The 54,715-nt window shown below is 69.3% G+C and carries 57 protein-coding genes and 4 pseudogenes (2 of these 61 only partly in view); 32 read left to right on the plus strand and 29 right to left on the minus strand.

Annotated features, from left to right (window positions below):
* The 4 genes from ACFU5O_RS15350 to ACFU5O_RS15365 all read left to right on the plus strand — a co-directional run.
* Window positions 1–1,032, plus strand: the 3' portion of a protein-coding gene (locus tag ACFU5O_RS15350) for a discoidin domain-containing protein (protein WP_384240316.1). It extends 1,032 nt beyond the left edge of the window; only the last 1,032 of its 2,064 coding nucleotides appear in the window; its start codon lies beyond the left edge, outside the window; its stop codon occupies window positions 1,030–1,032.
* 106 nt (window positions 1,033–1,138) lie between these two features.
* Window positions 1,139–1,786, plus strand: a complete 648-nt coding sequence (locus tag ACFU5O_RS15355; protein ID WP_384240318.1) for a TetR/AcrR family transcriptional regulator — start codon at window positions 1,139–1,141, stop codon at window positions 1,784–1,786.
* A gap of 232 nt (window positions 1,787–2,018) precedes the next feature.
* The gene (locus ACFU5O_RS15360; protein WP_384240320.1) at window positions 2,019–2,411 is read left to right on the plus strand and encodes a DUF2267 domain-containing protein; all 393 of its coding nucleotides are present in this window, start codon (window positions 2,019–2,021) and stop codon (window positions 2,409–2,411) included.
* Window positions 2,412–2,560: 149 nt separating this feature from the next.
* A complete protein-coding gene (locus ACFU5O_RS15365) occupies window positions 2,561–3,439 on the plus strand; it encodes an RNA polymerase sigma factor SigF (protein WP_384240322.1) in 879 nt (292 codons plus the stop codon).
* A 281-nt stretch (window positions 3,440–3,720) separates the two neighbouring features.
* On the opposite strand, the pseudogene ACFU5O_RS15370 reads toward ACFU5O_RS15365, so the two are convergent.
* The 7 genes and pseudogenes from ACFU5O_RS15370 to ACFU5O_RS15400 form a co-directional block, all read right to left on the minus strand.
* Window positions 3,721–3,999 (minus strand): annotated as a pseudogene (locus tag ACFU5O_RS15370) (GNAT family N-acetyltransferase); the annotation flags it as partial.
* Window positions 4,000–4,139: 140 nt separating this feature from the next.
* Window positions 4,140–4,577 (minus strand): ATP-binding protein, encoded by a 438-nt coding sequence (locus tag ACFU5O_RS15375; protein ID WP_384240324.1) that lies wholly within the window; start codon window positions 4,575–4,577, stop codon window positions 4,140–4,142.
* Window positions 4,578–4,746: 169 nt separating this feature from the next.
* Window positions 4,747–6,120: a cryptochrome/photolyase family protein gene (locus ACFU5O_RS15380; protein ID WP_384240326.1), complete on the minus strand. Its 1,374-nt coding sequence runs from the start codon at window positions 6,118–6,120 to the stop codon at window positions 4,747–4,749.
* Window positions 6,121–6,194: 74 nt separating this feature from the next.
* On the minus strand, window positions 6,195–7,721 hold the full coding sequence (locus ACFU5O_RS15385) for an SDR family oxidoreductase (protein ID WP_384240449.1): 1,527 nt from the start codon (window positions 7,719–7,721) through the stop codon (window positions 6,195–6,197).
* A gap of 236 nt (window positions 7,722–7,957) precedes the next feature.
* Window positions 7,958–8,556 (minus strand): annotated as a pseudogene (locus ACFU5O_RS15390) (type III effector protein); the annotation flags it as partial.
* Window positions 8,557–8,728: 172 nt separating this feature from the next.
* On the minus strand, window positions 8,729–9,076 hold the full coding sequence (locus ACFU5O_RS15395) for a PRC-barrel domain containing protein (RefSeq protein WP_384240327.1): 348 nt from the start codon (window positions 9,074–9,076) through the stop codon (window positions 8,729–8,731).
* A 104-nt stretch (window positions 9,077–9,180) separates the two neighbouring features.
* Window positions 9,181–9,351, minus strand: a complete 171-nt coding sequence (locus tag ACFU5O_RS15400; protein WP_384240329.1) for a hydrophobic protein — start codon at window positions 9,349–9,351, stop codon at window positions 9,181–9,183.
* A 165-nt stretch (window positions 9,352–9,516) separates the two neighbouring features.
* Here ACFU5O_RS15400 and ACFU5O_RS15405 point away from each other — a divergent pair, with 165 nt between their 5' ends.
* Window positions 9,517–9,690 carry a CsbD family protein gene (locus ACFU5O_RS15405; protein ID WP_384240331.1) on the plus strand — a complete coding sequence of 58 codons (174 nt, stop codon included), beginning with the start codon at window positions 9,517–9,519 and terminating at the stop codon, window positions 9,688–9,690.
* Between the two features lie 120 nt (window positions 9,691–9,810).
* On the opposite strand, the gene ACFU5O_RS15410 is transcribed toward ACFU5O_RS15405, so the two are convergent.
* The 3 genes from ACFU5O_RS15410 to ACFU5O_RS15420 are packed head-to-tail and all read right to left on the minus strand — an operon-like array spanning window position 9,811 to window position 13,192.
* On the minus strand, window positions 9,811–10,251 hold the full coding sequence (locus tag ACFU5O_RS15410; RefSeq protein WP_384240333.1) for a response regulator: 441 nt from the start codon (window positions 10,249–10,251) through the stop codon (window positions 9,811–9,813).
* The gene (locus ACFU5O_RS15415; RefSeq protein WP_384240334.1) at window positions 10,248–11,948 is read right to left on the minus strand and encodes a CHASE3 domain-containing protein; all 1,701 of its coding nucleotides are present in this window, start codon (window positions 11,946–11,948) and stop codon (window positions 10,248–10,250) included. Before ACFU5O_RS15415 ends, ACFU5O_RS15410 begins: the two co-directional genes overlap by 4 nt.
* Window positions 11,930–13,192 carry a PP2C family protein-serine/threonine phosphatase gene (locus ACFU5O_RS15420; protein ID WP_384240336.1) on the minus strand — a complete coding sequence of 421 codons (1,263 nt, stop codon included), beginning with the start codon at window positions 13,190–13,192 and terminating at the stop codon, window positions 11,930–11,932. The genes ACFU5O_RS15415 and ACFU5O_RS15420 overlap by 19 nt, the downstream gene beginning before the upstream one ends.
* Window positions 13,193–13,494: 302 nt before the next feature.
* Between ACFU5O_RS15420 and ACFU5O_RS15425 the strand changes: the two genes are divergently transcribed.
* From ACFU5O_RS15425 to ACFU5O_RS15450, 6 genes are all read left to right on the plus strand, one after another.
* Window positions 13,495–14,031 carry a hypothetical protein gene (locus tag ACFU5O_RS15425; protein ID WP_384240338.1) on the plus strand — a complete coding sequence of 179 codons (537 nt, stop codon included), beginning with the start codon at window positions 13,495–13,497 and terminating at the stop codon, window positions 14,029–14,031.
* A 142-nt stretch (window positions 14,032–14,173) separates the two neighbouring features.
* The gene (locus ACFU5O_RS15430) at window positions 14,174–14,536 is read left to right on the plus strand and encodes an STAS domain-containing protein (protein ID WP_384240339.1); all 363 of its coding nucleotides are present in this window, start codon (window positions 14,174–14,176) and stop codon (window positions 14,534–14,536) included.
* Between the two features lie 90 nt (window positions 14,537–14,626).
* Window positions 14,627–15,055 (plus strand): ATP-binding protein, encoded by a 429-nt coding sequence (locus ACFU5O_RS15435; RefSeq protein ID WP_384240341.1) that lies wholly within the window; start codon window positions 14,627–14,629, stop codon window positions 15,053–15,055.
* Window positions 15,056–15,210: 155 nt separating this feature from the next.
* On the plus strand, window positions 15,211–16,845 hold the full coding sequence (locus ACFU5O_RS15440) for a PP2C family protein-serine/threonine phosphatase (protein WP_384240342.1): 1,635 nt from the start codon (window positions 15,211–15,213) through the stop codon (window positions 16,843–16,845).
* Between the two features lie 349 nt (window positions 16,846–17,194).
* A complete protein-coding gene (locus tag ACFU5O_RS15445; protein WP_384240344.1) occupies window positions 17,195–18,400 on the plus strand; it encodes an NAD(P)/FAD-dependent oxidoreductase in 1,206 nt (401 codons plus the stop codon).
* Between the two features lie 96 nt (window positions 18,401–18,496).
* The gene (locus ACFU5O_RS15450) at window positions 18,497–19,393 is read left to right on the plus strand and encodes an RNA polymerase sigma-70 factor (RefSeq protein ID WP_384240346.1); all 897 of its coding nucleotides are present in this window, start codon (window positions 18,497–18,499) and stop codon (window positions 19,391–19,393) included.
* Window positions 19,394–19,502: 109 nt separating this feature from the next.
* Here the strand turns inward: ACFU5O_RS15450 and ACFU5O_RS15455 are convergent, their stop codons facing one another.
* The 3 genes from ACFU5O_RS15455 to ACFU5O_RS15465 form a co-directional block, all read right to left on the minus strand.
* Entirely contained in the window at window positions 19,503–19,778 is a 276-nt protein-coding gene (locus ACFU5O_RS15455) for a DUF5133 domain-containing protein (protein WP_384240348.1), read from the minus strand.
* A gap of 115 nt (window positions 19,779–19,893) precedes the next feature.
* Complete coding sequence (locus ACFU5O_RS15460; protein ID WP_384240349.1) at window positions 19,894–20,136, minus strand: DUF6411 family protein; 243 nt, start codon at window positions 20,134–20,136, stop codon at window positions 19,894–19,896.
* Between the two features lie 109 nt (window positions 20,137–20,245).
* Window positions 20,246–21,211, minus strand: a complete 966-nt coding sequence (locus ACFU5O_RS15465) for a YihY/virulence factor BrkB family protein (RefSeq protein WP_384240351.1) — start codon at window positions 21,209–21,211, stop codon at window positions 20,246–20,248.
* Window positions 21,212–21,396: 185 nt separating this feature from the next.
* On the opposite strand from ACFU5O_RS15465, the gene ACFU5O_RS15470 reads away from it, so the two are divergent.
* Window positions 21,397–22,017: a pyridoxamine 5'-phosphate oxidase family protein gene (locus ACFU5O_RS15470; RefSeq protein WP_384240353.1), complete on the plus strand. Its 621-nt coding sequence runs from the start codon at window positions 21,397–21,399 to the stop codon at window positions 22,015–22,017.
* Here ACFU5O_RS15470 and ACFU5O_RS15475 read toward each other — a convergent pair.
* Together ACFU5O_RS15475 and ACFU5O_RS15480 are read right to left on the minus strand one after the other, a co-directional pair.
* Window positions 21,998–22,783, minus strand: a complete 786-nt coding sequence (locus tag ACFU5O_RS15475) for a YihY/virulence factor BrkB family protein (RefSeq protein ID WP_384240354.1) — start codon at window positions 22,781–22,783, stop codon at window positions 21,998–22,000. The two genes, ACFU5O_RS15470 and ACFU5O_RS15475, sit on opposite strands and share 20 nt — an antisense overlap.
* 163 nt (window positions 22,784–22,946) lie before the next feature.
* Entirely contained in the window at window positions 22,947–24,137 is a 1,191-nt protein-coding gene (locus ACFU5O_RS15480; RefSeq protein WP_384240355.1) for a PP2C family protein-serine/threonine phosphatase, read from the minus strand.
* A gap of 110 nt (window positions 24,138–24,247) precedes the next feature.
* Here ACFU5O_RS15480 and ACFU5O_RS15485 point away from each other — a divergent pair, with 110 nt between their 5' ends.
* Both ACFU5O_RS15485 and ACFU5O_RS15490 read left to right on the plus strand, forming a co-directional pair.
* A complete protein-coding gene (locus ACFU5O_RS15485; protein ID WP_384240357.1) occupies window positions 24,248–24,748 on the plus strand; it encodes a MarR family winged helix-turn-helix transcriptional regulator in 501 nt (166 codons plus the stop codon).
* A gap of 414 nt (window positions 24,749–25,162) precedes the next feature.
* The gene (locus ACFU5O_RS15490) at window positions 25,163–25,663 is read left to right on the plus strand and encodes a MarR family winged helix-turn-helix transcriptional regulator (RefSeq protein ID WP_384240358.1); all 501 of its coding nucleotides are present in this window, start codon (window positions 25,163–25,165) and stop codon (window positions 25,661–25,663) included.
* Between the two features lie 65 nt (window positions 25,664–25,728).
* Here ACFU5O_RS15490 and ACFU5O_RS15495 read toward each other — a convergent pair whose 3' ends face one another.
* Complete coding sequence (locus tag ACFU5O_RS15495) at window positions 25,729–26,928, minus strand: PP2C family protein-serine/threonine phosphatase (RefSeq protein ID WP_384240360.1); 1,200 nt, start codon at window positions 26,926–26,928, stop codon at window positions 25,729–25,731.
* A 250-nt stretch (window positions 26,929–27,178) separates the two neighbouring features.
* On the opposite strand from ACFU5O_RS15495, the gene ACFU5O_RS15500 reads away from it, so the two are divergent.
* Together ACFU5O_RS15500 and ACFU5O_RS15505 are read left to right on the plus strand one after the other, a co-directional pair.
* Window positions 27,179–27,592 carry an STAS domain-containing protein gene (locus tag ACFU5O_RS15500; RefSeq protein WP_384240362.1) on the plus strand — a complete coding sequence of 138 codons (414 nt, stop codon included), beginning with the start codon at window positions 27,179–27,181 and terminating at the stop codon, window positions 27,590–27,592.
* Window positions 27,593–27,734: 142 nt separating this feature from the next.
* Complete coding sequence (locus tag ACFU5O_RS15505) at window positions 27,735–28,961, plus strand: phosphatidylserine/phosphatidylglycerophosphate/cardiolipin synthase family protein (RefSeq protein WP_384240363.1); 1,227 nt, start codon at window positions 27,735–27,737, stop codon at window positions 28,959–28,961.
* Between the two features lie 136 nt (window positions 28,962–29,097).
* Here ACFU5O_RS15505 and ACFU5O_RS15510 read toward each other — a convergent pair whose 3' ends face one another.
* From ACFU5O_RS15510 to ACFU5O_RS15545, 8 genes are read right to left on the minus strand one after another with little or no spacing between them, the layout of a single operon-like run.
* Window positions 29,098–29,358: a UBP-type zinc finger domain-containing protein gene (locus tag ACFU5O_RS15510; protein ID WP_384240365.1), complete on the minus strand. Its 261-nt coding sequence runs from the start codon at window positions 29,356–29,358 to the stop codon at window positions 29,098–29,100.
* A gap of 27 nt (window positions 29,359–29,385) precedes the next feature.
* Window positions 29,386–29,829: a thioredoxin gene (trxA, locus tag ACFU5O_RS15515; RefSeq protein WP_384240367.1), complete on the minus strand. Its 444-nt coding sequence runs from the start codon at window positions 29,827–29,829 to the stop codon at window positions 29,386–29,388.
* Between the two features lie 6 nt (window positions 29,830–29,835).
* Window positions 29,836–32,478, minus strand: coding sequence for an ATP-dependent chaperone ClpB (clpB, locus tag ACFU5O_RS15520; RefSeq protein ID WP_384240369.1), 2,643 nt, complete (start codon window positions 32,476–32,478; stop codon window positions 29,836–29,838).
* Window positions 32,469–32,870: a chaperone modulator CbpM gene (locus ACFU5O_RS15525; RefSeq protein WP_384240371.1), complete on the minus strand. Its 402-nt coding sequence runs from the start codon at window positions 32,868–32,870 to the stop codon at window positions 32,469–32,471. The genes clpB and ACFU5O_RS15525 overlap by 10 nt, the downstream gene beginning before the upstream one ends.
* Window positions 32,867–33,829: a DnaJ C-terminal domain-containing protein gene (locus tag ACFU5O_RS15530; protein WP_384240373.1), complete on the minus strand. Its 963-nt coding sequence runs from the start codon at window positions 33,827–33,829 to the stop codon at window positions 32,867–32,869. Before ACFU5O_RS15530 ends, ACFU5O_RS15525 begins: the two co-directional genes overlap by 4 nt.
* Window positions 33,830–33,835: 6 nt before the next feature.
* Window positions 33,836–34,360, minus strand: coding sequence for a nucleotide exchange factor GrpE (locus ACFU5O_RS15535; RefSeq protein ID WP_384240375.1), 525 nt, complete (start codon window positions 34,358–34,360; stop codon window positions 33,836–33,838).
* Between the two features lie 9 nt (window positions 34,361–34,369).
* Window positions 34,370–36,277 (minus strand): molecular chaperone DnaK, encoded by a 1,908-nt coding sequence (dnaK, locus tag ACFU5O_RS15540; RefSeq protein ID WP_384240377.1) that lies wholly within the window; start codon window positions 36,275–36,277, stop codon window positions 34,370–34,372.
* Window positions 36,278–36,334: 57 nt separating this feature from the next.
* Entirely contained in the window at window positions 36,335–36,856 is a 522-nt protein-coding gene (locus ACFU5O_RS15545) for a general stress protein (RefSeq protein WP_384240451.1), read from the minus strand.
* Between the two features lie 385 nt (window positions 36,857–37,241).
* Here ACFU5O_RS15545 and ACFU5O_RS15550 point away from each other — a divergent pair, with 385 nt between their 5' ends.
* From ACFU5O_RS15550 to ACFU5O_RS15565, 4 genes are all read left to right on the plus strand, one after another.
* Window positions 37,242–38,066, plus strand: coding sequence for an LLM class F420-dependent oxidoreductase (locus ACFU5O_RS15550; protein WP_384240379.1), 825 nt, complete (start codon window positions 37,242–37,244; stop codon window positions 38,064–38,066).
* Between the two features lie 171 nt (window positions 38,067–38,237).
* Entirely contained in the window at window positions 38,238–38,666 is a 429-nt protein-coding gene (locus tag ACFU5O_RS15555) for a TIGR03668 family PPOX class F420-dependent oxidoreductase (RefSeq protein WP_384240381.1), read from the plus strand.
* Window positions 38,667–38,873: 207 nt separating this feature from the next.
* The gene (locus ACFU5O_RS15560; protein WP_384240383.1) at window positions 38,874–39,497 is read left to right on the plus strand and encodes a DUF6230 family protein; all 624 of its coding nucleotides are present in this window, start codon (window positions 38,874–38,876) and stop codon (window positions 39,495–39,497) included.
* A gap of 17 nt (window positions 39,498–39,514) precedes the next feature.
* Window positions 39,515–40,039: a DUF6114 domain-containing protein gene (locus ACFU5O_RS15565; protein ID WP_384240385.1), complete on the plus strand. Its 525-nt coding sequence runs from the start codon at window positions 39,515–39,517 to the stop codon at window positions 40,037–40,039.
* A gap of 2 nt (window positions 40,040–40,041) precedes the next feature.
* Here ACFU5O_RS15565 and ACFU5O_RS15570 read toward each other — a convergent pair whose 3' ends face one another.
* Window positions 40,042–40,803 (minus strand): LysR substrate-binding domain-containing protein, encoded by a 762-nt coding sequence (locus ACFU5O_RS15570; protein WP_384240386.1) that lies wholly within the window; start codon window positions 40,801–40,803, stop codon window positions 40,042–40,044.
* Between the two features lie 58 nt (window positions 40,804–40,861).
* Between ACFU5O_RS15570 and ACFU5O_RS15575 the strand changes: the two genes are divergently transcribed.
* The 5 genes from ACFU5O_RS15575 (at window position 40,862) to ACFU5O_RS15595 (ending at window position 45,255) form a co-directional block, all read left to right on the plus strand.
* On the plus strand, window positions 40,862–41,266 hold the full coding sequence (locus ACFU5O_RS15575; RefSeq protein WP_384240388.1) for a DUF5997 family protein: 405 nt from the start codon (window positions 40,862–40,864) through the stop codon (window positions 41,264–41,266).
* A gap of 346 nt (window positions 41,267–41,612) precedes the next feature.
* The gene (locus ACFU5O_RS15580; RefSeq protein ID WP_384240453.1) at window positions 41,613–42,731 is read left to right on the plus strand and encodes a sugar ABC transporter substrate-binding protein; all 1,119 of its coding nucleotides are present in this window, start codon (window positions 41,613–41,615) and stop codon (window positions 42,729–42,731) included.
* Between the two features lie 74 nt (window positions 42,732–42,805).
* A complete protein-coding gene (locus ACFU5O_RS15585) occupies window positions 42,806–43,600 on the plus strand; it encodes an ATP-binding cassette domain-containing protein (RefSeq protein WP_384240390.1) in 795 nt (264 codons plus the stop codon).
* Window positions 43,601–43,662: 62 nt separating this feature from the next.
* Window positions 43,663–44,889, plus strand: a complete 1,227-nt coding sequence (locus ACFU5O_RS15590; RefSeq protein WP_384240391.1) for a sugar ABC transporter permease — start codon at window positions 43,663–43,665, stop codon at window positions 44,887–44,889.
* An 84-nt stretch (window positions 44,890–44,973) separates the two neighbouring features.
* Window positions 44,974–45,255 carry a hypothetical protein gene (locus ACFU5O_RS15595; RefSeq protein WP_384240393.1) on the plus strand — a complete coding sequence of 94 codons (282 nt, stop codon included), beginning with the start codon at window positions 44,974–44,976 and terminating at the stop codon, window positions 45,253–45,255.
* Between the two features lie 184 nt (window positions 45,256–45,439).
* Here ACFU5O_RS15595 and ACFU5O_RS15600 read toward each other — a convergent pair whose 3' ends face one another.
* The 3 genes from ACFU5O_RS15600 to ACFU5O_RS15610 form a co-directional block, all read right to left on the minus strand.
* Complete coding sequence (locus ACFU5O_RS15600; protein WP_384240395.1) at window positions 45,440–45,778, minus strand: hypothetical protein; 339 nt, start codon at window positions 45,776–45,778, stop codon at window positions 45,440–45,442.
* A 25-nt stretch (window positions 45,779–45,803) separates the two neighbouring features.
* Window positions 45,804–46,475, minus strand: a complete 672-nt coding sequence (locus tag ACFU5O_RS15605) for a DJ-1/PfpI family protein (RefSeq protein WP_384240455.1) — start codon at window positions 46,473–46,475, stop codon at window positions 45,804–45,806.
* A gap of 298 nt (window positions 46,476–46,773) precedes the next feature.
* Window positions 46,774–47,145: a MerR family transcriptional regulator gene (locus ACFU5O_RS15610; protein ID WP_384240396.1), complete on the minus strand. Its 372-nt coding sequence runs from the start codon at window positions 47,143–47,145 to the stop codon at window positions 46,774–46,776.
* Window positions 47,146–47,253: 108 nt separating this feature from the next.
* Between ACFU5O_RS15610 and ACFU5O_RS15615 the strand changes: the two genes are divergently transcribed.
* From ACFU5O_RS15615 to ACFU5O_RS15630, 4 genes are all read left to right on the plus strand, one after another.
* Window positions 47,254–47,385, plus strand: a complete 132-nt coding sequence (locus ACFU5O_RS15615) for a hypothetical protein (RefSeq protein ID WP_384240398.1) — start codon at window positions 47,254–47,256, stop codon at window positions 47,383–47,385.
* 195 nt (window positions 47,386–47,580) lie between these two features.
* On the plus strand, window positions 47,581–47,928 hold the full coding sequence (locus ACFU5O_RS15620; protein WP_384240400.1) for an SAV_915 family protein: 348 nt from the start codon (window positions 47,581–47,583) through the stop codon (window positions 47,926–47,928).
* A 46-nt stretch (window positions 47,929–47,974) separates the two neighbouring features.
* Window positions 47,975–49,264: a diaminopimelate decarboxylase gene (lysA, locus tag ACFU5O_RS15625; protein WP_384240456.1), complete on the plus strand. Its 1,290-nt coding sequence runs from the start codon at window positions 47,975–47,977 to the stop codon at window positions 49,262–49,264.
* Window positions 49,265–49,788: 524 nt separating this feature from the next.
* Window positions 49,789–51,765, plus strand: coding sequence for an amino acid transporter (locus ACFU5O_RS15630; protein ID WP_384240402.1), 1,977 nt, complete (start codon window positions 49,789–49,791; stop codon window positions 51,763–51,765).
* Between the two features lie 490 nt (window positions 51,766–52,255).
* Here ACFU5O_RS15630 and ACFU5O_RS15635 read toward each other — a convergent pair whose 3' ends face one another.
* Window positions 52,256–52,714: a hypothetical protein gene (locus ACFU5O_RS15635; protein ID WP_384240404.1), complete on the minus strand. Its 459-nt coding sequence runs from the start codon at window positions 52,712–52,714 to the stop codon at window positions 52,256–52,258.
* Between the two features lie 224 nt (window positions 52,715–52,938).
* On the opposite strand from ACFU5O_RS15635, the pseudogene ACFU5O_RS15640 reads away from it, so the two are divergent.
* The 3 genes and pseudogenes from ACFU5O_RS15640 to ACFU5O_RS15650 all read left to right on the plus strand — a co-directional run.
* Window positions 52,939–53,235, plus strand: a pseudogene (locus tag ACFU5O_RS15640) (cytochrome P450); the annotation flags it as partial.
* Between the two features lie 306 nt (window positions 53,236–53,541).
* Window positions 53,542–54,405, plus strand: coding sequence for a hypothetical protein (locus tag ACFU5O_RS15645; RefSeq protein WP_384240406.1), 864 nt, complete (start codon window positions 53,542–53,544; stop codon window positions 54,403–54,405).
* Window positions 54,406–54,585: 180 nt separating this feature from the next.
* Window positions 54,586–54,715, plus strand: a pseudogene (locus ACFU5O_RS15650) (glycoside hydrolase family 15 protein) (its annotated part continues 338 nt past the right edge of the window); the annotation flags it as partial.

A 54,715-nucleotide genomic window follows, 5' to 3' on the forward strand; every position in this document is an offset into this window, starting at 1 on the left:
CCGCCGGGCGTGAAGGTCCCGTCGTACGCGGCGGACGCGCAGTGCAACACCCGGGGTCTCACCGAGCTCGGCGAGTACGCCGTGCGCGGCATGATGAAACGCAAGATGATGCTGGAGATCGACCACATGAGCGTCAAGGCCGCGGGCCGGGCCTTCGACATCTTCGAGTCCGAGTCGTACCCGGGTGTGATCTCCTCGCACAGCTGGATGGACATGAACTGGACCGAGCGGGTCTACCGTCTCGGCGGCTTCATCGCCCAGTACATGCACGGCGCCGAGGGTTTCGGCGCGGAGGCGAAGCGCACGGACGCGCTGCGCGACAAGTACAACGTCGGCTACGGCTACGGCACCGACATGAACGGCGTCGGCGGCTGGCCCGGCCCCCGCGGCGCGGACACCCCGAACCCGGTGCGGTACCCCTTCCGCAGCGTCGACGGCGGCTCCGTCATCGACAGACAGACCACCGGCCAGCGCACCTGGGACCTCAACACCGACGGCGCCGCGCACTACGGTCTCGTCCCGGACTGGCTCGAGGACATACGGATCGTCGGCGGCCAGGACGTCGTGGACGACCTCTTCCGGGGCGCCGAGTCCTACCTCGACACCTGGGCGGCGTCCGAGAACCACAAGGCGGGGGTGAACCTCGCCGCGGGTTCGTCCGCCTCGGCCAGCTCGTCCGAGTGGAACCTGTTCACCAGCTACGCGCCCGACAAGGCCGTCGACGGCAACACGAACACCCGCTGGGCGAGTGACTGGAGCGACGACCAGTGGCTCCGGATCGACCTCGGTGCCACCAACCTGATCAAGCGTGTCTCGCTCGACTGGGAGCGCGCCTACGGGAAGGCGTACCGCATCGAGGTCTCCACCGACGGCACCGACTGGCAGTCCGTATGGTCCACCACCGCCGGTGACGGCGGCCTGGACACGGCACGGTTGGCCGGAACGTCAGCCCGCTATGTCCGAATCCATGGGCTGGAACGCGGCACCAAATGGGGGTATTCGCTCCACGAGGTCCGCATCCAGAGCAGCTGACACCACCCGACGAACGCCCGCGGGCCGGGGCCGGCCGGATCAGCGCTCCTGATCCGGCCGGCCCCGGCCGCGTCCCCCGGCGCGGCTCAGGAGCGAAAGGAACCGCATGGCACGGATGCCGTCGGCCGAGCGGCGCCGACAGCTGATCGAGGCAGCCATCCGCGCGATGACCCGCGACGGTGTCTCCAGGACGACGACCCGGTCCATCGCCGCAGAGGCGGGCGTCTCGCTGAGTGTGTTCCACTACTGCTTCGACTCCAAGCAGGCCCTGCTGGAGTCCGTCATCGCGACGATCACCGATCACTACGTCACGCTGGTGCGGGAAGCGATCCGGCCGAAGGACACGCTTCGGGAGACGATCCGGGCAGGATTCCAGGCCTACTGGGACCACGTGTCCGCCAACCCCGGGGAGCACATGCTCACTTACGAGCTGACGCAGTACGCCCTGCGTCAGCCGGGATTCGAGCATCTGGCCCGGCGGCAGTACGAGCTGTACTCCGACACGTACAGCGAACTCATCGAACAGCTCCGTCACAGCATGGACCTGGAACTGCGCGTACCGGTCCCCGTGCTGGCCCGCTATCTGGCCGTCATGACCGACGGACTGACGCTGAACTTCCTGGTTCTCGGCAGCGACGCATCCGCGGCGGACATCCTCGACACGATCGCCGACCAGGTCGTCGGCCTCGTCCACGACCGGCCCGGGTCCGGAGACGGCCCGGGGGCCGCCGTTCCACCACCGGGCCAGGTCTGATCCGGCTCCCACGTCCGGCACCACGCGCATTGCCCGGGTCCTTCGGAAGGGCCCCTTTCCGAAGGGCCCTTCCGAAGGCGCGCCGGCTCCGGCGCCGCTTGCGCCATATGTGTCACGACGCCGGCGCGAGCGATTACCCCCCGCTGTCACGGGTAGTCGGATGATCACGTTCAGTGGCTGGCTGTACTGCCCGGGCATCCGTCCGGCAGAGCGGCCACGACAAGGAGCGACTATGAACAGCCCGTTGGAAGCATTGCTCGATCAGGTTCAGGAACGGGGCCGCTACGCCCTGCGGCAGGAGGCCGCCCACGCCGTGCAGATCGTCCTGGACGTGCTGGGGGCCCACCTGGTGGGCGACGACCGCAGTGATCTCGCCCGCCTGCTGCCGCGTCAGTGCGGCCCACTGCTGACCGAGGGTGAACCGGCCAGCGAGCCTCTGACTCCCAGGGGTTTCATCGAAGCGGTCGCGGTCCGCGAAGGCGTTGAGTTCGCCGAAGCCCGCCGCGCCGTCACGGCCGTGCTCGGCATCGTCGCCGAGACGGCCGACGACGCCTTGCTACGCCGCATTCTCACTCAACTCCCGCCCGGTCATGCGGGGTTGTTCGGCCGCATGGACCCGGCATGACCGGGCAGCAGCCGGGTGGCACGGGACTCGCCGCCGGGGGCCCGCCCCGCGGCCCAGGAAAAAACGACGGCATGACAAGGTATGCACGTGGCGAACCCGGGTATGCGGACCCCGCTCGGGGGTCGGAACGGAGAATTGGGGTGGATGGCATGGCAGCCGTGATCACAACGACAGCCACGGCACAGGAGACGACCACGAGGTCCTGCGATGCGGAGCTTGCAGCGATCGCGGAGCCCCTGAAGGTGTCGCCCCGGGACGCGCGTGATCTTTCCCGCCAGTTCTTCGCCCGCCTGGCAACGCTGGAAGAGGGCACGCACGAATACCAGTACGTGCGCAACACCCTCATCGAGATGAACCTCTCGCTCGTCAGGTACGCCTCGGGCCGCTTCCGCAGCCGCGGCGCGGACGAGATGGAAGACATCGTGCAGGTCGGCACCATCGGTCTGATCAAGGCCATCGACCGGTTCGAACTGTCCCGCGAGGTGGAGTTCACCACCTTCGCCGTGCCGTACATCGTCGGCGAGATCAAGCGCTTCTTCCGCGACACCAGCTGGGCCGTGCACGTTCCGCGACGGCTCCAGGAAGCACGGGTGGAGCTGGCCAGGGCGACGGAGGAACTGCGCAGCCGGCTCGGGCGCACCCCGACCGTGCGGGAACTGTCCGAGCTGATGTCCCTGCCCGAGGCAGAGGTCATCGAGGCGCGCAAGGCCTCCAACGCGTACAACTCCTCTTCGCTGGACGCGGCGCTCACCGGCGACGCCGCCCAGGACGGCGAGACGGCGCTCGCCGACTTCATCGGCGAGGTGGAACCCGCCCTCGAGCTCATCGAGGACTTCCACTCCCTGACCCCCCTGGTCGCCGGGCTGAACGAGCGCGACCGGCAGATCCTCCACCTGCGCTTCGTCGAGGAACTCACCCAGGCCCAGATCGGCGAACACCTCGGCATCTCCCAGATGCACGTCTCCCGCCTGCTGACGCGCATCCTCAAGCATCTCCGCGAAGGCCTGCTCGGCACCGCGTCGAAGTGAACAGCCGGGGCGGTGGTTCCCACGCCCGTGACGGGCAGGGGAACCACCGCCCCCGCCGTCGACGGCGGACAGCCGACGGCGGACTGTTCGGTGGACTCATGCGTCTCGACGACCAGGAACGCGTCGCGTTGCAGATTCCATGACCATGGTGGCCGGCATGCCTCATTCGCCCACCATGATGCTCCCGAGGCCGCCAAGAGCGAGTCAGGCCGACGGGGGCTCCAGGCACCACATGATCCGGATGTCACCCGGCTGCAGTCCGGTCACATCGCGTCAGGAACTCAGGACGCGTACTCGGCCGCCCTCCACTGCGGTGTGAGCACCGGCCAGATCTCCTTGTGCTCCTGGTCCAGGCCGTGCCGCTTGCCCCGGTACAGGTAGCTCTCCCGCAGCACGCCGTCTCTCGTCATCCCGAGGCGCCCGGCCACGGCGACGCCGGCCTCGTCCACCGTCGGGATCCATCACTCCACGCGGTGGATCCCCCGCTCCTCGACGGCCCGATCGATGATCACACGCACAGCCCGGGTCACCAGCCCTTTGCCCACCGCCGACGGCTCGAGCGGGCGCAGCTCCGCGCCGTCGTCGCCCAGGGATATCGCGTAGATCGTCACTTCCACCGTCGGATCCGTCGCACGCTGTGAAGGGACCCTCTCGCCGTCGGCCCGGGCAGGGCACGGACGCTCCGCGCTCAGAGCCGCAGTCAGTGTGCGGAGACGCGCACCGTGATGCGCTTGCCGACCGGCTCCCGCTCGACGGCGAAACTGTCGCTCAAGGCCATGACGATCTCCAGGCCGTGTTGCCCCACCCGCCCCGGGTCGGCCGCGCGGGCCACCGGCAGGGTCGTCCCGCTGTCCCGCACCGTCACCTCGACACCGGACGCGATCCGTTCCAGATCGAGCGTGCACGGCCCGAAGGTGAACTTGCAGGCGTTGGTCACCAGCTCCGACACGATCAGCTGAACCGCGCCCACAACCCCCGACGTCGCATCGAAGCCGTGCCTCTCCACGAGGAAGTCGGTGGCGAAACGGCGGGCCGCACCGATGCACGCCGGGTCGCCCTCGTACACGGCGCCCGCCCACGCAGATTCGGCCCATGCCGTAGCTTCTTCCTGGTCATTCCTGATCGTCCTCGAACTCATCTGCTCGTTGCCCCGTTCAGCCGGCGTTCCTGGGGATACAGCGACTCTTGTACCCCCGATCCGCCTGAGCAGCGCACGCGGATCACGCACTGACCGTTACCCCGTCGACCGGGCCTCTGAGGCGCGGTCGAGGACCGACCTGCGTTTCTGAAATGCCGCCCGGCCGCGGTCATGCCGTACCCCGGGCTTGCTTGAACCGGGCGAGTCCCTCGGAGAGTCCGACGACGGGCTCCGGGTAGTCGTACCGGACGCGTTCGCGGCCCGCCGGCTTCCAGGGCTGGTGCACGGCAGGACCTTCGAGCCCTTCCAGCTCGGGCACCCAGCGTCGTACATAGGTGCCGTCCGGGTCGTACCGCATTCCCTGACGCACCGGGTTGAGCACCCGGTTCGGGCGGGTGTCCGTACCGGTTCCGGCGACCCACTGCCAGTTGAGCTGGTTGTTCGCGATGTCGCCGTCGACCAGCAGGTCGAGGAAGTGTGCGGCACCGACCCGCCAGTCCACGTACAGCGTCTTGGTCAGGAAACTCGCGCTCAGGAGTCTGCCTCTGTTGTGCATCCAGCCCTCGTGGCGCAGCTGGCGCATGGCGGCGTCGACCACCGGGTACCCGGTACGGCCGGCCTTCCACGCAGCGGTCTCCTCCTCGGCCTCGCTCCCGGAGCGCCATCGGTCGTGCCGGGGCCGGTAGTCGTCCACCGATGCTCCCGGCCGTGCGGCGAGCACCTGGTGGTGGAAGTCCCGCCAGCACAGCTGCCGTACGAACGCGTCGGCTCCCGGGCCGCCGGCCGAGCGTGCGCGGTGGACGAGTTCGGCCGGGGAGAGCGTGCCGAAGTGCAGATGTGGCGAGAGCCTTGACGTCGCGTCGTCGGCGAGGGCGTCGTGTCCGTCCTCGTATCCCTCGATCCCGCCGCGCAGCCATGCCTTCAGCCGTCTGCGTCCCTCGCTCTCCCCGCCGGTGGCGAGTCCGGCCGAGATTCCGGCGACATCTCCGCGGGAGGGAATCCGTTCCGAACGAACGGCGTCGGGCACACGCACCGCGCGCGGCGCGCCGAGGGTGCCCCGGATCTCCGCCTGGCACCAGCGGCGGAAGTACGGGGTGAACACCGCGAAGTGGTCCGCGCCCTGCGGGACGACGGCGCCGGGCGCAAGTGCGGTGAGCACCGCGTCATGGACGTGCAGTCGGCGGCCCTCACGCGCCAGGGCCGCACGCAGCCGTCGCTCGCGGGCGTGTGCGTAGCCGCTGACACCGGCGGCCATGTGCACGTCGCGGGCGTCCGCCTCGTGCGCCACCGCGCAGACTGCCGTGACGGCATCGCCGGACCGTACGACGAGGCGGCCCCCACGGTCGCGCAGCTCCTCGTCGAGGCCGGTCAGGCAGTCGGCGAGGAACGCGTTCCGGTTGGGAGCGGCGAATCCCGCGGCCGCGATGCCGTCGTCCCGCACGAACAGGGGAACCACCTGGTCACACGCGCGCAGGGCCGCGTGCAGGGGCGGATGGTCGTGCAGACGCAGATCCGATGTGAACAGGACGACCGCGGTGCTCATGAGACTCCATGGAAACGTGCTCGGCGGTGCTTGTCCGGAACTTCCGGGGGATTTGCCACGGATGGATGCACGGATCAGCGCGGGTTCGAGCCGTGACCGTCCCGGTCATCGGCCTGGAGCGCGGCCGAGGCGATGTTGCGTGCCATGCCGCCGAACACGACGGCGTGGAACGGCGACACGCTCCACCAGTAGAGATGCCCCAGCAGCCCGTGCGGATGGAACAGCGCCCGCTGGCGGTAGCGGGCCCGGCCCTCCCCCTCCTCGTCGGCGTACATCTCCAGCCAGGCGAGGCCGGGCAGGCGCATTTCGGCGCGCAGCCTCAGCAGCCGGCCCGGTTCGATCTCCTCCACGCGCCAGAAGTCGAGCGAGTCCCCGACCCGCAGCCGTACGGCGTCCCGGCGGCCGCGGCGGAGTCCGACGCCGCCGACCATCCGGTCTAGCCAGCCCCGTACCGCCCAGGCGAGCGGGAAGGAGTACCAGCCGTTGTCGCCGCCGATGCCCTCGATGACCTTCCACAGTGCCTTCGGCGAAGCGTCGACGAGGAGCGCACGCCGGTCGGTGTACAGACTGCCCCCGGCCCAGTCCGGGTCCGTGGGCAGAGGGTCGCTCGGGGCGCCGGGCGGCGACGCCGATGACCAGCGGGTGGTGACCCGGGCGTCGCGCACGCGCTGCAGTGCCAGGGTGAGTGCCAGGTCGAAGCCGAACGGCGCGCCGGGCGGATCGGGTACGTACCGGGCGATGTCGTGCTCGCGGCAGACGACCTCGTGGCGCAGTGATTCCGCCAGCGGCCGGGCGAGGGACGGGGGAACGGGGGTGACCAGCCCGATCCACAGACTGGAGAGCCGGGGAGTGAGCATCGGCACGCCCAGGATGAGGCGGCGTGGCAGGCCGGCCACCACGGCGTAGCGCCGCATCATCTGCTCGTACGTGATCACGTCGGGCCCGCCGATGTCGAAGGCGCGGTTCACCTCGTCAGGCATCAGCGCACTGCCCACGAGATAGCGCAGCACGTCGCGGACCGCGATGGGCTGGATGCGGCTGCTGACCCAGCTCGGGGTGACCATGACCGGCAGCCGCTCGGTGAGGTAGCGCAGCATCTCGAAGGACGCGGAGCCGGAGCCGATGATGACCGCGGCGCGCAGCACGGTCGCGGGCACCTCGGAGCGCAGGAAGATCTCGCCGACCTCGGCGCGGGAACGCAGATGGGGTGAGAGTTCGTGTCCCGGTACTCCGGCCGGGGTCAGCCCCCCGAGGTAGACGATGCGGCGTACGCCCGCGGCCCCGGCCTGCTCCGCGAAGACGCGGGCGGCCTTGCGGTCGGTCTCCTCGAAGCTGTCGCCGGAGCGGAGCGCGTGGACGAGGTAGTAGGCGACGTCGATGCCCTGCATGGCGGCGCCGACGGAGGCGGGGTCGGTCATGTCACCGCGTACGACCTCCGCCCGGCCTGCCCAGGGGTGGTCACGGAGCTTGTCCGGGGAGCGGGCCATGCATCGCACATGGTGGCCGGCGTCCAGAAGTTCGGGCACCAGCCGGCCTCCGATGTAGCCGGTGGCGCCGGTCACCAGACAGTTCAGGCGCCGGACGTCTCCGCCGCCCTCCATCTCACTCATGGATACCTCCGGTGCCTCGGGGCGTGCCGCAACCGGTCAGCCCGGGCTGACAGATTCCGCGGACGGGCGGTTCACGGATGCACCTGGTTCACGGATGCACCGCGTCTGTCTCCAGGGTGCGTCCGGAGGGGCCGGACCGGCGATCGGACGGCTCCCGCGTGGCAGTCCGGTGGCATTCCACCGACTCCGTCGGTCCGCCGCATCACGCGGGCCTTGGCGGTCCACGTGGTACGGCGCTGGTCGTTGCTGTCCTGCCGCAGCTCGTCGGCCCGACGGGTGACGCCGTCGACGCGGGCCGCCGGCTCAGGGTGGTGGCGTCGGAGACGGGGCCGGGTGTCGGTCAGGGGACCGATGAGCTTGGCGGCGTCGCTGTCGGCGAGGGCGCATGGTGACGGGCCCAGGCGGTGACGGCACGGTCGGCGACCCGGCGGTCGCGGGTGGCCCTCACCCGCTCCTCACCCGTGGCGCCCGCGGCACCGGGGCTCAGCCACAGATAGCGGCGTTCGGCAGCCTGACGGCTGGTGACGCCGAGAGGCTGCGCGAGGTCCGCCCAGCCGGCGCCCGCTTCCCGGGCGGCTTCGATGAGGCCCGATTCCCATCCGGCGAGCTGCCGGCGCACCTCGCGCAGCAGAAGGAGCGCCGCCAGGGCGCGCTCGGGTCCGGCCTGAGCGGGCCCGGGCCGCTCACCTGTCCCGCCGTCGGCGGCAGCGGCGCGTCGTAGTGCCTGGTCGATGGCGTCCAGCGCCGACGCGGCGGCCGGCAGCGAGGCCGGGGCGGCAGTGGGCCGCGGGGCCGGGGTCGAGGTCGGCCGGTCGGCTTCGGGCACGGTGATCTCCTTCTCCCTGTCACCTTTTCGACGTCCAGCAGCTCCCGGGTACGTCCGACACCTGGCCGTGGGGCCGTGCATCGAGCCGCGTTCCACGATGACTTCGGGTCCGGACAACGCGCTGGGCACGCCCCCGGGGTGGGGGCGTGCCCAGCAGTGTGCGGTGCGCGGGTCAGTGGCCTGAGCTGTAGTACCCGCCGAGCTGGTCGCGGTAGGCCGGGTCACCGAGGTGCTTGTCCTTGTCGAACTCCGGTGATGCCTTGATCTCGTCCTTCGTGCGGGAGACGAAGATCGTCGTGCTGTGGTGGTCGACGCTGGTGATCGTGCCGGCCGGCAGCATGACCTCCTTGCCGAAGATCCACACCCCCGTGTCGACGACGATGTACTGCGAGCCGACCTCGTTGGAGTGCTTGTCGACCTTGCCGATGTGCCCGTCCGTGGCCTCGACCTTGTAGCCCGTCAGATCGTCGTCGGGTGTGTGCCCGCTGGTCGGAATGTAGGACCACATGTACTCACTCATGAATACTCCTTCAGCCTGAAAGCGGAATTCATCGATTGCGGCGATGCGGACGGAGTGCAGAGGGTCCTTGCGAATCCCTCGCAATTCTTCGCAGGAAGTGACTGCTACCAGCGATACCAACGGCCCCTGGATGCGCCGTGACCGGCCGGGCGGACGACGAATCCGAGCAGCCACAACACAAGGACTACGGCGGCTATCCACCACAGTGCCTTGAGAGCGAAGCCCGCACCGAAAAGAACAAGGGCGAGCAGTAGAACGAGAAGCAGGGGAACCATGGTTTTCGACCTCCGACGGCACGAGTGCCCCGCAAGAAGAAGATCACGCACCCGATGAGGAAAATCTTGCGAGGCGAATCCCGGCGTCGATCGGGGGGTTTATCCGTGCGGACGGCGGTTATCCGACCAGGCACATACGTCAGTCGAGTTCAGGGAGTGAGAGTCATGGCAGCCGACGAAAAGACCCAGGCCAAGATGGAGCAGGCCAAGGGCAAGGCGAAGGAGACCGCGGGACGCGCTGTGGGCAACGAGCGTCTGACCGCCGAGGGACGCGCCGAACAGGCGAAGGGCGATCTGCGGCAGGCCAAGGAGAAGGGCAAGGACGCCTTTCACCGTTGAGGAGAGGCGTCTTGGCCATGAGGCCCTTTTCCGCGTCGGACGCGGCGAAGGGCCTCATCCATGTCCGGGATCCGACGCCGGGGCCCACGGTGCGTGCCGGTCTTCCCCGGCACCCGCGTGTCAGGGGCGCGGGAGTCGCACGACGGTGACGAAGAAGTCGTCGATCTTCCGGATCGCCGCGATGAACTGCTCCAGGTCCACCGGCTTGGTGACGTACGCGCTGGCGTGCAGACGGTAGCTGCGCAGAATGTCCTCCTCCGCCGCGGACGTGGTCAGGACGACGACGGGAATGTGCGTGAGGTCGGCGTCGGCCTTGATGCGTTCGAGGACCTGCCGGCCGTCGTACTTGGGCAGGTTGAGGTCGAGCAGAATCAGATCAGGACGCGGCGCGTCCGTGTGCTCGCCCTGACGGTAGAGGAAGTCGAGCGCCTCCTGCCCGTCGCGGACCACGTGCAGCGTGTTGCCGATCCTGTTGTCCTCGAATGCTTCCCTGGTCATCAACTCGTCGCCCGGATCGTCCTCGACGAGGAGTACCTCGATGGGCTTGGTGGAGGCGTTCATACGGGGTCTCCTGTGCTGAGCGGCGTTGCGGCGTGGGCGGGTTCGCCGTCATCGGGTTGCGGCCGGCCGTCCTCTCCGGGAACTACCGGCAGGGTGAAGTGGATTCGGGTGCCGTCGGTGTGGGCGGTGTCGATCCAGATGCGGCCGCCATGGTGCTCGACGATCTTCTTGCACAGGGCAAGGCCTATTCCGGTGCCGGTGTAGGTGTCGCGACCGTGGAGGCGCTGGAAGATCACGAAGACCTTTTCCGAGAATTCCTCCGGGATCCCGATGCCGTTGTCGGTCACGGAGTAGCGCCAGGCGGGTTCCTCGTCGCTCGCGTCGTACTCGACGGTGATCCCGATGACGGGCGCGCGGTCCGGGGAACGGAACTTCACGGCGTTTCCGATGAGGTTCTGCCAGAGCATGGTCAGCAGGGTGGGATCGCCCATGGCCGGGTGCAGTTGCCCGGGCCGCTCGATCGAGGCATCCGCTTCCTCCAGGGCGGCCCCGAGGTTGACCAGGGCTTCGTCCACCGCCGTGTCGAGCTCGACCTGCTCCCTGGTGTCGTTGACGCGTCCCACCCGGGAGTAGGTGAGCAGATCGTTGATCAGGACCTGCATGCGTTTGGCACCGTCGACGGCGAAGTCGATGTACTGCTTGGCCCGCTCGTCGAGCTGTTCGCCGTACCGCTTCTCGAGAAGCTGGCAGAAGGAGGCCACCTTTCGCAGCGGCTCCTGCAGATCGTGCGAGGCGACATAGGCGAACTGTTCGAGCTCCGCGTTGGAACGCCGCAGTTCCACGGCCTGGTCGTCGAGATCGGCCGTACGCTGCGCGAGCAGCTGCTCGCGTGCCTGTGACGCCTCCAGCGCGGCGAGGACGCGCACCCGCATGGCCTCCACGGAGGCGGCCACCTGCCGCACGTCGGCCGGTCCCCCGGGCTCGATGCGACGGCTGAACTCGCCGTCGGCCACGTGCTGGGAGGCCACACGCAGGCCACTGAGGGGGCGTCCGACCGCGATGTGCAGCAGAGCCGCCAGAGCGCCCGCGATCACCAGGAACCCGGCAAGCATGCCCCCGAACAGCCAGTTGTGGCCGGCACGGGTACGCCGCAAGTCCGCTTTCGCCGTGTTGCGCTCCGTCAGCAGGTCCTCGTTGAGTACCGCGAAGCTCCCCCGCAGCCGGTCGAAAGCGCTCTTGCTCGCCTGGAGTTCCGCCGTGACGCCCTCCGCTGCCCTGCCCTTGCGGGCTTGTTCCACCAGGGGTTCCGCATGGCCGGTACGCCAGTCGTCCGCCAGCCGCTGGACGCCGGCCAGGGAGTCGAGGAGCCCGGGCCTGTCCGCCAGCGCGGATCGCATCGCCCGGGCTGCGGAACCGGCCTCCTTCTGTCCCTGCGTATAGGGCTCCAGCCAGCGGGGATCGCGGGTGAGTGCGTAGCCCCTCATTCCCGTTTCCTGGTCGATGAGGGCCTTCTGGAGCCGGTAGGCGTCGGCTCTCGCAGGCTGGATGCGGTCGACGAGGGCGTCGGACTTCGCGGCGGTCTGCGAGACCAGTTGCCCTCCGGCCACGGCGAGGGCGCACACGCCCACCAGAACGGCGGTGAAGGCGAGCCAGAACCACTGCGTCACGGTCAGCCCGGAGCCCTTGGAACGTCCCGATGAGCGGGAGCCACGGCTGGGCCGGTCTTCGTGGTGGGTGCTCACTGCTGCTGGTTCCATTCGAGGTACAGGAGGGCGACATCGTCACCGTGGCCGCCATGGTCGGCCGACAGCGCTCGCGTCTCGGACATCAGTGCGGAAACGAATTCTTGTGCCGGAAGGCCCGCATGCCCCGAAGCCAGCGTGAGCAGTCCCTGCTCCCCCAGTCGTTGCCCGTCCGCGCTGACACGCCCCTCGAAGAGGCCGTCGGTGAACAGCGCCAGAGCACCGGCGGGGGGCAGGTCCAGGCTGTCCTCGTGCCATTCGAACGCCCCGTCCGGCAACATTCCGAGAGCCGGACCGACCGAGGTCTCCACGAGCCGGACGCCCGCGGGCTCACACAGGAGGAGCGGCGGGTGGCCGGCGCGGACCACCTTGGCCTTCGCCAGACCCGGCGGCAGTGCGAGCGTCGTCACCGTGGCGAAGATCTCCGTCCCCGTGCGCTCCGCGACCAGGACTTTCTGCATGAGCCGGCACACGGCTGCCCCCGTGACGCCCGCGAGGGTGAAGGAGCGCCAGGCCACCCGCAGACAGACGCCGAGTGCCGCCTCGTCCGGGCCGTGGCCAGAGACATCGCCGATGACCGCGTGCACCGTTCCGTCCGGGGTCTCCACCACGTCGAAGAAGTCGCCGCCGAGCAGACCCAGCTCCCGGCTCGGTTCGTATCGGGAGAAGACCTTCACGGCACCGCTCTCCAGCAAGGGGGACGGAAGCAGTCCACGCTCGAGGCGCGCGTTCTCCCGTGCCTGCATCCGGCTGGCTTCAAGCGCGACCGCGGCCTGTTCGATCTGACGGCGCTGGATGGCGTAGCGGATCGACCGCCCCAGGACCATCGGATCCAGCACACCCTTGATCAAGTAGTCCTGCGCTCCGGCCGCGACCGCCGACAGCCCCACGCCTTCCTCTGCGAGACCCGTGAGAACGACGACCGCGACCCCGGGAGCGGCCGCGAGCACCTGGTGGACCACGTCCAGGCCCTGGGCGTCCGGAAGATGCAGATCCAGCAGGACGCACTGCGTCCGCGTCCCTTCTGCGAGGGTCAGCATCTCCTTCGCCTCGGTCAACGAGTGCGCCCGGCTCAGGCGAGCCGTCAGGCCGCTGTCCCGCAGCGTTTCCTCGACCAGGATCGCGTCGCCGTCGTCGTCCTCGACCAGCAGAACCGTCGGAAAGGCGTCCGAGCCGACCTGGGGCCCGGACGGTGACGCCGCCGCCGAGGCCCGGGAAATCCAGGCGTTCGAACCCTGAGCACCGACAGCGCTGGTCACCACTCGCCTCCCCTTTCCCCTTCCCCGGATGCCGCGCATCGGGCGGCACGAACAATACTTGCCGCCCGCCAATGGTTTCACTCACCCACCACCGGTCCGGGGACCTGCCGCCGGGACGGGAACTGCGGACGATGCCATGGCTGGTTAAACCTGTCCACCAGCCCTGGGACCTGCGGTTCCCCGGAGTACGGCGTTCAGGGACAGCACGCATGGTCACGCACTGCGTTTGCGACGGCACTTTCCGGTAACCAGCTGTAGCGGAAGGCCAATGGGAACAAGACCTCCTCGAAAGGAGTTCACTCATGTCCGTGAGTGCGCTCGCCATCCTTGGGGTGGCCGCGGTCGTGATCGTCGCACTGGCACTGGCGCGTCCGGTGAAGTGGCCCGCGCGCCGCCCGCGACGTATCGGCCGCCCCACCATGAGAACCCTGGACGCGTACGAGCGGGAGCAGTACGTGGCGCTGTGGGCAGGAGTCCAGGAGCAGTTCGTGGACTCCCCGGCAACAGCGGTGGCCAGGGCATCCGAGCTGCTCGACCGCCTGGCCGACGAGCGCGGCGTTCCGTCCGGGTCACCGGAGCGCCGGCTGCGCGCCCTGTCCACGCTCTTCCCCGCCCGGGCGGACAGCGCGCGGCAGCTGTACAAGGCCCGCGCGGCTGCCGCCACGGGTGACGCGAGCGCCGAGTCCTTGCGTCAGGCGCTGGTCGCCGGCCGCGCCCTCTTCGAGGAGCTGGTCACCGCGGATCCTCACCATCGGGCCTCCTCGGTCACCGCCCCGAGGCGCAGCACGTGGGGCCGCCGGACCCGGGTGCGGCCCACCGCCCACCGCACGCAGACGTGACGTCCCGCCCGTCATCCATCCCCGACCCGTTGGTGCGGTCCGCGCAGTCCCGGCCGGACGGGCCGCGCGCGGACGACGGCCATCGCCCGGTGGATCCACACCTGGTGTCGGAGCTGATCACTTGATGTACGGGGACGAACGGATGCGTGAGGAACCGAAGGTCTCGCACCGCCTGATCGACGGAGTGTGCCTGGTCCGGGTCGAAGGCGATGTCGACGTCGACAGCGCGGAACCTCTGAAGCAGACCCTGATGTGTACCGACACCCGGCGGGCCACCGGAACGGTCGTCGATCTCTCGGCCGTGCGCTTCGCCGATTCGACCATGCTGCACATCCTGCTGGAGGCGCAGCGCGCCCATCGGGCGTCCGGGCTGCGGCTTGTCATCTCGGGGCCCCTGGGACTGATCGTCGAGCGGCTTTTCGATGTGACCGGCACGACCGGATTCTTCACCGTGGCCCCGTCTGCCGACACGGCTCTGGAAATGGCCGGAACGCCGCGGAGATGATCAGAGATGCCGCTCACTGTGTGCGGCGGTCCGCAAGGGGCAGACGAAGAGCAGTGGTACATCGGAGGCCGGAACGGGGAGAGCGGGCACATGACCGCAAACAAGATCACCACGACGGCGGAAGGGACGACTGCCAGGTCACACCCGGCGACCGCGGCCGAAGCACGCGCCTCGGTGCGTCGGTTGCTGCACAAGAAGTTCTGCACGGAGAACGCAGGAACGGTCGAGGACTTCGTCCTCGCCAACGCGCTTCTCGTGACGTCCGAGCTGGTGACCAACGCGATCGTCCACGGGGGCGGCCTGGCCCGGTTCACGGCGCGCATAACGGACGGCGGTCTACGGCTCTCCGTCACCGACCGCTCCCGTGTCCGGCCCACCGCCGTACACCGCCCGAACGAGGCCGCCGGTATGCAGCCGGGAGGCTACGGCTGGAATCTGGTCCAGCGGCTCAGCAGCGACATCACGGTCAGCCCCATCGCGGGCGGCAAGACCATCCAGGTTCTCGTGCCCTTGATATGACCGGTCGCACAGGGCCGAACCCGGGGGCCCGGGGGCCTGTTGCATCGAGTCCCTCCGTGCGGGATGGTTGTCGCCTGTAAACACTTTGGCCGTAAGGAAAGGTGGTGCGATTCGCCTCGCGGATCCCGTGCCATGCTCACTTCCCAGGTTCAACCGTGAACCCTCAGGACGCAGGCACCAGCACCCTGTGGGGCCAGGCCCCCTGCCCCGCTCTGGTGGCCGACACCGCAGGCGGGATCGTGGCATTGAACGACGCCGCGGCGGCGTTGTTCCCCGGCGCCGAGCCGGGTGACTGGCTGGAGGACACGGCTCCCCATTGGCTGTCCGACGCCCACCAGCAGTTGTCCGGCACCGCACCCACGGCCCCCGGCGGCCTGTTCGCACACGGGCTGCTCGGCGATCGCAGCTTCGAGGCCCGCGCCACCCACGCCACCGACGGGGAAGTTGTCTGGTGGCTGCTCGACGACACCGAGCGCCACGTGGCGGAGCAGACACTGCGCCAGGAACGCGAGCGCACGGCGCTGCTGGCCGACGCGTCGAGTGTGCTGCTCTCCTCACTCGATCTCCAACGCTGCATGGAGGTCACCGCGCAGATGGCCTCGACCCATCTCGCTGACGCGGCCCTGGTCATCGGGCCCGCCCAGAGGCGGCGCCACCCCGTGACGTACTGCTGCCGCGGCGGGCCGGTGACCCAGGCACGTCTCGACATCGAGCCCGCGGTGCTGCCCGGCCTCGTGGAAGCCCTTCAGGGATTCCCGCCCGTTCCGTCGCGCTGGACGGATCCGGCGGAGGTGCCCGACTGGGCGATTCCGGACGGCTTCACCGGCCCGGTGGGTGCCGTCTCCATCACCCCGCTGCCCGGACACGGCGTTCCCGCGGGTGCGATCGTCCTGCTGCGAGGAGGCCGCACCACAGGGTTCAGCGAGAGCGAGGACGTCTTCGCCCGTCTGTTCGCGGCGCGAGCCGGGGCCGCCCTGTCAGCCGCACGCATGTACGCGGAGCAGGCGGACATCACCTCGAAGCTGATGCGGGAACTGCTGCCACCCGGACTGCGGCGGGTGCACGGGGTCGAGTACGCGGGGGGCTACCGCGCCTCCGTGCAGACCGAGCGGATCGGCGGCGACTTCTACGACGTCCATCCGGGCTACGACGAGGATCATGAGTCGCTGGCCGTCCTCGGGGACGTCTGCGGCAAGGGTCTGGAGGCCGCGGTCCTCACCGGCAAGATCCGCAACACACTTCAGGCACTGCTGCCGCTCGCTCAGGACCATGCGCAGGTGCTGCAGTTACTCAACGACGCCTTGCTGGCGTCGCACCACACACGGTTCGCCACACTCGTCCTGGCCTCCGTTCTGCGTCGCGGCAGCACCGTCCGGCTGCGGCTGACCAGTGCCGGTCACCCCGCGCCACTCGTCGTCCGCACGGACGGCACCGTGGAGGCGGCCCCCACGCGCGGCTCGCTCGTCGGCGTCCTCCCCCGGCTGACGTCGCAGACGGCGACGGTCGAACTCCGGCCGGGCGAGACGTGTCTGATGTTCAGCGACGGGATCACCGAGGCGAGGGGCGGGCCCCTCGGGGACGAGCTGTTCGGCGACGACCGGCTCCGGCGGACGCTCACCGAGTGCGCCGGTATGCCCGCCGAGTCAGTGGTGGAACGTGTGCAGATGCTCTCCTCGGAATGGGTCGGTGCCGGCCGCCACGACGACATGGCCGTCCTCGCCATCACAGCACCCCGCACCACGCATCTGAGCGCGGTGAACGGCCACACACGGGGCAGGTTCACCCGATGACGACTCATGCGCGACCCGGGCGCGGCCGCGCCGGACGACGATGACGACGGACGCGTGGACTGAACGGGCTACGGCTGGGACGGGATCAGGGTGATCCTGACGCTGCGGTCCAGGTCCGGCTGAACGGCGCCGCCGGGGCCGCGCCTCCGTTCTCGGCCGACCGCTGGTCGTCACCAGCTTCACGAGTGCGACACCGGCCAAGCAGATGAGGGCGCCGTTGACGTCCCAGCGGTCGGGCCGGCATCCCGTCCAGGCGGTCACACCTGTGGAGTGACCTGCCTCACATGCTGTCACAGGGATCGATCAGGCGGTGTCTTGAGGCCGAACCCCTTGAAGCGGAGGAGACACCATGGCTGAGAACACCGATGTTGTCGTGATCGGCGGCGGATACGCCGGCGTCATGGCGGCCAATCGCCTGACGCAGCGCGACGACGTGACAGTGACACTGATCAACCCGCGCCCGACCTTCGTCCATCGGGTGCGCCTGCACCAACTGGTAGGCGGGTCCGACGACGCGGTCGTGGACTACCGAGAGGTCCTGGGCGAGCGCGTCCGGCTGGTGGTCGACACCGTGGCACGGATAGACCCGGCCGGACGCAGGGTGGCGTTGGCGGCCGGCGGCACGGTCGGCTACGACTATCTGGTCTACGCGGTGGGCAGTGGCAGCGCCGACCCGCGCGTGCCCGGAGCGGCGGAGTTCGCCTACCCGATTGCCGGCCTGGAAGAAGCGGCGCGGCTGCGGCCGGTCCTCGACGCCGCGCCCACGACGGCCGCGGTGACGGTTGTCGGAGCCGGTCCGACCGGCATCGAGACCGCCGCCGAGCTGGCGGAGGGGGGCCGCGCCGTGACCCTGGTCTGCGGAGGGGTGCTCGGCCCGTACCTGCACCCTCGGGGCCGGCGCTCGGTTGCCGAGCGGCTGGCCGAGCTCGGTGTGACCGTGCTCGACGGCCCCGGCACGAAGGTGACGGCTGTGACCCGCGATGCCGTGCAGCTCGCCGACGGCCGCAAGTTGCCGAGCAAGGTGACCATCTGGACCGCCGGATTCGGAGTACCGGACCTGGCCGCGCGCAGCGGGCTGAGCACCGACGCCCTGGGCCGCCTGCTCACGGACGAGACGTTGACCAGCGTGGACGAGGTACGCATCGTCGCGGCCGGGGACTCGGCGGCACCGTCGGACCTCCCACTGCGGATGAGCTGCCAGGCCGCGATGCCTCTGGGCGCGCGGGCCGCGGACACGGTGCTCAGCCGGATCGCGGGTGAGCAGCCCTCGACCCTCAACCAGGTGTTCGCCGGCCAGTGCATCAGTCTGGGCCGACGCGCCGGCATCTTCCAGTTCGCCAACCGGTCCGACGTCGCGGTGTGGTTCCACATCGACGGCCGCCCTGGCGCGAGGCTCAAGGAGTTCGTGTGCAGGGGCATCGTCAAGCATCTCGCCGACGAGGCAGGCAAGCCCGGTTCGTACAGCTTGCACCGCGTCTCAGGTGGTGCCAAGCGCCGGCAACTGCTGCAGGCCGTGCGCGGCGAGGCGCCGGCCACCGCTGAACGGGCAGCCTAAAGATCGAACGGCTACCAACGAAAAGGACCTCGCTGTGGATGCAGGCTTGAAGGCCGTCGACAACCAGGGCCGGCCGCGAAGGAGCGGGGCCGGGGTATGAGCGACCACGTCACTGACCCGGCGACCGGGAGTTTCGTCGCCCACCGCAACCTGCTCTTCACCGTCGCCTACGAGATGCTCGGATCGGCGGCCGACGCCGAAGACGTCCTCCAGGAAACCTGGCTGCGATGGGTCGAGGTCGACATGGGACAGGTGCTCGACCAGCGCGCCTACCTGGTCCGGATCACGACCCGGCAGTCGCTCAACCGGCTGCGCACCATGCAGCGCCGCAAGGAGGCGTACGTCGGCCCCTGGCTGCCCGAGCCGCTGCTCACCGCGCCGGACGTGGCCCAGGACGCCGAGCTCGCCGAGAGTGTGTCGATGGCGATGATGGTCGTCCTCGAAACGCTGTCGCCGACCGAGCGCGCCGTCTTCGTGCTGCGCGAGGCCTTCGAGTTCAGCTACGACGACATCGCGGCCGCCGTCGACAAGAGCCCCGCGGCCGTCCGTCAGATCGCCCACCGCGCCCGCCGGCACGTCGATGCCCGCCGTCCTCGCCAGGCGGTCTCCCCGAGCGTGACCCGGGCGGCTCTGGAGTCGTTCCAGCGCGTACTCGAGACCGGGGACCTGCAGGGCCTCCTTGACGTACTCGCCCCTGAGGTTGTGCTCGTGAGCGACGGCGGCGGCATCAAGCAGGCCGCGCTGCGGCCGGTCACCGGCGCCGACAAGGTGGCCCGCTACATGATCGGTGGCCTCGGCAAGAACAACCGCCCGATCACCGTCGCTCCCACCGTGGTCAACGGCAACCCGGCACTCCTCGTACACCTGGACGGCGAGATCGACGGCGTCATGGCGATCCATGTCGGGGACGCCCGCATCACCGGCCTCTACTACGTCCGCAACCCGGAGAAGCTGAACCGCGTCGAATCCGAGACCCCGCTCACCCTGCGATGAGAACCGGCGGCGGAACAGCCACTTGGGGCAGGCGCAGCGCTGAACCCCGTACGGTTCGGCTCGCGGTCACAACATCGCCTGCCGGAACACACAGAGCGGCCGAAGGGTCTCAGGCCACGAGGGTGATCTCGTCGTCGTCGACATGCGGGGCGGCCCCCGCCCCGGCCGGGGCCGACGCCGCCGGGGCCGCCGTTCCCGCGCCCGCCAGCAGTGCGTCGGCCACCTCGAGCGCGTCCTCGATGGTGCTCGTCGCCGTCATCACGCACAGCGTGTACGTCACGTCGTCCAGCGCACGGCGGGTCTCTTCGGTCGACTGTCCGGCAATGCGCAGGTCCGCGTAACGCGCCAGAAGACTCCGCAGCGTCTTGGGGTCCGGCATCAACACAGGGTCCACTCCTTCTTCTGATGTGCGCACCGGGTGCCCCGGATTCACCGAACCATGCCAAACGCCTCAGAGGTCTCCGCGGACCCGGCCGGCGAGACAATCACGTGTCGTGGCGTCAGAAGGGCAGCCGGCCCCTCGCCTTGCGGCCCGCCGATCCGGACCGGCCGACGGCGCGCGAGCTGCTGTGGAAGGGCTTGCTGAAAAGCCGTCCGAGGATGCCCGGGGCCTTTCCGCCGGTCCGGGCCCCGGCTCCCAGGGCGCGCTGCGTGCCGTTCTGGGGGTGCCTCGACAGGCGCGGCAGAAGAAACGCGAGGACAAGCAGGACCGCGCAAACGGCGACTATGCCGACAACCATCATGACGAACTCCCTGGATCGAGTCCCTTCCGGCTTCCCCGGTTCGGGCGGCACATGCGGTCCACGGCACTCCCGTCCATGCGTGGGGCCTGCTCGTTCGGCGGCCTCCTCCTCATGCCCCCGGCCCCGGATCGGGACGAACGGGCTCGGCGACCCCCGCCCTCGCCGCTTCCAGCTGCGCCGCGAAGGCCACGCCCAGAAACAGCGCGATGCCGGTCACGTTGGCCCACAGGAGCAGAGCGACGAACGCGGTGAGCGGGCCGTAGACAGCACCGAACGACCCGCTGGTGCCGACGTAGAGCGAGAGCATCCATGTGGCGGTGACCCAGAGCAGCAGATGGACCCCGGATCCGAAAGCCAGCCAGGTGTAACCGGGCTGGTCGCGCCGGGGCGACCAGCGGAAGATCACGGCGGAGGACAGGCCCGCCAGCAGCACTCCCCCGGGCACGTGGAGCAGCTGCCACCACTGCAGCAACGAGGGCGACCAGTGCAGCGCCCGCACCACGGCCTCCCCGACCTCCCGGCCGACGACCATGAGCAGAAACCCCGCTCCCAGCGGCAGGCCGGCGGCCAGGGTCAGCAGCACGCCCCTGCCGTACTTGGCGGGGAAGGCCCGGTCCCGCTCGATGCCGTAGATGCGGTTGCACCCTCTCTCGATCTGGCCCATGGCCGACGTGAGGTTGAGGAGCGCGACCCCCAGGCCCAGCCAGACCGCGACGGCACCGGCGGTGTCCGCGTGGACGCTGCGACGGGTGCCCTCCAGAGCCTGCCGTACGAGATCCGCGCTGTCCCCGGGCACGATGCCGGCCAGTGTCAGCTGGACGATCCGGTCCACGCTCTCCGTGTGCACACTGGTGGCGACGCCGACCAGCGCGATGGTGAACGGGACCGTCCCGAGGACGACCTGGTAGGCCAGGGAACGCGCCGCGCTGAACCCGTCGGCGTAGCGGAAGCGGGCGAAGGAGTCCTTCAGCAGTTTGCGCCCGCCGTAGCGACGCAGTGCCGTGAACGCTTCGTCGCCGGAGAGCTCGGCACCGACCATGTCACGGGTCTGCGGTACGTGCTCCACTGTTCCCATGGCGCGGCTCCCCCTCTGCCGGCACGACCGGGCCGGGCCCGCTCCCCTCGGAGCCGGTGACTGCCGCATGCCCCTGGGCGCAGCCGCTATTCCCCGCACGGACAACGACAGTACGTCCCAACGGCGTTAGAGTGCCGCAGGCCCGCAAGTCCCCACCGACGGCCCACAGGAAGACATCGCCCCCAGTGAACACTCACGAGCCCTTCGGGTCTGCCGGCGAACGTCGTCTGCAGCAGCGTCTTGGCACCGCCGACCATGCCGCCGCCTTCTACGACCGCCAGGTGCAACCCCGTCTCACCCCGCAGATGTGCGAGTTCATACGGCGGCAGACCATGGCGTTCCTCTCGACGTCGGACTCCCGCGGAGCCTGCGACGCCACCTTCCGGGCAGGCCCTCCGGGATTCGTCAGCGTCCTGGACGACCGCACCCTGGCCTACCCCGAGTACCGCGGCAACGGCGTACTGGCCAGCGCCGGGAACATCACCGAGAACCCTCATATCGGCCTGCTGTTCGTCGACTTCACCGAAGATCACATCGGGCTGCATGTCAACGGCACGGCGCGACTGCACCGCGACGAGGATCAGCGGCGGGCCTACCCCCACCTGCCCGTGGACAGGGCTCCCGGCCGCCGTCCCGAACTCTGGGTGCACATCACGGTGGAAGAGGCGTACGTGCACTGCTCCAAGCACATACCTCATCTGCAGCCCGCGCCTCGTCCCCGCCCCCGGACCGAACGGCCCAAGGACGCCGACTACTTCAGTCAGGCCCCGTGCAGGAGCGTCGAGGTCAGCGGCCCCTTGCCTTGACGAGTTCCGCGTTGAACTGCGCCCCTGTCAGAAGGGCGAGGTTGGAGACCCACAGCCAGACCAGGAACACGATGAACCCGGCGAGCGATCCGTACAGACGGTCGTACGTGCCGACATGAGCGGTGTACGACGCGAACGCCGCGGACGCGATGAGCCAGAGGACGACGGCCAGGACACCTCCGAACGCCCGGCGCCGCACCCCGCGTGTCTGGGGAGGCCCGGAACGGAAGAGTACGAGCACCATCGTGGCCACCAGACAGAGCAGCAGCGGCCACTTCATGACGTCCCAGGTCGCCGCCGCCGCGCTGCCGAGACCCAGCACCCTGCCGACGGCGGTCGCCAAGCCGCCGCTGAGGACCAGCACCAGGGCACTGGAGACGAGAGCTGCCAGGAGCACGCACGCGGTGATGACCACCCGCGGCGCGGTCCGCCAGACGGACCCCTGGTCCTTCTCGTCGTGCATCGCGTGCAGCGCCCGGCGGAACACGGCGAGATAGCTGGACGCGGACCAGAGCGAACCGAGGGTTCCGACGACGGTGAGGAACCATGCCGCGGAGTGCCGGCCCGCCATGTCGTGCAGCGCCCCCTCCAGCATCGGACTGGCGGGGGCCGGCACGACGGCGGCTGCCCGCTCGATCAGGGCCTCGGTCGCAGAGGCGTCCGCGATCCCCGTGAGGGACACGGTGACGAGCAGCACCGGAAACAGCGCCAGGACCGCGTAGTACGTCAATGCCGCGGCCCAGTCGGTGACATCGTCGTTCCACACGGACACCGGTGTGCGGCGCAAGGCGACGAACACTTCGCCCCGGGACGGCAAGCTCCGCGGTGGGGCCGCTCCCCGTGACGTTCCCGTTCGCACATCCTGATCGCTTCGCATGCTGTCTCCTGCTCGCCGGGAGCTCCCCTGCCCGCTCCGTCCTGCGGCCGGATCACCCCGCTGTCACGTACCCACCTTCCGTCCGCCGCACCGGCCTGCCGTGCCAGTCCAGACACAGCACGGAGCCGCCGTCCGCCGCCCCGCCGCCGCCGCGCGTCCAGATCTCCCGGTACACGGCCTGGGGAGCGGCCACGCAGGACAGATGGCGCGTGGCCTCGATGGCGCGGCTGACGACGTTGTCGTCAGGCGTTGCGGCCCCGGCGGAATCCCGCTCCGACGACGAGGGGCCGTCCACGCAGGCGACGAAGAGCAGCCGGTCGCCTGGCAGGAGCTGCAACTGCTGGGTCGAGTAGACAGTGTCCTCGAACATCCCGAGGGGCAGCTGCCCCTCCAGTTCCATCCGCTCCACCTGGGAACCGCGCATACGCCAGACCGTGGGTGATCCGGCGTCGACGATCCGCATCGTACCCGTCCTGAGTTCCAGGCCGATCAGAACGGTCGGCAGATACCTGGAGCCGCCGTGCTGTCCGTACAGTGCCTGGTCGGCGAGACTCGCCTGGCCCACCAGGTCCGCCCGGGAGCGGCGCGCGTTGCGGATGGCATTGAGCGCGAGGTTGTTCAGCAGCGCGTCCTCGATGCCCGGGCCGGTGCCGCTGGCAACCACCAGCGTCAGCTGGTCGGCCGACGCCGACCAGTCGAAAAGATGCCCTCTCGAGGCATAGACCGGTTCCCAGTAGGCGTGGAGATCGAACTCGTCGCGCCGGCACGTGCGGCCCGGGAGCAGCTGCCACTGCATCTCGGCCGGTGCGGTGAGCCTCCGTTCCCGGCGTGCCTGCCGGTACACATCGGTGTGCCGCTCCGCCACGCGCAGGGCATGGCCCAGCATCTCGGAGATGGCCTCGAGGTCCTGGACCGACTCGGGGGATCCGTCCTCGGGCAGGGTGACCGTGAGCACGCCGTAACGATCGCCTCGGACCGTCACCGGCAGGTGGACCGTCACCATGAGGCCCGGGCCGGTGGAAAGATATGGTTGTTGTGCAGAGAAAGCCTTGCCTGCCGGGCTCGACTCCACCGACACCGGCCCGCCGACCGCAGTGCGGTCGAACGGGCGAAGTGTCACGAGTCCGTAGTCGGCCAGCAGGAGGCCCACATCTGTTGCGCCGTAGTGACGTGCGAGATTGACGCGGAGGGAGTCCAGGAGCCCATGGGGCGGCGCGCCGCGCAGTGCGCGTTCGACCACCACGCGTCGTTCCAACGAACCGATACCGCTTTCTGGAGAGATGTGGAAGTGAAGTCCGCGGCGCAGCGCCGACGCCACGGGACGAGGGCGACCGATTCGGAGTGTCGGTAGGTATGGACACGAATCGCTCCGCACCTGAGCGTCAGCACGAGAACGCCCAGGCGGCCCGCGAGCTCATCGAGCTCCTTGAGGTGCTGTGGGAGCGCGGCAGGGACATGGCCTCCACACCCGTTTCCGCGTCCCAGCTGCGCGTCCTGTACAGCCTCGACCGCGAGGAAGGGATCAACCTCCGCACCCTCGGCGAGCTGCTGGGTTCCGCTCCCCCGTCCGTCAGCCGCCTGTGTGATCGCATGGAGGCCCTGGGCTTTGTCCGGAGGGTCCCCAGCCAGGTCAGCCGGCGCGAGCTGGAACTGCATCTGACCAGCCGCGGAAAGGCATATCTCAAGGAGCTGCGGGACCGGCGTGAGGCGGCGTTGCTGGAGACGATCGGCACGATGACGCCGGCCGCGCGCAAGGCACTGCTGACGGGTCTCGTGAGCTTCCAGGAGGCACTGGACCAGACGGGGCACGCACCGAGACGCAGCCGTGCGGCCAAGGACGCCCGGTCCGCCTGACACCGGCGACGCACACCACCTGAACCGATGCGTGCTGTCCCCCCACGTCCCACTTCGTGCCTTTCGATCGTCGACTCCGCGCACAGAACCACGGCGCGGCCGACACCGCCACGGGTTATTGCCCCAAGGATACAGTTTCCAGAGAGCAACCATTGACCGACGGTGAGGGTCCCCGCGTCCCGGGGCCCGTGGCCTTCACGACGACCACACGGGATCGCTTCCCTGTCGGCACACGCCTGCGGGCCCGGGGTGGGTAGAGGCACGAGAGATATGGTTGCGATACGGAAAAAGGCCCCTGCGCCGCGCGGTGACGGCGAATCAGCCGAGGATCACCCGTTCGACGTGCATGAGGCCTCGGGCGCCGCACCCGGTCCGCGCCACCGTCAGAGAACGTCCGATTCGGAGTGTCATGGCATGAGCACCGATCCCGCTCCCCCTCCGCACCGGTCCACCGATGCGGCGCAAGCAGCGTGCGATGTCATCGAACTGCTCGAGGTCCTGTGGGAGCGTGGCAGGGACACGGCCTCCGCCGTGTCGACGTCTCAGCTTCGCGTGCTCTACAGCCTGGAACGCGAGGAAGGAATCAACCTTCGCACCCTCGGCGACGTGCTGGGCTCGACCCCCTCCTCCGTCAGCAGACTGTGCGACCGGCTCGAGGCGCTGGGCTTTGTGGAGCGCACGCCCAGCCCTGTGAGCCGACGTGAACTCACTCTCCGTCTGACGGGCCAGGGCAGGGCCTACCTCGTCGAGCTGCGCGCGCGGCGCGAGGAGATCCTGCTGGCGGCGATAGAGGTGATGGGCCCGGCCTCCCGAGCCGCCCTGCTGGAAGGACTCGACGGCTTTCGCGACGCCGTCGCCGCCCTCGGCTCCTCTCGGGGCCAGGGCGGCGGAGGCCCTTCGGTCCGGACCGCCTGAGTCACGACAGGCGGTACCGGCACCGCGCCGGCACCGCGCTCCCCCGGGTGCGCTCCTGCGGGCGGTCACGCGGGGGCGTGAGTGCCCTCCCCGTCGCCACGACCCGCGCGTCCGTGCCAGTCGAGGCAGACCACCAGCGCATCGTCGTCGAGCGGCTTGTCCCCGTGGTAGCCGGCGAGCTCCCGTAGCACCGCACCCGGGACCTGTGTCGGCGGAAGCAGGCTCGTACCGACCAGGGAGCGGGCCAGGGCCCGGTCGCCGTAGCGCTCACCGACCGGGGACGGCGCGTCGTACACGCCGTCGCTGCCGAACAGCAGCCGGTCACCAGGGCGGACGGTGAACCGCTCGGGCTGGTAGACCGTGTCCTCGAACATCCCCAGGGGCAGTTGCGCGTCGAAGGTGAGGGGTTCCACGGAGCGGTCACGCAGCCGCCACAGGCGGGGTGAACCCGCGTCCACGGCCTCCACCTCTCCCGTGCGGAGGTCGAAACGGAGCAGAAGCACGGATACGTAGGCGCTGCCCTCGTACTGCGCGTAGACGGCCTGGTCCGCCAGCGTCGCCTGGCCGGCGAGGTCCAGGCCGGCCCGGCGGGCGTTGCGCAGGGCGTTGACGGCGAGGTTGGTGAGCAGCGCCGCTTCGATGCCCTCGCCCATCCCGTTGGTGACCGTGAGGGTCAGATGGTCGGCCGAGGCCGACCAGTCGTAGTTGTCGCCGAAGATCGCATAGGCGGGCTCCAGATGGGCGCCGAGAGCGAACTCGCTCCGCGCGCAGGAGCGGCCGGGGAGCAGCTGCCACTGCATCTCGGCCGCGAGCGTCAGGCGAGCAGCTCGCCGCGCAAGGACGTACAGGTCGGTGTCGCGTTCCGCGACGAGGATCTCGTGACCGAGCGCCTCGCAGATGTGCTGCATGTCCGGCAGAAGCGACTCGGCCCGGCCCTTGTCGCTCATCCGCACCGTGAGGACGCCCAGCCGGTCCCCGCGAATGGTGACGGGAAGGTGCGCGTCGACCGCCGCGTCGGCGACCGTCGTCACATACGGCTCCTGCGACCCGAAGGCCCGCCCGTGAGGACTGCCGTGGATCGGGACAGGGTCCGTCCGGCCGGGACCGGTCTCCACGGCCTGCAGGGAGCTCATCCCGTAGTCGGCGAGCCGGAGCTCGACCCCTTGGGCGCCGAACTGCTCGGTGAGAGCGGCGGTCACCACATCCAGCAGGGCGTGCGGAGCAGCGCTGCGCAGGGCCCGCTCAACGGCAGCGAACTTGTCCACGTCTTCCTGATTCTCCTGGTGCCTGGAAATGTGCCCCGGCGAGTCAGGACCGTGCGCGCCTTCGCCGCCACCGGTCCACCAGGACGTTGTACACGAGGGCGCATTCTAGGAACCGGGCAGGACATTTGTCACTCGGCAACTATAGGTCCGTCGCAGTTCAGCGGATCGATGCGTACGAGTCCGAGTCCTGGGCATGCGAGACGAGCGGTCGGCACAGAGGTGCACGCCATCGATGCGAAAGAGGAGACTCATGTCCCCCCAAGACGAGAACCTGGACGTCGAGGTCGAGATCCACGATCCCGCCACGGCGATCGTGACGGTCCGTGGCGAACTGGACGTCGACACGGCGACCCTCCTTCATCACCACCTGGCGAACCAGTTCCTCCATGGACGCCGGCACCTCGTGCTGGAGCTGTCCGCCCTGGACTTCATGGACTCCTCCGGACTGAACGTCCTGATCAGGGCCACCCGGGAGGCGCGAGCAGCCAACGGTGACCTGCATATCGCCGCCCCCGCCCCCACCGTCAGAAAGCTCTTCGACATCACCGGGCTGAGCCTGACCACGCCGATCCACTCCGATGTCGCGGAAGCACTCGCCGCCGTCGAGCGCGTTGCGCAGTCCCAGGGGGCGCCCCTGGATGCCGCGGACTCCGGCACTCGTTGACCCGCCCCTGGGCCCAGCTCCGCAGGACATGCCCACGGGTGCGGCCCCGCTCCGGAGCAGGGCCGCACCCACGGCCGCATCAGTCCCCCGCCGGACCGGCACCCGCGACCGCCTTCGCTTCCGCACTCGGGCAGGAGACGCCATGACGAGCACACAGGAAGTGCCGGAGTCGGTTCCACGGACGCCGGGCGCGACGGACCCACAGCCGGAGCACGAGGACACCTCGACGCGCATACGGCGACGGCTGGAGCGGCTGATCGGCATCGCGGCGACCGAGGGTAATGCCCTTGTCCCCCTGCGCAACGGAGACGAGATCTTCGCGGCGATGCTCGACGCCATCGGCTCCGCCCGGCACACGGTGGACATGATGACCTTCGTGTACTGGAGAGGAGACATAGCCCGGGAATTCGCCCGAAGACTCGCCGAGCGCGCCCGTGAGGGGGTGCGGGTGCGGCTGCTCCTGGACGGCTTCGGCAGCCGGCTGATCGAGAAGGAGCAGCTGGACGAGATGGAGCGGGCCGGAGTGCACGTCTCCTGGTTCCGCAAGCCGCTCCATCTCTCGCCGTTCAAGCAGAACCACCGCTGCCACCGCAAGGTTCTCGTCGTGGACGAGCAGGTCGCCTTCACCGGCGGTGTGGGCATCGCCGAGGAATGGTGCGGCAACGCGCGCAACCCGGGCGAATGGCGGGACACCCATGTCGAGGTCAGAGGGCCCGCCGTGGACGGGCTGGCCGCCGCCTTCGCCCAGAACTGGGCGGAGTGCCACGAGGAACTCTTCGACGAGCGCGATCGGTTCATCCAGCACCGGCCGCAGGGGGACGCCGTGGTCCAGGTGGTGCGGGGCTCGGCCAGCTTCGGCTGGCAGGACATGCAGACCCTGATCAGGGTCATGCTGGAGTCCGCGCAGGAACGATTCCGTCTGACCACGGCGTACTTCGTCCCGGACGCGTACTTCGTCCAACTGCTCTGCGCGACGGCCAGGCGCGGCGTCGACGTCGAGATCCTTCTGCCCGGTCCGTACATGGACAAGAGGGTCTGCCAGCTGGCCGGGCAGCACCTCTACGACGATCTCCTGGCCGACGGCGTGAAGATCTTCCAGTACCAGCCGACGATGTTGCACGCCAAGGTCATGACGGTGGACCGGACCACGGCGCTGATCGGATCGACCAACTTCAACCGGCGCTCGCTCGACCACGACGAAGAGGTCATGCTCGCCGTACTGGATGAGAAGTTCACGGCGGCGCTCGACGCGCACTTCGAGGAAGATCTCGCCGTGAGCAAGCGAATCGGCGAAAGCCGCTGGGCGAAGCGCTCCCTCGTGCAGCGCGTCCGGGAGGCAGCCGTGCTGCCCGTACGACGGTTTCTCTGACGTCCCGCTGCCGTCCGGCGCGCGCAGTGGGCGACCCGCTGCCGGTACGCCCCAGGCGGATGCAGGCGGGCGCCGTACTGGTCGGGCGTTTCGGGAAGCGTCCGCTGCGACCCGACGCGGGTGCCGGTGTCGTTCCTCAGACCATGGCCTCGTGGACGTAGCACCAGCGCCAGTCCTCACCCGGTTCGAAGGACTGCACGATGGGGTGCTCGACCGTGCCGGCGTGCCAGCGGGCGTGCTTGAGCGGAGAGGAGTCGCAGCAACCCACGTGCCCGCAGGTCAGGCACAGTCTCAGGTGCACCCATGGAGAGCCGAGGCGCAGGCATTCCTCACAGCCCTGCGGAGTGCGTGGTGTCACCGGGCGTACGAGCTCGAGATGAGGATCGGGCAGCGTCATGGTGGGCTCCTTCCGTCGGTCGGCGCATTACCGGTGTCGGTCGGCGATGGTTTCCTCGACCCACTTGCGCAGGGCGGGGGCGGGCGCCGCCCCCGCCTGCCGGGCGATCACCTCTCCTTTGTCGAGCAGGAGCAGGGTCGGCACGGCCTGTACCTGGAATCGCTGGGCAAGCCTGGGTGACTGGTCGATGTCGACCTTGACCAGCTTGACCTTTCCGGCCAGCTCGCGCGCGACCTGCTCCAACGCGGGGCTCACCATGCGGCAGGGGCCGCACCAGGTGGCCCAGAGGTCGACGAGGACGAACGGCGTCGCCTTCTCGGCGATCTCCGCGAAGTCGTCGTCGCCGGCGTCGGCGATCCATGGGAGCGAGGCCTTGCAGTTGCCGCAGCGGGGGATGCCCTCCGCCGACGCCGGCACCCGGTTCTTGCGGCCGCACTTGTCGCAGACGACCGTCCTGCTGTCCGCAGTCACTTGGACTCACGCCGCCTTTCGGACCTCAGGCTCGGACGGCTGGTCGTACGTCACCACCAGTTCCCCGTTCTGGGCGTCGACCCGGATGGCCGACCCGTCCTGCACGTCGCCGCGTATCAGGGCCCGTCCGACGAGTGTCTCGACCTCGTGCGCGATGAACCGCCGCAGCGGCCGTGCTCCGTACACGGGATCGAAGCCCTGCCGGGCAATGAGCTCCCGGCCGCCGTCCGTCAGTTCGACGGCGATCCGACGCTCGGCCAGACGCCGGCGCAGGTCGTCGAACTGCAGCTCGACGATGCGCTGGATCTGGGTCATGCCCAGTGGCTTGAACAGCACGATGTCGTCGACGCGGTTGAGGAACTCGGGGCGGAAGTGGCTCTGCAGTTCACCCATCACCAGGGCCCGCGCGTCGGGCTTGATCTCGCCGTCGGTGGTCACCCCGTCGAGCAGATGGGCGGAACCGATGTTGGAGGTCATGATGATGATGGTGTTGCGGAAGTCGACGGTGCGGCCCTGCGAGTCGGTGATACGGCCGTCGTCCAGCACCTGCAGCAAGGTGTTGAACACGTCGGTGTGCGCCTTCTCCACCTCGTCGAACAGGACGACGGAGTACGGCTTGCGGCGCACCGCCTCGGTGAGCTGGCCGCCCTCCTCGTAGCCGACGTACCCGGGAGGCGCGCCGACCAGTCTGCTCACGGTGTGCCGCTCCTGGTACTCGCTCATGTCCAGGCGGACGATGTTCTCCTCCGTGTCGAACAGCGCGGCCGCCAGAGCCTTGGCCAACTCGGTCTTTCCGACGCCCGTGGGCCCGAGGAAGATGAAGGAGCCGATGGGCCGGCGCGGGTCGCGGATGCCGGAACGGGCCCGGATGATGGCGTCGCTGACCACCTTGACCGCCTCGTCCTGGCCGATCACGCGCTCGGCGAGGATCTCGTCCAGTCGCAGCAGCTTCTCCCGCTCGCCCTCCTGCAGCCGGGTGATGGGGATACCGGTCCACGCCGAGACGATCTCGGCGATCTCGTCCTCGGTGACGACCTCCCGCAGCAGCCGGTTCTCGCCCTGCTTGGCCGCGAGCGCCTCCTCCTCCGCCTTCAGACGGCGTTCGAGTTCGGTGAGCGTGCCGTACCGCAGTTCCGCGGCACGGTTGAGGTCGTAGTTCCGCTCGGCCTCCTCGGCCTCCTGACGGACCTGCTCCAGCTCCTGGCGCAGTTCCTGGACGCGCCGGATGGCCTGGCGTTCGGCATCCCACTGGGCGTGCATGGCGTCGGCCTCGGCGCGCAGGTCGGACAGTTCGCGGCGCAGCTCCTCCAGACGCTTGCGGCTGGCGGGATCGGTTTCCTTGGCGAGCGCCGCTTCCTCGATCTCCAGACGGGTCACCCGGCGGCTGATCCCGTCGAGTTCGGCCGGCATCGAGTCGATCTCGGTCCTCAGCCGGGCGCAGGCCTCGTCGACGAGGTCGATCGCCTTGTCCGGCAGGAAACGGTCGGAGATGTAGCGGTGGCTGAGGGTCGCGGCGGCGACCAGTGCGGTGTCCTGGATCTTCACGCCGTGGAAGACCTCGAGGCGTTCGCGCAGGCCGCGCAGGATGGAGACGGTGTCCTCGACGCTCGGCTCGTCCACCACGACCTGCTGGAAACGGCGTTCGAGGGCGGCGTCGGACTCGATGTACTTGCGGTACTCCTGCAGGGTGGTGGCGCCGATCATGTGCAGCTCGCCGCGGGCGAGCATCGGCTTGAGCATGTTCCCGGCGTCCATTGCGCCTTCCGGGCCGCCACCGGCGCCCACGACCGTGTGGAGCTCGTCGATGAAGAGCAGGATGCGGCCCTCTGCGGCCTTGACCTCGCTCAGCACGGCCTGGAGACGCTCCTCGAACTCACCCCGGTACTTGGCGCCCGCCACCAGCAGGCTCATGTCGAGGGAGAAGATGGTCCTGTCGCGCAGCCCGTCGGGTACGTCACCTCGGACGATGCGCTGCGCCAGGCCTTCCACGATGGCCGTCTTCCCGACGCCGGGGTCACCGATCAGTACGGGGTTGTTCTTGGTCTTGCGGCTCAGGATCTGGATGACGCGCCGGATCTCCGCGTCCCGGCCGATCACCGGGTCCATCCCGCCGCTGCGGGCTTCCAGGACCAGATCGCGGCCGTACTTCTCCAGCGCCTCGTAGGCGGACTCGGGCGTCGCGGATGTGACGCGCTGGCTTCCCCGGATCCGGGTGAGCGCGGACAGGAACGCTTCCTTGGTGATGCCGTGTTCCTTGAGCAGCCGTCCCGCCGCGGTCCTGGATCCTTCGTCGGCCAGGGCGAGGACGAGATGCTCCACCGACACATAGTCGTCCTTGAGCCGCTTGGCCTCCTGTTCCGCCGCGTCCAGTACCTTCGCCAGCCGCTGGGTGATGTACACCTGGCCGGGTGTCGCACCGGGTCCCGTCACCTTCGGCCTGCGGGACAGTTCCGCCGTCAGGGCCTCACGCAGATCCCGCACATCGGCGCCCGCCTGTTCGAACAGCCGTGGAACGATTCCCTCCGGCTGATCGATGAGGGCGAGCAGCAGATGTTCGCCGTCGACCTCGGTCTGGTCCAGCCGGCCGGCGATGGTCTGCGCTTCCTGCAGGGCCTCCTGCGACTTCTGGGTAAGCCGGTTCATATCCACGATTCATCACTCCTGGAGCCGGCGTTGCTGCGCCTCAGAGCGCTCTCCAGCTCGTTGATCCGGTCGAGCAGATCGAGCACCAGACCCAGGGAGGCGTAGTTGAGGGGGAGTCCGGCACGTAGACGTTGGATACGGGCGAGGGTTGCGGGAGCAGTCGGCTCGAACCACAGCTCCCCACCGGCGTCGCGGGTGGCGTCGACAAGGCCGAGAGTCACGAGCCGCCGGACGAGATCGGGATGAAGACCGGAGCGCCGGGCGACCACGTCCAGGCTGAGCCTGGGGACCGGGACGAGGGCATAGTTGCGGACAGCGACGCTCACGCCGGGCTTGCGGGCAGGTGCCGCCGCCCGGCGGTCTCCGGCGCCGGAGGCATGCTGGGGAACCTGGGTCATCCTGACTTCCTCGGGTCGAAGGTGGAAACGGCGGCCAGCTCCTCGAAGAGCTCACGCTCCCGGTCGGTGGGCTTGGGCGGCACCATGATGCGGACCTCCGCGTAGAGGTCGCCGGCGGGCCCACGGGGGCTGGGCATGCCTTCGCCCCGCAGCCGCAGCCGGCGGCCGCTCGAGGAACCCGCGGGCACCGTGACCTTGGCCGTGCCGCCGGGCGTGGGAAGCGGGACCGAGGCTCCGAGCGCCGCCTCCCACGGCGTCACGGGAAGCACGACGTGGATGTCCCGCCCCTCCAGGCGGAACCGCGAGTCCGGCTTGATGCGCACGCGCAGGTACAGATCACCTCGCGGCGCCTGGCCGCTTCCCTGCCCGCCCTCCCCGGCGAGCCGGATGCGCTGGCCGTCGGTGACTCCGGAGGGAATGCGGACGTCGTAGGTCCGCTGCCCGTCCGGCCCCGCGAGGGTGACGCTGCGCCGGCCGCCGCGGTACGCCTCCTGGACGGTGAGCTGGATCTCGGCCTCCTGGTCGGCGCCGGGAACCGGGCCACGGGCGGCGCCACGGCCGAAGATCCCGCCGAACAGGTCCTCGAAGTCGACGCCGGAACCGTCGAAGCCGTCGCCGTGGTCCGTCCCCTGACGGACCCCGCCCCCGCCCCCGCGTCCGTAACCGGTGGTCCAGCCGGACCAGCCGCCACCACGGGCACCCGCCCCGGCGGCCACCCGCTCGTCGTAGTCCTCCGGGATCTGCCGGAAGTCCTCGCCCCAACGGTCGTAGCGCGCACGCGTCCCGGGATCGGAGAGCACGCCGTACGCCTCGTTGAGCTCCTTGAAACGCTCCTCCGCCTCAGGATCCTTGTTGATGTCGGGGTGGTGTTTGCGAGCCAGCTTGCGGAACGCCTGCTGAATCTCCTCGGGGCTTGCGTCGCGCTGGACCCCGAGCACGTCGTAGTAGTCCCGTGCCATGGGGCGTCACTCCTGCCGCTTGCTCACCACAACGTATGCGGGGCGCAGCTGGTTCTCGCCCTCGCCGTAGCCGGGACGCACTACCTCGACCACGGCGTTGGGCTCGGCGCCGGCGGATTCGACGACACCGACGACCTCGTGCCTGGCCGGGTCGAACGGCACTCCCGTCTCCTCGTACCGGGGGTACCCGAGCCCGCGGAGCACTTCGACGGCCTGGTCGCGTACGGCCTTGACGCCCTCCAGTACGGCGGACGGGTCCGAACCGGCGTGGGCGAGGGCCAGCTCCAGATTGTCGAGAACGGGCAGCCAGGCCGCCGCGGTGCGGGCGCGCTCCTCGCTGCGGACGCGTGCCAGCTCCCTGGCGTGGCGCTTGCGGAGGTTCTCCAGGTCCGCGAGCGCACGGCGCCAGCGGTCCTGGAGTTCGTCGAGCTCCGCGGCGTGTTCGTCCACCTCGGGCTGCTCGGACTGCTCCGAGGGCGGGGCCTTGCTCAGCTCGTCCTGGGGCGTCGCCGGGTCCTGTTCGGTGGACATGACCACACCTCAGCCCTTGTCGAATTCGGCGTCGATCACGTCGTCGTCGGACCCACGGGCGCTGCTCGCGGCACCCACCCCCGCTCCCGTACCGGCCTGTTCCTCCGCGACCGGACCCGCGCCCGCCGCGTGCGAGGCCAGCGACGCGTGGATCTGCTGGAGTTCGGACGTCAGCGACCTGACCTTGTCCAGCGGCGCTTCCTGCTGTACGGCCTCCCGGGCTTCGCCGACGAGCAACTCGGCCCGTGCCTTCTCGTGGGCGGGTGCGGCGTCGCCCAGTTCGTTCAGCCGGCGTTCGACCTGGTAGGCGACGGCATCCAGCTCGTTGCGGGCGTCCACGGCCTCGCGCAGCGCCTTGTCCTCGCCGCGGTTGCGCTCCGCCTCCTGAATCATCCGGTCGACCTCGCCCTGGTCGAGATTGGACCCCTCGCTGATCGTGATGCCCTGCTCGGCACCGGTGTCCTTGTCGCGTGCGTTGACGTTCACGATGCCGTTGGCGTCGACGTCGAAGGTGACCTCGACCTGCGGCTCACCCCGGGGTGCGGGCCGGATGTCCTTGAGCTGGAACCGGCCGAGGACGCGGTTGTCCGCCGCCATCTCGCGCTCACCCTGCAGCACGACGACGTCGACTGCTTCCTGGTTGTCGGCGGCGGTGGAGAAGGTCTCCGCGCGCCGGGCCGGGATCGTGGTGTTCCGTTCGATGATCTTGGTCATCACACCGCCGCGGGTCTCCACACCCAGCGAGAGCGGGGTCACGTCGAGCAGCAGGACGTCCTTGACCTCGCCCTTGAGCACACCGGCCTGGATCGCGGCACCCATGGCCACGACCTCGTCCGGGTTGACGCTCATGTTCGGATCCTTGCCGCCGGTCAGCCGGCGGACCAGGGTCTGGACGGCGGGTATGCGGGTCGAGCCGCCGACGAGGATGACCTCGTCGATGTCGCTCTCGCTGATCTTGGCGTCGGACATCGCCTGCTTGACCGGTTCCATGGTCCGCTCGACCAGGTCAGCGGTGATCTGCTCGAACGTGGACCGCATGACCGTCTCGGTCAGATGCTTCGGGCCGGAGGCGTCAGCAGTGATGAACGGCAGGCTCACCTGCGTCTGGGTGACGGAACTCAGCTCGGTCTTGGCCTTCTCCGCGGCCTCGAAGAGCCGTTGCAGCGCCTGCGGGTCCTTGCGCAGATCAATGCCGTTCTCGTTCTGGAACTTGTCCGCGAGGTAGTCCACCAGTCGCCGGTCGAAGTCGTCGCCGCCCAGATGGCTGTCGCCCGCGGTGGACCGTACCTCGACCACGCCGTCACCGACGTCGAGGATGCTCACGTCGAAGGTGCCGCCGCCGAGGTCGAAGACGAGGACGGTCTCGTGCCCCTTCTTGTCCAGCCCGTAGGCGAGGGCAGCCGCAGTCGGCTCGTTGATGATGCGCAGCACTTCCAGGCCGGCGATCTTTCCGGCGTCCTTCGTCGCCTGACGCTGGGCGTCGTTGAAGTAGGCGGGCACGGTGATGACCGCCTCCGTCACCCGCTCCCCCAGCTGCTTGCCGGCGTCGTCGGCGAGCTTGCGCAGCACCAGGGCGCTGATCTCCTCCGGCGCGTACAGCTTGTCGCGCACCTTGAAGCGCGCGTTGCCGTGTTCATCGGGGACGACGTCGAAGCCGACGGCCTTTGCCTCCTCGGAGATCTCGTCGTAGCGACGGCCGATGAATCGCTTGGCCGAGTAGATGGTGCCCTTGGGGTTGAGGATCGCCTGACGGCGGGCGAGCTGGCCGACGAGCCGTTCGCCGGTGTCGGTGAACGCGACGACCGAAGGGGTCGTGCGGCTGCCCTCGGAGTTGGGGAGAACCGTCGCCTCCCCGCCCTCCCACGCGGCGATCACCGAGTTGGTGGTCCCGAGGTCAATTCCGACTGCCTTAGCCATGAGGTTCTCCTTCGTCGAGGGCCGCGCACGTGTGCGGCCCCCACGGGTCGAGGGTTCTCACCTGTCGGTGGCGGTGGTACCGGTCGCCGGCCTGCCGGGGGCGGTGGTACCCGTGGCCGGGGCGCTCCCGAGCCGATCGAGCAGTGCGGCGGCCCGGGCCGCCACATCGGCGTCCACGACGACCTCGTAGCGGCTGGGCTGCATCGCACTCACCGAGGTGAAGTCGCGACGGCCACGCTGCATGGCGTGGACGAGCAGACCGAGCAGCGCGCCGACGACGGCGCCGAAGATGAGGCCGTAGAGGGCCAGGAGCAGCGAGGACACCACCGGGTTGAGCCAGTCGAGCAGTCCGAAGAGCCAGCCGATCAGGGCGCCGGGGACCGCGCCGGACGCGGCTCCGCTCAGCGCCGCCCTGCCGTACGTAAGGCGACCGACCACCTGTTCGACGAGTTTGAGATCGTGACCGATGATGGCGACCCGCTCAACGGGAAAGCCCTGGTCAGACAGATAGTCGACCGCGCGTTCCGCCTCTTCGTACAGGGAGTACGAGGCGAGGGTCGTTCGATTCCGCTCGTCCATATCCGCCATCTCCCACGGCGCCACGCGCCGCTGGTCCACGATGACTGCTCCAGCGTCGTGATCGAAGGCGCTGCGGGGCCTGCGCCCACGGGGCCCGAATCTGTCCGGACTCTCAGTCTGTCAGTACAGATAAATCAGGGCAAACCACACCATCCCCGACCACGCGTGCACCGCCCTTGCCCTGGAGCCGGCCCATCTGCGGAACCTCGCAGAGGTCGAGCTCCGGCTGCGCCGGCGCCGGGCGACCGGCACGCCTCTCGGCAGGCTCGGGACCGTGGTGCGCGATGGTTCTCCCGGGTGGTCATGGCGGCGGGATCCCCCCAGGGCGGGTAATCAGCAGAGTCGAGCCACCCGTCCTTTCCCGTAACCGAGCCCCGGAGCCGTCGTGAAATTCGGAGTCGCGACCTTCATCACCGACCAGGGCATCAGCCCGGCCGCCTACGGAACCGCACTCGAGAACCGTGCGTTCGACTCGTTGTTCATTGCCGAGCACAGCCATATTCCTGCGGACCGCCGGACGCCCTACCCGGGCGGCGGTGAGCTCCCGGAGATCTACTACCGCACCCTCGACCCGTTCGTCGCCCTCACGGCGGCCGGGGTGGTGACCGAGCGGCTGCTGCTCGGTACCGGCATCGCGCTGATCCCTCAGCGCGACCCGATCATCACGGCGAAGGAGGTGGCTTCGCTCGACCTCGTCTCGGGCGGCCGCGTGATCTTCGGCATTGGTGTCGGCTGGAACCGTGAGGAGATGATGAACCACGGCACCGACCCCTCGACCCGTGGCCGGCTCACCGACGAGCGGCTGCGCGCCATGCGGGAGCTGTGGACGGCCGAGGAGGCCGAGTTCCACGGCGAGTTCGTGAACTTCGATCCGGTCTTCGCCTGGCCGAAGCCCGTACAGCGCCCGCATCCGCCGATCTACGTCGGCGGCGGCGAGGGTGCGTTCCGGAGGGTGGCGCAGCTCGGAGACGCGTGGCTGGCCAACGGCGTGCCGCCACAGGAGCTCGGTCCCCAGATCGAGCGGCTGCACACCCTCGCCGGCCGGGAGGTGCCGGTGACGGTCTACGCGGTACCCGACGATCCGGAGCAGATCGAGGCCTACGGCCGCCTGAAGGTCGAACGGCTGCTGTTCTACGTGCCGACGATGCCCGAACAGGAGACTCTGGAGTACCTGGACCGGCTGGCCGAAGTCGCAGCCCGGTACCGCTGATCCGCCGGGAGGCAGTGCGCTCGGGAGTGTGGGACCGATCCGGGAATCCATCACCGCGACGGCTGACATGACCGGCATGACAGCCGTGACCGCTGTGGTGGGCCTGACAGCCGTGGGCTGCCATGGCTCCCGTGGCTGCCGTGGCTGCCGTGGCTGCCGGAAAGGGGCGCGATGCCCACTCTGACCAGCGCCGAGGCACGGCATCGGTTCGCCGCGGCCCGCATCGCCCACCTCGCGACGGCCGACACGGCGGCCCGGCCGCATCTGGTGCCGGTCGTGTTCGCCGTGGACGGCGACACGGTGCTGCTGGCCGTGGACCACAAACCGAAGCGGACGACGCGGCTGAAGCGTCTTGCCAACATCGCCGCCAACCCGTCGGTCTGTCTGCTCACCGACCACTACGACGAGGACTGGGAGCGCCTTTGGTGGGCCCGGGCCGACGGCGAGGCCCGCGTGCTCCCGTCACCGGACAGGTCTCCCGAGGCCGCCCGGTTCGTCCGGCTGCTCAGTGCGAAGTATCAGCAGTACGCCGACCGCCCACCCGGCGGACCGGTGGTCGAGGTCTCGGTCCTGCGCTGGAGCGGGTGGAGCGCGTCGTGAACCTCGTGCTCGCCACGAAAACGGTGCGTGAGCGGCCCGGCCGACGCCACACCGGCCTGCTCCGCAAGCCACGCGGTTTCACCCGTCTGCGCAGCCTGACGTTGCCGTCGGCCGGTGTACGGGGAAGCCTAGGATCCGTCACCGGGCGCAGACACGTCGCCGCCCTTCCCTGCCTCGGCTGGAAGCTCCATGACCGGAGGACACGCAATGTCGCACGCCTTCGGCAGGACCCGCTGGAAGCGCTTCGCAGCGGTCCTCGTCCCGGCCGTCGCGACCGCTGCGGCTCTCGGTATCGGCATGGCGCAGGGAGCGCTTGCCGCATCCTTCTTCATCTCCGGCGAGAAGTTCCAGATCAGTGCGGACACGATCGACGTTCGCGGTCTCAGCATCTACGGCATGGTGGACGTGCCCAGGAAGGGCACCCCCGTGCCGGTCGCGGTCAACGGATTCCGGCACGCGAAGATCAGCGGGCTCTGCCAGTCCGTGGTGGTCCCGATCCCGGTCCTGGGCCCGTACACGCTGAGGCTCACCGGCGGCGACCGGAGCCAGGTCGAGGCGGACAACATGTTCATCGACGCGACGTCCCTGTCGGTCGGCAACGCGAAACTCAAGGACATCGACATCGGTGTGGCGGCCGGCGCGATCAGCAAGGGGCCGATCAACCCGGGGGACAGGAACTCACGCTTCTTCGACCCCAACGGAGTCGCACAGCAGGCGGTGTCGGCCGTTCTGACCGACGTGCGGGCCACGGCGGTCGCGGTGTCGGCTGCCACGCTCAACGTGCCCGACCTGAATCTGCGCCTCGAGCAAGGCCGGCACGAATGCTTCTGACTCCTCGGAAGAGGGACATGCGCCCCTCCCCCGCCCGCCTCTCGCCGCGGAAGGCGTATGCGTCCTCCAGGATGTTCGGCAGCCGCCCGGACCTGCGCGTCGCCGCTGGCGAAGCCCGGGCGGGTTTCAGGAGATGGCGGGGCGAACGGCCCTTCTGGGCAGGGCTGTTCACGCTCGCGGCGGGACTTCCCATCATCTGCCTGCCGTATGTGCACCTGACCTTGGCCGGTATCCCGCTGGCACTGTCCACCACGGCGGGGGCAGGGTCTCTGATCATCGGGATCCTGATGGTGGTTCTGGGCCTCACCCTCTGGTTCCACCAACAGGCGCGCGTGTTCGCCGGGGTCGCGGCCCTGCTGCTCGCCCTCGTCTCGTTCCCTGTGGCGAACTTCGGGGGACTCTTCCTGGGTCTTCTCTCCGGCCTGATCGGCGGTTCCCTGGCCTGTGCGTGGGCTCCACCCACGGGCAGCGCCGAACCGCGGGCCTCTGCGACCGTCCCGGCGGGTGCGGGCTGCCCGGAATCCGCGGATGAAGGGCGCTGAGGCTACGAGCGACGGCGGGGTTTGCCGCGCTTGCCGCCCTTGGGGCCGCCGGCACCGCTCCGTGAACTCTTGCCGGTCGACTTGCCGGCTGCGGGCTTCCGCTGTGCGCCGCTCTTGACCGCGGGCTTGCGCTTCGGCTGTGCCGGGGTCGGAGGGCGGCCCCGGGTGCTGTTGACGGTACGCCCGCGAACGATCCCGATGAACTGCTCCACCAGGTCGGTGGTCTCGTCCTGCGGCCACGACAGTGCGACGCGCGATTCAGGGACGTCCGAGACCGGCCGATAGGTGAGGTCCTTGCGGTGGTGCAGACGCGCGAGTGACTGAGGGACGACGAGCAGTCCCACTCCCGCCGCCACCAGTTCGACGGCATCCGCCGTCGTGGCGGGTCGCTCAATGGCGGGCAGTCCCGGCGGACGGTCCCAGTCGAGGACGTCGTCGAGGGGATGCAGCACGATGTCCTCGGCGAGATCCTCGGCGGACACCTCGTCCACCGCCGCCACGACGTGGTCCTTCGGGACCACGACCACCGTCGTCTCGGTGTAGAGAGGGATCGCGCTGAGGTCCGTACGGTCGACCGGCAGTCGTACGAAGCCAGCGTCGGCGCCGCCGCCGCGCAGGACGTCGAACGCCTCGGCGGCGGGTACCGCGATGAGCTCCAGTGGGACGTCGGGCAGCCGCTCGTTCCAGATCCGCACCCACTTGGTGGGCGTCACTCCCGGGACATACGCGAGCCGGAACGAAGGGGATACTTCCGAGCCTGTCACCCCGCCAGGTTACCGGTCGTGGTCGGAGGTAGCTCACACGCTCGAATACCCTTGGCACATGACGTCGCACCAGACCGCCCAGACGATGAAGCCCGCGACCGCGGCGAAGAAGCTGGGTGTGTACCTCGAGGCCACCCCCACCGAGTTCCAGGAGGGTGTCGTCTCGCGCACCGAGCTCAACGCACTGCAGGCCGACCCGCCCGAGTGGCTGCAGGAACTCCGACGCAACGGCCCGCATCCGCGGCCGGTGGTCGCGGCGAAGCTGGGCATCTCGATCTCGGGCCTCGCGCGAGGCGGAATCACGGACGCCCTCACCACGGAGCAGATCGACGAGCTCAAGAAGGAACTTCCTGAGTGGCTGCAGAAGGAACGCGCCACTCAGGCCGAGGTCCGGAAGGAAGCAGCGCGCATCAAGGAGAAGAACGAGGCGCGCGACGATCAGGCCGACCGCCCGCGTTCCTGACGCTTCGCCTCCACGGCGGCGGATCCGGGGGTGCGAAGCACGGATCGCCGTGCTCGTGCCGTGCTTCCTCCTCAAGGGCTTCTGCCGTGTCCCACCAAGGTGACGCCGCCGTCGAGGAGGCGCGAACAGCCACAGAGCGTCGTTGAGGTCCGACGCAGCGTGGCTGTTCTGCGGGCACGGCGCCACGACTACCGCTCAGCCGCGCGACAGTACACCGATGAGGTGCGTGCCGGCCCGGGGTCTGTCGCACTGTTCGGCCGTCACTGTTTGATGTTTTCCCATACATTGGGCTTTATGTCGGGTTCGGCTCCAGACGGTGCACAGCCTCAGGAGACGTGGCATGAAGATGTCTCGGACGAAGAACCATCCGGGTCGCTCTGCCGTCACCGTTACGGCGGCGTGCGCGCTTGCCGGTCTCGCCGCCTGCGGGACCGTCGGTGAGGCGGGCCAGGGAGACGGCGGGAGAACCTCCGGCAGCGGCGGCTTCACGGTCGGGCTGCTGCTCCCGGACACCCACACTGCTCGCTGGGCGACCGCCGACAAGCCCCTGATCATGAAGAAGGTCAAGTCGCTCTGCCCCGACTGCCGGGTGACCCACGCCTACGCCTCGGCAAACGTGGCCACTCAGCAGCAACAGATCGAATCCATGATCGCGGACGGGGCCAAGGTCCTGATCCTTGATCCCGTCGACGACAAGGCGCTCCGCTCCTCGATCACCAGGGCCCGCGACGCACACGTCCCGGTGGTGTCCTACGACCGCCTCGCCGAAGGCCCCATCTCGGCCTACTCCGGCTACGACTCGGAGGAGATCGGCAGGATCCAGGCCGAGGAGCTTCTCAAGGCGATGGGCCCCAAGGCGCGCGGGGGCCAGATCGTGATGATGAACGGTGACCCCACGGATCCGAACACGAGGGACCTGAAGAAGGGCGCGCTCTCGGTGCTGAACGGCAAGGTGAAGATCGCCAGGTCGTACTACACCGCCGAGTGGATTCCGGAGAACGCGTTCAGGAACATGTCGGCCGCCATCGCCGAGCTGGGCCCGGAAGGCATCGACGGCGTCCTGTCGGCCAACGACGGGCTCGCGGGTGGCGCGGTCACCGCCCTCAAGGCGGCCGGTATCAGGCCGCTGCCGCCCGTCACCGGCCAGGACGCCGACCTCCCGGCCGTGCGGCGGATCGTCAAGGGCGAGCAGTACGTCACGGTCTACAAATCCTTCGAAGCAGAGGCCAATGCCGCCGCCGAGATGGCCGTCGCCCTGGGCCGCGGCGAGAAGCTCGACACCATCGCAACGGACCGTGTCAGCAATGACACGAGCAAGGAGATTCCGGCCGTCCTGGGCCCCCTCGTCCCCGTGACCGTCGACACGATCAAGGACACGGTCGTCAAGAGCGGCCTCTACACGGTCAGCCAGATCTGCACCCCGACGGTCGAAGCCGCCTGCCGGAAAGCCGGACTCACCGAGTAGGCCCGCCCGACGCCGCACCACCCGCCACGCCGGGGCGGCATCACCGGCCGGAAGAGACGGCACGGGCAAAGGAGATGGTTCATGTGCCGAGCACACCCCTGCTGGCGCTGCGCCGAGTATCCAAACGGTTCGGTGCTGTCTGGGCACTCACGGACATCGAGCTGGAGATCCACGCCGGAGAAGTCGTCGCCCTGGTGGGCGACAACGGCGCGGGCAAGTCCACCCTCGTCAAGGTGATCACCGGCGCCGCCCCCGCCGACCAAGGTGTCATCGAGTGGAACGGCCGTCCCGTCCGGATCACCCGCCCGCGTGATGCTCAGGACCTGGGCATCGCCAGCGTGTACCAGGACCTCGCGTTGTGCGAAACCCTCGATGTCGTCGGCAACCTCTTCCTCGGCCACGAGATCGGCAGGACCGGAATCCTCGACGAGGTGTCCATGGAGCGCCGGGCCGGGGAACTGGACCTGCTGGACACCCTCTCCATACGCATCCCCAGCGTCCGCGTCCCTGTTGCCTCCCTCTCCGCCGGTCAGCGCCAGACGGTCGCGATCGCGCGCGCTCTTCTCAGCGAACCCAGGATGCTCATCCTCGATGAACCGACCGCTGCGCTGGGTGTCAGGCAGACCACCCATTTCCTCGACCTGATCGACCGCTTGCGGGAACGCGGGGTCGGCGTGCTCCTCGTCAGCCACAACCTGGGGGACGTCAAGGCCGTAGCGGACCAGGTCGCGGTGCTGCACCTCGGCCGCAACAACGGCTTCTTCAGCGTGCCGACCACATCCCAGGAGCAGATCGTCTCCTCCATCACCGGCGCCACCGACAACGCCGTCACCCATCGCGCGACCCGGGCGTGGGAGGGAACGCTGTGAACAGAACACGGGAATCCGAGAATCTCGGACCCGGCAGGGCGGGTGGCGATTCGGCCGGAGCGGTGCCCACAGCAGTCGAGCAGCGCCGGGCGGCGGGCGGCGAAGGCGGTTTCAGGAGCTACGTCGGCGATTTCGCCCGCAAGCTGCGCAGCGGCGAACTCGGATCGCTTCCCGGCATCATCCTCGTCATCCTGCTCTGGACCATTTTCCAGAGCCTCAACCCGCAGTTCCTCTCCCCCCGCAACCTGTCCAACCTCAGCGTCGACATCGTCGGCACGGGCATGATCGCCCTCGGCATCGTCTTCGTACTGCTGATCGGCGAGGTGGACCTGTCGGTCGCCTCGGTCAGCGGGTTCACCGCAGCGATCTTCGCCGTGCTGAACGTGAACAACGGCGTGCCGGAAGGACTGGCCATCGCCGCCGCCCTGCTCGTCGGAGCCGCGATCGGAGCCTTTCAGGGCTTCTTCTCGGCCAGGATCGGCGTACCGGCGTTCGTCGTCACCCTGGCGGGACTGCTGGCCTGGAACGGTCTCATGCTCTACATCCTGGGCGCCAGCGGCACCATCAACCTCCCCGAGCAGGGCCTGGTCCGCGCCCTGACCAGCTACTACTTCCACGACGCGGCCGTCGTGTACGGGCTGGCGGCGCTCAGCGTGGCCGCCTTCCTGCTCGCGTCCTACCGGGACGCACGCCGCCGCAGGGCCGTCGGCGTGCTCTCCCGGCCGCTCAGCATCATCGCCGTGCGCACGGCTGCCGTGGCGCTGGTCGCGTTCGCCGCCGCCTATGTGCTGAACCGGTTCGAGGGCCTGCCGCTCGCTGTGCTGATCTTCCTGGTCTTCGTCGTCGTCCTCGACTTCGTCCTGCGCCGGACGTTCTACGGCCGGAAGCTCTTCTCCATCGGCGGCGGCGCGGAGGCGGCCCGTCGCGCCGGCATCAACGTGGTCTGGCTGCGGATTTCCGCGTTCATGGTGTCCGGGACACTGGCCGCTGTCGGCGGTCTCTTCCTGGCCTCGCGCGTCGCCGCGGTGGGCCAGACCTCGGGCTCCGTGATCCTGCTGATCAACGCCGTCGCCGCGGCCGTCATCGGGGGCGTCAGCCTGTTCGGCGGCCGTGGTACGACCTGGTCCGTCCTGCTCGGCATGCTCGTCATCCAGTCGATCGCCTCGGGGATGGTTCTCCTGGGCATCCCGACGCCGATGCAATCCGTGATCACCGGTGGTGTGCTTCTCGCCGCCGTGGCCCTCGACTCGCTGTCGCGCCTCTCGCAGAAGGCACACGGCAGGGCTTGACCACGCACAGATGCCAAGGCCGGCTGCCGAGCGGCGCGGTGGCAGAGCGAGGCACGCTCCCTCGCGGCGGCATACCGTCGGACCATGAGCGAGGTCATCGTTGTGCACGAGTTCGACAAGCCGGTGCCGGCACCGGGCCCCGCCGGCACCTCGACATCCGGGGCCCGGCGCGTCCGCCGGGTCCACGCAGCGCCCGCTGCTCCCGGGAATCCGTCCGTCCCCGGTCCACGGACCGTCTGCGGCAAGGACACCTTCGCCATGGAAGCGACGGTCCGGAGGCCGTCGGAGCACCCTGGCCGCTCGTGGTACGACCCGGCTTACGCAGACCGCATCTGCGCCGACTGCGATCTTGCGATGGGCACCTGACCGGAAGGTGAGGAAGTCACGGCCCAGTGGCGAGCAGGGCACGAAGTCGGTGCCCGGCTCGCGTACCGCCGACAGCACCCGACCCCCACAGCGCGTTCGAAGACCGAGTGATGGGCGGCAGGGATCCTGACGGGCCCGACGGCGGTGGCGGTGTCCAGCGGGTGGAGGGCGAGCCGGAGCGTCGTCATGGCTGGAGGCCCGACTGCGCTTCGGGGCCCGTGACGCGACGGCCGGTGACTCTGCTGCCGGGAAGCCGGCCTGCCTTGGCCTGGCCGGTGAGCCGGTCTCCTTCCAGGGTGAGCCGGAAGGAGAGATGCAGCCGCATGGGCTTGGTGATCGACTGCTGGTAGGTGACGGCATCGCCCTGGACGGTGATGCCGGTCAGCGGGACTTGTTCCCCGGACCTGAGGTCTTCCGCGGTGCCGTGCCAGGTGCCGTTGGGCCGGGCGGCGAGCAGGACGCGGGCCTGCTGCTTGCCCAGAGGGGTGTCGATGGTCAGGTGCCAGGTGCCTTCTGCGGGCATGGTGGGTCCTTCCGCTTGGTCGGGTTCAGAAGGAGATGGCGGGCGCGGCACCGCGGCGGGTCCAAACGGTGCCACGGCGTTCGTATTCGAAGAGCTTCTCCACGCTGCGGGCGATCCGGGGGCCGATTTCACGCTCGACGAGGTAGAGCCCGACGTCCAGGCCTGAGGTGACGCCGCCGCCGGTGATCAGGTCGCCGTCGTCGACGACGCGGGCGTCAACGGAGTCCGCGCCGGTGGCTGCGAGCACGTCGAGTCCCAGGTGATGGGTGGAGGCAGGACGGCCTTCGACGAGGCCGGCCATGGCGAGGATCAACGAGCCTCCGCAGACCGCGGCGACAACGGTGTCCTCGCGCTGGAGCGCCTGCTTCATCAGGCGCGGAAGGTCGGTCTCCAGCGTCCGCCCGAGGATGACCGGAATGGTGTTGGCCTGCTCCTCCTCGCTCAACTCGCCGGGGTCGCGCACATCCCCCGCTGCCCCCGGCAGCACGATCACGTCGGCGCGCTCGGGATCCAGCCGGCCGGTTGCCTCGAGGCGCAGCGGCGGAAGACCGCTGAGCACATCGCGCGGCCCTTCCGCGGAGACCATCTCCACCTGTACGGCGCCGTCGGTGAGCATCCCCGCCGAATGGAGGACCTCGTAGGGGGCGATGACATCCAAGGGGTCGAAGCCGTCGAACAGCACGAACTGGGCGAGCATCGCATGACTCTCTTTCTCGGTGATCAGCGTCTGCCGCGCCCACGCTAGGCGGACGGGCAGCCCGCCCCCAGAGGCATTGATGCCAACCATCCACGGATTCTCGCCAAGGCCGTGAGCTGCTGTTTCTGATGGAGAGCGGCCACAAGATGCGGTGTCTGGGACATCCGGCAGGAACCCGTTGGCCGGCCGGATCGTGCCCACCGTGGTGATTCCGGCCCCTACGAAGCGGACGCACCTCGGCAGGGCTGCCGGGAGTCGCGGAGGGTGCCGCGGCGGTCCGTCACCTGAGGCCGGCCACTCACTGAGGGCGGCAGCGCCCGCCCGTACGCCAGGTCGTGGTGGCAGCGGCGATGACGGTGTCGAGCCTGTCCCGGGCGCTCACGAGATCAGCGATCTGGCGGTCGATGCGATCCCGCTCGGCCGAGAGCCATTCGAGCAGCTCGGGCGATGCCTCACCGGTCTCGACGCAGGGCAGCATCGCCAGAATCGACTTGCTGGGCAGACCGGCGGCATACAGCTGCTGGATCAGCTGGACGCGGTCGACCGCGCTGTCCGGGTACCGCCGCTGCCCACTGGGACTGCGTTCCGAGGCGAGTAGTAGCTGCTCTTCGTAGTACCGCAGCGCCCGCACGCTCACGCCTGTCCTCGCGGCGAGCTCACCGATGCGCACAGCCCCTCCCTGATGGCCCGGAACACATTTCTTGCCTCTGACGTCAACGTCAGGTTCCAGCGTAGCCGACGAACGCCTCACACCCTCGTGAAAGCAAAGGACACGTACGTGATCAGCTTGTTCGACAGCTACCAGCTCGGAACCCTCAAGCTGCCCAACCGCCTTGTGATGGCCCCGATGACCCGGGCCCGTGCGAGCGCGGACGGCTACCGAACGACACGGGTGCTGACGGCCTTCTGACGCCATGGCCGCGAACCATGACACGTTTCTGATGCTGCGCCTCGTCGGCCGTCAGTGCCGTGTATCGACTGTATCGATCTCCGTCAGGGTCGGGCGCAACAAGCAGCTGAGCGGGGATATTCGATGGCGCGCTCCGGACTGCCTCCCCGCGTGCGGGGCGCCACCAGTCGTTCGTGGTTCCTCGAGGAGGGCCCCATGTGTTTGTTCCAGTACGCCGACGACCCCGAGCCTGAGGAACAAGTCCCGGCCGGACCCTTGTACGTCCCTGTCCGGCCGGGATGCACAGCGGAAGTGGCGATCCGGCTCTTCCGCACTCCACTGGGCGCGCGTACCGCCGTCGGTTTCACCAGCCCCGAGCGACTGACCGAACTGCTCGGGACGGACCAGTCCTGGATCCGCCTCTCCGAACACGCTCTGCGAGGGGTGGCTGCGCCGCTGGGAGTGCTGGCGCTGACCGTCGACCCGACCTTCACCGCGCCACCGGTCACGGCGGTGGACGGTCACCGCGCACCGGCGACACCGACCGCCGTCCGGGCCGCCTGAGGGGACCACAGAAGTTCGTGTCGACGTCGCGGCCGGCCGCGACGAACTGTCCGTATGGCCGGCATCCACGACCCCACTGCCGCACGGCGGACTGGCCGTCGGCGGAGTCTCGATGGCCGAGGCGGCCGACCGCTTCGGCACTCCCGTGTATGTGCTGGACGAGGGCGAGGTACGCGAGCGCTGCCGGACGTACCGGGACGCCTTCCCCGACGGAGAAGTGCTCTATGCCGCCAAGGCCTTCCTGTCCAGGGCGATGGTGCGCTGGGTCCAGGAGGAGGGGCTGGGGCTGGACGTGTGCTCCGCCGGTGAACTGGAACTGGCCGTGACGGCCGGGTTCCCGCCGGAGCGCATCGTGCTGCACGGCAACGCCAAGTCACCGCAGGACATCGAGACCGCGCTGCGGCTCGGGGTCGGCCGGATCGTCATCGACAGCCCGTCCGAGACCGCCCGCCTGGCGGCAGCCGTCGGACCGCAGGGCCACCAGAAGGTGATGGTCCGCGTCGTCCCGGGCATCTCGGCAGGCGGCCACGAGAAGATCCGCACGGGTACGGACAACCAGAAGTTCGGGCTCACCCTCACCGACGGCCACGCCCAGCAGGCCATCACCCGCATCCTGGACCAGCCGCAGCTCGAACTGGTCGGCCTGCACTGCCACATCGGCTCCCAGATCACTGACGTCAAGCCGTATGTCGCCGCGCTGCGCCGCATGGTGGGCCTGATGGTCCACATCCGTGAAACGCACGGCATCGTGCTGCCCGAGCTCGACATGGGCGGTGGGCACGGCGTTCCCTACCGGCCCGGCGAGCCGGCCCTGGACCTCACCTTGCTCGCGCGCAAGCTGCGCACGGAGCTCGTCGAAGGCTGCACGGCCGCCGGTCTGACCGTGCCTCGGCTGATCATCGAACCGGGCCGCGCGGTCGTGGGCCCGGCCGGGGTGGCCCTCTACCGGGTGCTGGCCGTCAAGCACACCGGCGACCGGGTGTTCGTGGCCGTGGACGGCGGCATGAGCGACAATCCCCGGCCGGCCTTGTACGGAGTGCGGTACGCGCCGCGTCTGGTCGGCCGCGCCTCCACCGCCGAACCGCTGACGACCACCGTGGTCGGCCGGCACTGCGAGGCAGGCGACGTCATCGCAGCCGACGTTCGGCTGCCTGCCGACACTCGGCCCGGGGACCTGATCGCCGTACCGGTGGCGGGCGCCTACCAACTCTCCATGGCCTCCGGCTACAACCTCGTCGGCCGACCGCCGGTCGTCGCCGTCCACAACGGCACGGCCCGGCTCCTCATCCGGCGCGAAACCCTGGACGACTTCCGCAGCCGGGACCTCGGTGACTAGGGCCACTCGTTCGGATCCTGCCGGGATCGCGTGCCCTGGCGCCGGGCACCTCGCCGCGTTGTCGCCGGGAGGTGCCCCCACCGCGCGGTCTCCTTCCTCCGCCCTGCGATGCACGGCGCCGGACCCCGCTCCCGATCCGGCCTGATCCAAACGAAAGACCACCCTCGTGTCCTGAGTCAGAATTTCGTCGGCAGTCCTCTGTCCGTGAATCGGCATCCCGGGCCCGCCTGGCACTCGCGGATGCCGACTTCGCCGTCGCCCGCGAACTTGGCGCCCGGCGGCGGGGAACCGCCGTTCCGAGACCATGGCTGCGGGTGCTGGACGACCGCCACCCTGGACCGGTGCACCTGCGGGGCTCTGGCCGGGGCGGCGCGGGCTGAAGTCGGCCCCGTGGGACAGCGTTGCGTCTGATGCACGCGCTTCCGTCGAAGCAGGGACTGCCGAGAACTTCGTCCGTATGCCGCTGTAGGGGATACTCGCTCCTCGTTGCCCAAGGAACGATCGATCGGCAGGAAGAGCGCAGTATGACTGGCACCCAGGTGGAACCCGAGCATACCGAGGCTCCGCAGCCGCCCGCCCGCCGCTGGCGGGCGTGGCTGCTGGAGGGGTTGAGCGAGCACTCGGCCAGGCACCCGGGACCTCACGGCACGCCTCCGGCCGAGCACAAGGGCCACACCTGGTGGCGTGTGATGTGCCTGACGGGCGTGGACTATTTCTCGACTCTGGGTTACCAGCCGGGTATCGCCGCCCTGGCCGCCGGGCTGCTCTCCCCCATGGCGACGCTGGTGCTCATCGCGCTGACCTTGTTCGGAGCGCTGCCGGTCTACCGCCGGGTCGCCAAGGAGAGCCCGCACGGCGAAGGTTCGATCGCGATGCTGGAGCGGCTGTTGCCGTGGTGGGCGGGGAAGCTGTTCGTCCTCGTCCTCCTCGGCTTCGCCGCCACCGATTTCATGATCACGATCACGCTTTCGGCGGCCGACGCCTCCGCGCATGTGGTGGAGAATCCTTTCGCCCCGCACTGGATGCACAACGCCAACGTCTGGATCACCTTGCTGCTGATCACCGGCCTCGGCGCGGTGTTCCTCAAGGGTTTCAAGGAGGCCATCCGTGTCGCGGTCGTCCTCGTAGCCGTCTTTCTCGGGTTCAACCTCGTCGTCCTGGCCACCGCCGTCTGGCATGTGGCCACCGACCCGGTGGTGGTCGGCGACTGGTGGAGCGCCCTGACGACCCAGCACTCCTCCCCGCTCGCCATGCTCGGCGTGGCGCTGCTCGTCTTCCCGCGCCTCGCACTCGGCATGTCCGGCTTTGAGACGGGCGTCGCCGTCATGCCGCAGGTGCGCGGCGGCACCACCGACACGTACGAGAATCCCGCCGGTCGCGTCCGCGACACCCGCAGGCTGCTCACCACCGCCGCCCTCATCATGAGCGGCTTCCTGCTGGTCAGCAGTCTCGCAACCACCCTCCTCATTCCGGAGGAGGAATTCCGGAAGGGCGGCGAAGCCAACGGCCGTGCGCTCGCCTACCTCGCACACACGTACCTCGGCGAGGTCTTCGGCACGGTGTACGACGTGGCGACCATCGCGATCCTGTGGTTCGCCGGCGCCTCCGCACTCGCCGGTCTGCTCAACCTCGTCCCGCGGTACCTCCCGCGCTACGGCATGGCTCCCGAGTGGGCCCGCGCGGTACGCCCCCTGGTCCTGCTCTTCATGGCCATCGCCGTCACCGTCACGATCCTCTTCAACGCCGACGTCGACGCGCAGGGCGGGGCCTACGCCACCGGTGTACTGGTCCTCATGCTCTCGGCGTCCTTCGCCGCGACCATCGCCGCCCGCCACCGCGGCCACCGAGCCGCCACCATCGGCTTCGGCGTCATCACAGCGGTCTTCGGCTACACCCTGGTGACGAACGTCATCGAGCGTCCCGACGGACTCAAGATCGCCTCCCTCTTCATCATCGGCATCCTGCTCTCCTCCTTCGCCTCGCGCGTCCACCGCTCCTTCGAACTCCGGGCCGTCCGAGTCACCTTCGATGCGACCGCCGCCCACCTCATCGACGAAGCAGCCGCCGCCGGCCCACTGCGGATCATCGCCAACGAGCCCGACGAGCGCGACGAAGCCGAGTACCGGGAGAAGGAGTACACCCAGCGCGAGGAGACCCACATACCCGACGGCAAACCCGTGCTCTTCCTGGAGGTCACCGTCCAGGACTCCTCCGACTTCACCGCCGACCTGAACGTCACCGGCGAAAAGCGCCACGGCGCCCACGTACTGCGCGTCGAGGGCCCGGTCGTGCCCAACACCATCGCCGCCGTCCTGATGGAACTGCGCAACCGTACCGACCGGGTCCCGCACGTCTACTTCAACTGGACGGAAGGCCATCCACTCGGCCACCTGCTGCGCTTCCTCGTCTTCGGCGACGGCGAGGTCGCCCCGGTCACGCGCGAGGTCCTGCGCCGCGCGGAACCGGACCTGGCCCGCAGACCACGCGTACACGTGGGCTGACGCCGGCACGCGGTAACGGCGCCCCTTCGTCCCGGCCCGCTTCCTCCTCGACGAGGACCAGCCGGCACCACAGACACTCAGCACAGAGCCCTGCCCCAACTGTGGGGCAGCGGCTCACCCCTGCGCTGTTGCTCCTAAGCGGCCGGCCTGCCCTTCAGGTCCTTGATCACGGTGGCGACCTGAAGCTCGCGGACTGCGCCAACGCCATTGTGCGAGCCTCGAAGCCGCATCGGCGCACCGCGCGGGCATGAGGGCGACACCGCGGTGACCATCCACCTCGTTCGGTACGGCACCGGCCCCGACGCACCCACGACACGACGTTCACCCGGCAACGGACAGCCCTGGAAACAGTCAGTGGCCTTCGCGGAGGTCGAACGCTTCACCGTCACGGCGCACCGGCCGACCCCGGTTCGCCGTGTACTTCGTCGTCGCGTCGCCGGTGTCGTGGCGACGGTGTCGCCACGGTGCGGTGAGGGCCCAGGGGCCGTGGTCAGACGGGTGTGCGCTCCGCGAGCACATTCCTCAGTTCCTCCATCGACGCACGGAGGATCCCGGGCAGGTCCGGCCGGCCCGGCTCGCTGATCCAGTGCGCGAAGGCGACTTTGAACACGACGATCCCCGTCTCGGCAGCCAGGCTCGCGGCCGGTTCGGGAATGCCGCGGCCGCGCAGCGCATCAGCCCTCGCCGCGGCGAGCCCGGCGGTCTGGCGCTGGAGCAGGCCCCGGCAGGATCGGTGCTGCACGCGGTCGCCGACGAGGGCGTCCCGGTCCGCGACATCGCCGCAGTGATCGGCCGCCACCTGAACCTGCCGACGGCTTCCGCCCCGGCCGAGGACTTCGGCTTCCTGGGCAGGATCCTCGCGGTCGACCAGCCGGCGTCCAGCGTGCCGACGCGCGAACTGCTCCGGTGGCGGCCGGTCCGGGCCGGGGCTCATCGAGGACCTGGACAAGGGCCACTACTTCGCCTGAGCACGCAGCAACTCGCGCCGGCGGCGGCCACAGCCGACGCCCGCCCCGTCCGGCAGGTGCACGGGATGCCACCGGACCGAACGGGCGACCGGCTCCCCCGCCGGCGCGGCGCGCCCACCAAGCACCAGGGCAATTCCTCATGCCCTCCTGCTCGTACCGGCACGAGCGAACTCCTGGTGGAGCCACGAGGCGGCCCGTCGCCGACACCGTCATCCCCAAGGGCTCGCAGATCATGCTCATGCTCGCCTCGGGCAGCCGCGATCCGGACCGCTTCCACGACCCCGACCGCTTCGACCCCGATCGGCAGGACAACCAGCACCTAGGATTCGGCAGCGGCATTCACCTGTGCTTCGGCGGCCCGATGGCCCGGCTGGAAACCCAGATCGCGCTCAACGAGCTGGTACGCCGCCTGGACCGGCCCAGACTGGTGGCCGACCCGCCGCCGTACCGGCCCAGCCCCGTCCTTCGAGGTCCGATTCATCTGTACGTCGAGCAGAGCTGATTGCTCCGGCCGCCGTCAGGAGATCGCCGGCGATGCGATCTGCTCCGCGGCAGGAAACCCGGCGGCCGTTCATAGTCCTTTCAGCTCCAATTCCCGTCCTCATCGGACTACGGGATGATGTGAGGCATCGGGTATCCGTGCGATCGGCGTGCTGCTTCTCGTGTCGCCCTTCATCGGTCCGGTGACCGTCCGTTAGGCTCGCGTCGCCCACAAAGGGTCCCGATCTTCACGGAGGGCAGGACGACGGGGATCAATCGAGAGCGCCTCGTCAGGACGCTGACGTTCTGGCTGCGGCCTGCCTTCGCATTGCGGGTCATCAACCGGTTCCAGAAGATCGTGGGTTTCGACCGCTCGATGGCCCTGGCGTCCAGCGCCTTGACGACATTGGTCCCGCTCTCCATCCTCCTCGGCGCTGTATTCGTGCATTACGACGCCGCAGAACAGATCATCAGGCGCTACAACCTCACCGGAGCAGGCGCCACGGCAGTCAGCTCGCTGTTCTCTCCTGCCGAAGGGACCAGTGCGAGCGTGGGCATCTTCGGGATCGTGTTTCTGACGATCTCGGTGCTGAGTTTCACGCGAGCCGCGCAGCGACTCTTCGAACAGGCATGGGAACTCAAACCCCTCAGTGTGCGTAACACGCGTAACGGCTTGTGGTGGATCCTCACTCTCGGTGGCTACGCAGTGGTCACCACGTTGATCTCCGCGCTCCTTGGCGGGGACGCACTGGGTCTGGCCGCCTTGGTGTGCGAGGCACCGGTGACCGCTGCATTCCTCGTATGGAGCGGCTGGATCCTGTCGGCGAAGCGGATCAGCTGGCCGGACCTGCTTCCCTTCGGCGTCACCGGCGCCGTTCTGACGGCGGCCTATTCAGTGGGCGCAACCATCTACATGCCGCGTCTCTTCAACTCCTCCGCCGTACGCTACGGGGTGGTCGGTGCAGTCTTCGCGATGATCTCCGCCCTCTTCGCAGCCATGCTCGTCCTGGTTGCATCGGCGGCACTGGGACGAGAAGTACGAGACGAACTCAACCGGATCCGTCAGGGCCAACGCCCTTCCGACCGTGAGGTCCGCCGGCAGTGGGCCAGCGTGGTCGAGCAGACCCGGTCACAGTGGCGCACGGCACGGGAACAGGCCTCTCATCATCAGACCAAGGGCTCGAGCCACTGATGGGCACGGCCGGCCACCGCCGACATCATCAGTCGAGCAGTGCTCGTCGTCCTTCTCCGATCTGCCGCGTATCAGCAGGTCGACTGACGGTTCCATCTGGCGGTTGGGCTCCGGAATGCGCTGCCCTGCAAAGCGGCGCACGCTATGAGCGTGGGGGCGACGTCAGACCCGCATGCCTCCGGCTCCACGGCGGCGCCCAGCCGGTTTGAGCGGACCGGAGAGGCGCACGCCCTGGCGTCCCCGTCAGCGACGGCCGCAAGCACGCTCGACGCCATGGACCGGGAGCTGGTCAGCGACAGCCTGGTCTACC

The organism is Streptomyces sp. NPDC057445, assembly GCF_042802855.1.
Taxonomy (GTDB): Bacteria; Actinomycetota; Actinomycetes; order Streptomycetales; family Streptomycetaceae; genus Streptomyces.

What these genes read in the sequence shown, in the direction of transcription:
- ACFU5O_RS15355 (WP_384240318.1), top strand. Translation starts at nt 1,139, where the DNA reads ATGGCACGGATGCCGTCGGCCGAGCGGCGCCGACAGCTGATCGAGGCA.
- ACFU5O_RS15360 (WP_384240320.1), top strand. Translation starts at nt 2,019, where the DNA reads ATGAACAGCCCGTTGGAAGCATTGCTCGATCAGGTTCAGGAACGGGGC.
- ACFU5O_RS15365 (WP_384240322.1), top strand. Translation starts at nt 2,561, where the DNA reads ATGGCAGCCGTGATCACAACGACAGCCACGGCACAGGAGACGACCACG.
- ACFU5O_RS15375 (WP_384240324.1), bottom strand. Translation starts at nt 4,577, where the DNA reads ATGAGTTCGAGGACGATCAGGAATGACCAGGAAGAAGCTACGGCATGG.
- ACFU5O_RS15380 (WP_384240326.1), bottom strand. Translation starts at nt 6,120, where the DNA reads ATGAGCACCGCGGTCGTCCTGTTCACATCGGATCTGCGTCTGCACGAC.
- ACFU5O_RS15385 (WP_384240449.1), bottom strand. Translation starts at nt 7,721, where the DNA reads ATGGAGGGCGGCGGAGACGTCCGGCGCCTGAACTGTCTGGTGACCGGC.
- ACFU5O_RS15395 (WP_384240327.1), bottom strand. Translation starts at nt 9,076, where the DNA reads ATGAGTGAGTACATGTGGTCCTACATTCCGACCAGCGGGCACACACCC.
- ACFU5O_RS15400 (WP_384240329.1), bottom strand. Translation starts at nt 9,351, where the DNA reads ATGGTTCCCCTGCTTCTCGTTCTACTGCTCGCCCTTGTTCTTTTCGGT.
- ACFU5O_RS15405 (WP_384240331.1), top strand. Translation starts at nt 9,517, where the DNA reads ATGGCAGCCGACGAAAAGACCCAGGCCAAGATGGAGCAGGCCAAGGGC.
- ACFU5O_RS15410 (WP_384240333.1), bottom strand. Translation starts at nt 10,251, where the DNA reads ATGAACGCCTCCACCAAGCCCATCGAGGTACTCCTCGTCGAGGACGAT.
- ACFU5O_RS15415 (WP_384240334.1), bottom strand. Translation starts at nt 11,948, where the DNA reads ATGGAACCAGCAGCAGTGAGCACCCACCACGAAGACCGGCCCAGCCGT.
- ACFU5O_RS15425 (WP_384240338.1), top strand. Translation starts at nt 13,495, where the DNA reads ATGTCCGTGAGTGCGCTCGCCATCCTTGGGGTGGCCGCGGTCGTGATC.
- ACFU5O_RS15430 (WP_384240339.1), top strand. Translation starts at nt 14,174, where the DNA reads ATGCGTGAGGAACCGAAGGTCTCGCACCGCCTGATCGACGGAGTGTGC.
- ACFU5O_RS15435 (WP_384240341.1), top strand. Translation starts at nt 14,627, where the DNA reads ATGACCGCAAACAAGATCACCACGACGGCGGAAGGGACGACTGCCAGG.
- ACFU5O_RS15445 (WP_384240344.1), top strand. Translation starts at nt 17,195, where the DNA reads ATGGCTGAGAACACCGATGTTGTCGTGATCGGCGGCGGATACGCCGGC.
- ACFU5O_RS15450 (WP_384240346.1), top strand. Translation starts at nt 18,497, where the DNA reads ATGAGCGACCACGTCACTGACCCGGCGACCGGGAGTTTCGTCGCCCAC.
- ACFU5O_RS15460 (WP_384240349.1), bottom strand. Translation starts at nt 20,136, where the DNA reads ATGATGGTTGTCGGCATAGTCGCCGTTTGCGCGGTCCTGCTTGTCCTC.
- ACFU5O_RS15465 (WP_384240351.1), bottom strand. Translation starts at nt 21,211, where the DNA reads ATGGGAACAGTGGAGCACGTACCGCAGACCCGTGACATGGTCGGTGCC.
- ACFU5O_RS15485 (WP_384240357.1), top strand. Translation starts at nt 24,248, where the DNA reads ATGGACACGAATCGCTCCGCACCTGAGCGTCAGCACGAGAACGCCCAG.
- ACFU5O_RS15490 (WP_384240358.1), top strand. Translation starts at nt 25,163, where the DNA reads ATGAGCACCGATCCCGCTCCCCCTCCGCACCGGTCCACCGATGCGGCG.
- ACFU5O_RS15500 (WP_384240362.1), top strand. Translation starts at nt 27,179, where the DNA reads ATGTCCCCCCAAGACGAGAACCTGGACGTCGAGGTCGAGATCCACGAT.
- ACFU5O_RS15505 (WP_384240363.1), top strand. Translation starts at nt 27,735, where the DNA reads ATGACGAGCACACAGGAAGTGCCGGAGTCGGTTCCACGGACGCCGGGC.
- ACFU5O_RS15510 (WP_384240365.1), bottom strand. Translation starts at nt 29,358, where the DNA reads ATGACGCTGCCCGATCCTCATCTCGAGCTCGTACGCCCGGTGACACCA.
- ACFU5O_RS15525 (WP_384240371.1), bottom strand. Translation starts at nt 32,870, where the DNA reads ATGACCCAGGTTCCCCAGCATGCCTCCGGCGCCGGAGACCGCCGGGCG.
- ACFU5O_RS15530 (WP_384240373.1), bottom strand. Translation starts at nt 33,829, where the DNA reads ATGGCACGGGACTACTACGACGTGCTCGGGGTCCAGCGCGACGCAAGC.
- ACFU5O_RS15535 (WP_384240375.1), bottom strand. Translation starts at nt 34,360, where the DNA reads ATGTCCACCGAACAGGACCCGGCGACGCCCCAGGACGAGCTGAGCAAG.
- dnaK (WP_384240377.1), bottom strand. Translation starts at nt 36,277, where the DNA reads ATGGCTAAGGCAGTCGGAATTGACCTCGGGACCACCAACTCGGTGATC.
- ACFU5O_RS15545 (WP_384240451.1), bottom strand. Translation starts at nt 36,856, where the DNA reads ATGGACGAGCGGAATCGAACGACCCTCGCCTCGTACTCCCTGTACGAA.
- ACFU5O_RS15555 (WP_384240381.1), top strand. Translation starts at nt 38,238, where the DNA reads ATGCCCACTCTGACCAGCGCCGAGGCACGGCATCGGTTCGCCGCGGCC.
- ACFU5O_RS15560 (WP_384240383.1), top strand. Translation starts at nt 38,874, where the DNA reads ATGTCGCACGCCTTCGGCAGGACCCGCTGGAAGCGCTTCGCAGCGGTC.
- ACFU5O_RS15565 (WP_384240385.1), top strand. Translation starts at nt 39,515, where the DNA reads ATGCGCCCCTCCCCCGCCCGCCTCTCGCCGCGGAAGGCGTATGCGTCC.
- ACFU5O_RS15575 (WP_384240388.1), top strand. Translation starts at nt 40,862, where the DNA reads ATGACGTCGCACCAGACCGCCCAGACGATGAAGCCCGCGACCGCGGCG.
- ACFU5O_RS15580 (WP_384240453.1), top strand. Translation starts at nt 41,613, where the DNA reads ATGTCTCGGACGAAGAACCATCCGGGTCGCTCTGCCGTCACCGTTACG.
- ACFU5O_RS15585 (WP_384240390.1), top strand. Translation starts at nt 42,806, where the DNA reads ATGGTTCATGTGCCGAGCACACCCCTGCTGGCGCTGCGCCGAGTATCC.
- ACFU5O_RS15595 (WP_384240393.1), top strand. Translation starts at nt 44,974, where the DNA reads ATGAGCGAGGTCATCGTTGTGCACGAGTTCGACAAGCCGGTGCCGGCA.
- ACFU5O_RS15600 (WP_384240395.1), bottom strand. Translation starts at nt 45,778, where the DNA reads ATGCCCGCAGAAGGCACCTGGCACCTGACCATCGACACCCCTCTGGGC.
- ACFU5O_RS15605 (WP_384240455.1), bottom strand. Translation starts at nt 46,475, where the DNA reads ATGCTCGCCCAGTTCGTGCTGTTCGACGGCTTCGACCCCTTGGATGTC.
- ACFU5O_RS15620 (WP_384240400.1), top strand. Translation starts at nt 47,581, where the DNA reads ATGTGTTTGTTCCAGTACGCCGACGACCCCGAGCCTGAGGAACAAGTC.
- ACFU5O_RS15630 (WP_384240402.1), top strand. Translation starts at nt 49,789, where the DNA reads ATGACTGGCACCCAGGTGGAACCCGAGCATACCGAGGCTCCGCAGCCG.